Origin of the sequence: Eoetvoesiella caeni (assembly GCF_003315175.1) — a bacterium.
Lineage (GTDB): Bacteria > Pseudomonadota > Gammaproteobacteria > Burkholderiales > Burkholderiaceae_B > Eoetvoesia > Eoetvoesia caeni.
Genome location: NZ_QNRQ01000003.1, coordinates 170,308 through 227,978, shown reverse-complemented (window position 1 = coordinate 227,978; position 57,671 = coordinate 170,308). Strand labels below are relative to the sequence as shown.

At 59.4% G+C, this 57,671-nt stretch carries 49 protein-coding genes and 1 tRNA gene (2 of these 50 only partly in view); 30 read left to right on the top strand and 20 right to left on the bottom strand.

The genetic code is table 11. The features are described from left to right. Both ileS and DFR37_RS07605 read right to left on the bottom strand, forming a co-directional pair. Positions 1–1,338, bottom strand: partial view of an isoleucine--tRNA ligase gene (gene ileS / locus DFR37_RS07610; protein WP_113932628.1) — the 5' portion only. It extends 1,500 nt beyond the left edge of the window; 1,338 of the gene's 2,838 nt are visible here — the first part of the coding sequence; the start codon lies at positions 1,336–1,338; its stop codon lies beyond the left edge, outside the window. Further along, on the bottom strand, positions 1,328–2,293 hold the full coding sequence (locus DFR37_RS07605; RefSeq protein WP_113932868.1) for a bifunctional riboflavin kinase/FAD synthetase: 966 nt from the start codon (positions 2,291–2,293) through the stop codon (positions 1,328–1,330). The genes ileS and DFR37_RS07605 overlap by 11 nt, the downstream gene beginning before the upstream one ends. A gap of 47 nt (positions 2,294–2,340) precedes the next feature. Here DFR37_RS07605 and purN point away from each other — a divergent pair, with 47 nt between their 5' ends. The 4 genes from purN to DFR37_RS07585 all read left to right on the top strand — a co-directional run bounded on the left by purN (position 2,341) and on the right by DFR37_RS07585 (position 8,293). Continuing rightward, positions 2,341–3,027, top strand: coding sequence for a phosphoribosylglycinamide formyltransferase (purN, locus tag DFR37_RS07600; protein ID WP_113932867.1), 687 nt, complete (start codon positions 2,341–2,343; stop codon positions 3,025–3,027). Positions 3,028–3,305: 278 nt separating this feature from the next. Further along, entirely contained in the window at positions 3,306–4,586 is a 1,281-nt protein-coding gene (locus DFR37_RS07595) for an RsmB/NOP family class I SAM-dependent RNA methyltransferase (protein ID WP_113932866.1), read from the top strand. A gap of 165 nt (positions 4,587–4,751) precedes the next feature. Further along, positions 4,752–5,969, top strand: a complete 1,218-nt coding sequence (locus DFR37_RS07590; RefSeq protein ID WP_113932627.1) for a DesA family fatty acid desaturase — start codon at positions 4,752–4,754, stop codon at positions 5,967–5,969. Further along, positions 5,966–8,293 (top strand): UvrD-helicase domain-containing protein, encoded by a 2,328-nt coding sequence (locus tag DFR37_RS07585; protein WP_113932626.1) that lies wholly within the window; start codon positions 5,966–5,968, stop codon positions 8,291–8,293. Before DFR37_RS07590 ends, DFR37_RS07585 begins: the two co-directional genes overlap by 4 nt. A gap of 138 nt (positions 8,294–8,431) precedes the next feature. Here the strand turns inward: DFR37_RS07585 and DFR37_RS07580 are convergent, their stop codons facing one another. The 5 genes from DFR37_RS07580 to dapC all read right to left on the bottom strand — a co-directional run bounded on the left by DFR37_RS07580 (position 8,432) and on the right by dapC (position 14,646). Further along, positions 8,432–10,366: an ATP-binding cassette domain-containing protein gene (locus DFR37_RS07580; RefSeq protein WP_113932625.1), complete on the bottom strand. Its 1,935-nt coding sequence runs from the start codon at positions 10,364–10,366 to the stop codon at positions 8,432–8,434. Then, positions 10,363–11,259: a 50S ribosomal protein L3 N(5)-glutamine methyltransferase gene (prmB, locus tag DFR37_RS07575; protein WP_113932624.1), complete on the bottom strand. Its 897-nt coding sequence runs from the start codon at positions 11,257–11,259 to the stop codon at positions 10,363–10,365. The genes DFR37_RS07580 and prmB overlap by 4 nt, the downstream gene beginning before the upstream one ends. Positions 11,260–11,409: 150 nt before the next feature. Next, positions 11,410–12,546 (bottom strand): succinyl-diaminopimelate desuccinylase, encoded by a 1,137-nt coding sequence (gene dapE, locus DFR37_RS07570; protein ID WP_113932623.1) that lies wholly within the window; start codon positions 12,544–12,546, stop codon positions 11,410–11,412. Further along, positions 12,546–13,370, bottom strand: coding sequence for a 2,3,4,5-tetrahydropyridine-2,6-dicarboxylate N-succinyltransferase (gene dapD / locus DFR37_RS07565; RefSeq protein WP_113932622.1), 825 nt, complete (start codon positions 13,368–13,370; stop codon positions 12,546–12,548). Before dapD ends, dapE begins: the two co-directional genes overlap by 1 nt. 88 nt (positions 13,371–13,458) lie before the next feature. Further along, entirely contained in the window at positions 13,459–14,646 is a 1,188-nt protein-coding gene (gene dapC, locus DFR37_RS07560) for a succinyldiaminopimelate transaminase (protein ID WP_113932621.1), read from the bottom strand. Positions 14,647–14,758: 112 nt separating this feature from the next. Here dapC and DFR37_RS07555 point away from each other — a divergent pair. Further along, positions 14,759–14,843 (top strand) — tRNA-Leu (locus DFR37_RS07555). Positions 14,844–14,871: 28 nt separating this feature from the next. Here the strand turns inward: DFR37_RS07555 and DFR37_RS22780 are convergent. Continuing rightward, a complete protein-coding gene (locus DFR37_RS22780; protein ID WP_147251591.1) occupies positions 14,872–15,126 on the bottom strand; it encodes a hypothetical protein in 255 nt (84 codons plus the stop codon). A gap of 34 nt (positions 15,127–15,160) precedes the next feature. On the opposite strand from DFR37_RS22780, the gene tig reads away from it, so the two are divergent. The 4 genes from tig (at position 15,161) to lon (DFR37_RS07535) (ending at position 21,190) form a co-directional block, all read left to right on the top strand. Beyond that, complete coding sequence (gene tig, locus DFR37_RS07550; protein ID WP_113932620.1) at positions 15,161–16,471, top strand: trigger factor; 1,311 nt, start codon at positions 15,161–15,163, stop codon at positions 16,469–16,471. Then, positions 16,472–17,131, top strand: coding sequence for an ATP-dependent Clp endopeptidase proteolytic subunit ClpP (gene clpP / locus DFR37_RS07545; protein ID WP_113932619.1), 660 nt, complete (start codon positions 16,472–16,474; stop codon positions 17,129–17,131). Between the two features lie 97 nt (positions 17,132–17,228). Next, on the top strand, positions 17,229–18,539 hold the full coding sequence (gene clpX / locus DFR37_RS07540) for an ATP-dependent Clp protease ATP-binding subunit ClpX (protein WP_113932865.1): 1,311 nt from the start codon (positions 17,229–17,231) through the stop codon (positions 18,537–18,539). A 176-nt stretch (positions 18,540–18,715) separates the two neighbouring features. Then, positions 18,716–21,190 (top strand): endopeptidase La, encoded by a 2,475-nt coding sequence (lon, locus tag DFR37_RS07535; RefSeq protein ID WP_113932618.1) that lies wholly within the window; start codon positions 18,716–18,718, stop codon positions 21,188–21,190. Between the two features lie 150 nt (positions 21,191–21,340). On the opposite strand, the gene lexA is transcribed toward lon (DFR37_RS07535), so the two are convergent. Both lexA and DFR37_RS07525 read right to left on the bottom strand, forming a co-directional pair. Beyond that, positions 21,341–21,985, bottom strand: a complete 645-nt coding sequence (gene lexA, locus DFR37_RS07530) for a transcriptional repressor LexA (protein WP_113932864.1) — start codon at positions 21,983–21,985, stop codon at positions 21,341–21,343. Positions 21,986–22,108: 123 nt separating this feature from the next. Next, positions 22,109–23,311, bottom strand: coding sequence for an amino acid aminotransferase (locus tag DFR37_RS07525; protein WP_113932617.1), 1,203 nt, complete (start codon positions 23,309–23,311; stop codon positions 22,109–22,111). Positions 23,312–23,401: 90 nt separating this feature from the next. Here DFR37_RS07525 and uvrB point away from each other — a divergent pair, with 90 nt between their 5' ends. The 9 genes from uvrB (at position 23,402) to fdx (ending at position 31,695) form a co-directional block, all read left to right on the top strand. Continuing rightward, entirely contained in the window at positions 23,402–25,426 is a 2,025-nt protein-coding gene (uvrB, locus tag DFR37_RS07520) for an excinuclease ABC subunit UvrB (protein WP_113932616.1), read from the top strand. 363 nt (positions 25,427–25,789) lie between these two features. Further along, complete coding sequence (locus DFR37_RS07515) at positions 25,790–26,281, top strand: low molecular weight protein-tyrosine-phosphatase (protein WP_113932863.1); 492 nt, start codon at positions 25,790–25,792, stop codon at positions 26,279–26,281. A 180-nt stretch (positions 26,282–26,461) separates the two neighbouring features. Continuing rightward, on the top strand, positions 26,462–26,965 hold the full coding sequence (gene iscR, locus DFR37_RS07510; RefSeq protein ID WP_113932615.1) for a Fe-S cluster assembly transcriptional regulator IscR: 504 nt from the start codon (positions 26,462–26,464) through the stop codon (positions 26,963–26,965). Positions 26,966–27,006: 41 nt separating this feature from the next. After that, positions 27,007–28,218, top strand: a complete 1,212-nt coding sequence (locus DFR37_RS07505) for an IscS subfamily cysteine desulfurase (protein ID WP_113932614.1) — start codon at positions 27,007–27,009, stop codon at positions 28,216–28,218. A 15-nt stretch (positions 28,219–28,233) separates the two neighbouring features. Next, positions 28,234–28,617 (top strand): Fe-S cluster assembly scaffold IscU, encoded by a 384-nt coding sequence (gene iscU, locus DFR37_RS07500; protein WP_113932613.1) that lies wholly within the window; start codon positions 28,234–28,236, stop codon positions 28,615–28,617. Between the two features lie 10 nt (positions 28,618–28,627). Then, positions 28,628–28,951: an iron-sulfur cluster assembly protein IscA gene (gene iscA / locus DFR37_RS07495; protein WP_113932612.1), complete on the top strand. Its 324-nt coding sequence runs from the start codon at positions 28,628–28,630 to the stop codon at positions 28,949–28,951. 3 nt (positions 28,952–28,954) lie between these two features. Then, a complete protein-coding gene (hscB, locus tag DFR37_RS07490) occupies positions 28,955–29,479 on the top strand; it encodes a Fe-S protein assembly co-chaperone HscB (protein ID WP_113932611.1) in 525 nt (174 codons plus the stop codon). Positions 29,480–29,483: 4 nt separating this feature from the next. Then, positions 29,484–31,346, top strand: coding sequence for a Fe-S protein assembly chaperone HscA (gene hscA / locus DFR37_RS07485; RefSeq protein WP_113932610.1), 1,863 nt, complete (start codon positions 29,484–29,486; stop codon positions 31,344–31,346). A gap of 7 nt (positions 31,347–31,353) precedes the next feature. Further along, positions 31,354–31,695 carry an ISC system 2Fe-2S type ferredoxin gene (fdx, locus tag DFR37_RS07480; protein ID WP_113932609.1) on the top strand — a complete coding sequence of 114 codons (342 nt, stop codon included), beginning with the start codon at positions 31,354–31,356 and terminating at the stop codon, positions 31,693–31,695. A gap of 80 nt (positions 31,696–31,775) precedes the next feature. Here the strand turns inward: fdx and lysS are convergent, their stop codons facing one another. The 3 genes from lysS to DFR37_RS07465 all read right to left on the bottom strand — a co-directional run bounded on the left by lysS (position 31,776) and on the right by DFR37_RS07465 (position 36,261). Then, on the bottom strand, positions 31,776–33,296 hold the full coding sequence (lysS, locus tag DFR37_RS07475; RefSeq protein ID WP_113932608.1) for a lysine--tRNA ligase: 1,521 nt from the start codon (positions 33,294–33,296) through the stop codon (positions 31,776–31,778). Positions 33,297–33,391: 95 nt separating this feature from the next. Continuing rightward, a protein-coding gene (gene prfB / locus DFR37_RS07470) for a peptide chain release factor 2 (RefSeq protein WP_113932607.1) occupies positions 33,392–34,496 on the bottom strand; the annotation gives its coding sequence in 2 pieces (ribosomal slippage) (positions 33,392–34,414 and positions 34,416–34,496; 1,104 coding nt in all). Between the two features lie 100 nt (positions 34,497–34,596). Continuing rightward, positions 34,597–36,261: a methyl-accepting chemotaxis protein gene (locus DFR37_RS07465; protein WP_170139853.1), complete on the bottom strand. Its 1,665-nt coding sequence runs from the start codon at positions 36,259–36,261 to the stop codon at positions 34,597–34,599. Positions 36,262–36,649: 388 nt separating this feature from the next. Here DFR37_RS07465 and ahpC point away from each other — a divergent pair, with 388 nt between their 5' ends. From ahpC to DFR37_RS07450, 3 genes are all read left to right on the top strand, one after another. Continuing rightward, positions 36,650–37,213, top strand: coding sequence for an alkyl hydroperoxide reductase subunit C (ahpC, locus tag DFR37_RS07460; protein WP_113932605.1), 564 nt, complete (start codon positions 36,650–36,652; stop codon positions 37,211–37,213). 115 nt (positions 37,214–37,328) lie between these two features. Beyond that, on the top strand, positions 37,329–38,912 hold the full coding sequence (gene ahpF, locus DFR37_RS07455) for an alkyl hydroperoxide reductase subunit F (protein WP_113932604.1): 1,584 nt from the start codon (positions 37,329–37,331) through the stop codon (positions 38,910–38,912). Between the two features lie 313 nt (positions 38,913–39,225). Further along, positions 39,226–41,706: a DUF3772 domain-containing protein gene (locus DFR37_RS07450; RefSeq protein ID WP_113932603.1), complete on the top strand. Its 2,481-nt coding sequence runs from the start codon at positions 39,226–39,228 to the stop codon at positions 41,704–41,706. A gap of 136 nt (positions 41,707–41,842) precedes the next feature. Here the strand turns inward: DFR37_RS07450 and DFR37_RS07445 are convergent, their stop codons facing one another. Both DFR37_RS07445 and DFR37_RS07440 read right to left on the bottom strand, forming a co-directional pair. After that, the gene (locus DFR37_RS07445) at positions 41,843–43,729 is read right to left on the bottom strand and encodes an AMP-binding protein (protein ID WP_113932602.1); all 1,887 of its coding nucleotides are present in this window, start codon (positions 43,727–43,729) and stop codon (positions 41,843–41,845) included. After that, on the bottom strand, positions 43,711–44,886 hold the full coding sequence (locus DFR37_RS07440; RefSeq protein ID WP_113932601.1) for an ABC transporter substrate-binding protein: 1,176 nt from the start codon (positions 44,884–44,886) through the stop codon (positions 43,711–43,713). Before DFR37_RS07440 ends, DFR37_RS07445 begins: the two co-directional genes overlap by 19 nt. Before the next feature lie 243 nt (positions 44,887–45,129). Between DFR37_RS07440 and DFR37_RS07435 the strand changes: the two genes are divergently transcribed. Next, complete coding sequence (locus DFR37_RS07435) at positions 45,130–45,879, top strand: helix-turn-helix domain-containing protein (RefSeq protein ID WP_170139852.1); 750 nt, start codon at positions 45,130–45,132, stop codon at positions 45,877–45,879. Here the strand turns inward: DFR37_RS07435 and DFR37_RS07430 are convergent. Then, positions 45,876–46,301 (bottom strand): DOPA 4,5-dioxygenase family protein, encoded by a 426-nt coding sequence (locus DFR37_RS07430; RefSeq protein WP_113932862.1) that lies wholly within the window; start codon positions 46,299–46,301, stop codon positions 45,876–45,878. The two genes, DFR37_RS07435 and DFR37_RS07430, sit on opposite strands and share 4 nt — an antisense overlap. Positions 46,302–46,548: 247 nt before the next feature. Between DFR37_RS07430 and DFR37_RS07425 the strand changes: the two genes are divergently transcribed. From DFR37_RS07425 to DFR37_RS07410, 4 genes are all read left to right on the top strand, one after another. Beyond that, positions 46,549–47,721, top strand: a complete 1,173-nt coding sequence (locus DFR37_RS07425) for a benzoate/H(+) symporter BenE family transporter (RefSeq protein ID WP_276330269.1) — start codon at positions 46,549–46,551, stop codon at positions 47,719–47,721. Positions 47,722–47,866: 145 nt separating this feature from the next. Next, the gene (gene thiM / locus DFR37_RS07420) at positions 47,867–48,703 is read left to right on the top strand and encodes a hydroxyethylthiazole kinase (protein WP_379881371.1); all 837 of its coding nucleotides are present in this window, start codon (positions 47,867–47,869) and stop codon (positions 48,701–48,703) included. Further along, complete coding sequence (thpR, locus tag DFR37_RS07415; protein WP_170139851.1) at positions 48,700–49,230, top strand: RNA 2',3'-cyclic phosphodiesterase; 531 nt, start codon at positions 48,700–48,702, stop codon at positions 49,228–49,230. Before thiM ends, thpR begins: the two co-directional genes overlap by 4 nt. A 50-nt stretch (positions 49,231–49,280) precedes the next feature. Continuing rightward, entirely contained in the window at positions 49,281–49,799 is a 519-nt protein-coding gene (locus tag DFR37_RS07410) for a SixA phosphatase family protein (protein WP_113932596.1), read from the top strand. 16 nt (positions 49,800–49,815) lie between these two features. Here DFR37_RS07410 and infA read toward each other — a convergent pair whose 3' ends face one another. Next, the gene (infA, locus tag DFR37_RS07405) at positions 49,816–50,073 is read right to left on the bottom strand and encodes a translation initiation factor IF-1 (protein WP_113932595.1); all 258 of its coding nucleotides are present in this window, start codon (positions 50,071–50,073) and stop codon (positions 49,816–49,818) included. A 413-nt stretch (positions 50,074–50,486) separates the two neighbouring features. After that, positions 50,487–51,041, bottom strand: coding sequence for a hemerythrin domain-containing protein (locus DFR37_RS07400; protein WP_113932594.1), 555 nt, complete (start codon positions 51,039–51,041; stop codon positions 50,487–50,489). A 244-nt stretch (positions 51,042–51,285) separates the two neighbouring features. On the opposite strand from DFR37_RS07400, the gene DFR37_RS07395 reads away from it, so the two are divergent. Beyond that, complete coding sequence (locus DFR37_RS07395) at positions 51,286–52,125, top strand: ferritin-like domain-containing protein (protein ID WP_242341756.1); 840 nt, start codon at positions 51,286–51,288, stop codon at positions 52,123–52,125. A gap of 38 nt (positions 52,126–52,163) precedes the next feature. Here DFR37_RS07395 and DFR37_RS07390 read toward each other — a convergent pair whose 3' ends face one another. Then, the gene (locus tag DFR37_RS07390) at positions 52,164–52,781 is read right to left on the bottom strand and encodes an LON peptidase substrate-binding domain-containing protein (protein ID WP_113932592.1); all 618 of its coding nucleotides are present in this window, start codon (positions 52,779–52,781) and stop codon (positions 52,164–52,166) included. 263 nt (positions 52,782–53,044) lie between these two features. On the opposite strand from DFR37_RS07390, the gene DFR37_RS07385 reads away from it, so the two are divergent. The 3 genes from DFR37_RS07385 to DFR37_RS07375 are packed head-to-tail and all read left to right on the top strand — an operon-like array spanning position 53,045 to position 56,814. Beyond that, positions 53,045–54,898, top strand: a complete 1,854-nt coding sequence (locus tag DFR37_RS07385) for a feruloyl-CoA synthase (RefSeq protein ID WP_242341757.1) — start codon at positions 53,045–53,047, stop codon at positions 54,896–54,898. Positions 54,899–54,915: 17 nt separating this feature from the next. Then, positions 54,916–55,836, top strand: a complete 921-nt coding sequence (locus DFR37_RS07380; protein WP_113932591.1) for a helix-turn-helix transcriptional regulator — start codon at positions 54,916–54,918, stop codon at positions 55,834–55,836. Positions 55,837–55,866: 30 nt separating this feature from the next. Next, positions 55,867–56,814 carry a 3-hydroxyacyl-CoA dehydrogenase NAD-binding domain-containing protein gene (locus tag DFR37_RS07375; protein ID WP_113932590.1) on the top strand — a complete coding sequence of 316 codons (948 nt, stop codon included), beginning with the start codon at positions 55,867–55,869 and terminating at the stop codon, positions 56,812–56,814. Here DFR37_RS07375 and lon (DFR37_RS07370) read toward each other — a convergent pair. Beyond that, positions 56,798–57,671, bottom strand: partial view of an endopeptidase La gene (gene lon / locus DFR37_RS07370; protein WP_211317231.1) — the final stretch only. Its footprint extends 1,463 nt past the window's final position; the window shows 874 of its 2,337 coding nt (coding positions 1,464–2,337); its start codon lies off the right edge, out of view; its stop codon occupies positions 56,798–56,800. The two genes, DFR37_RS07375 and lon (DFR37_RS07370), sit on opposite strands and share 17 nt — an antisense overlap.

Genomic DNA, 57,671 nt, shown 5'->3' with positions numbered 1-57,671 from the left:
TGCTGCTTCACGCAGCGTTTTTCCTTCGGTGGGCTGGCGGTCCATGCCCGCAAACCATTGGCTGGTGGCGCGATAAATGATGGGCGTTTTGTGGCGCCAGCAATGCATGTAGCTGTGGTTCAGCGATTCATGCTTGAGCAGGCTGCCGGCATTTTCCAGCGCCTTGACGATTTCCGGGTTGGCCTTCCAGATAGTAAGCCCGCCGAACAGAGGCAGGCTTTCGACGTAATGGCCGTCACCCATGACGGGGCTGATGATCTGGTCGTCGGCCAGGCCGTGGGCCTTGCACGAAATGAAGTCGTCCACGCCGTAGGCCGGCGCGGAGTGCACAACGCCGGTACCGGCTTCCAGCGTGACGTAGTCGCCCAGGTAGATGGGCGACATGCGTTGATAGCCGGGGTCGGCGTCGTAGAGGGGGTGCTTGAATTCCAGATTGGTCAGGGCCGAGCCGGTGGTCGTGGCGATGATTTCGCCGCTGGACTGCCACTGCTCCAGGCAGGATGCGACCAGGTCGGTGGCGAGCAGCAGCAGCGGGCCGGTGGCGCGCGGCTGGGTCAGCCTGACCAGCGAGTAGTTCAGTTCGGGATGGACGTTAAGCGCCTGGTTGGCGGGCAGAGTCCATGGGGTGGTGGTCCAGATGACGGCGGCGCCGTCCTCGACCTCGGTCAGGCCGAATGCATGCGCAAGCTTGGTCTTGTCGCCGAACTGGAAGGCGACGAAGACTGCGGGGTCTTTACGGTCGGCGTATTCGACCTCGGCCTCGGCCAGGGCCGAGCCGCAGTCGAAGCACCAGTTGACAGGCTTGAGGCCGCGGAACACATAGCCTTTTTCCATGATGCGAGCCAGCACGCGAAGCTCGTCGGCTTCGTTGCTGTGGTTCATGGTCAGGTAAGGACGGTCCCAGTCGGCCAGTACGCCCAGGCGCTTGAAGTCCTGGCGCTGGCGCTCGATTTGTTCTTGGGCATAAGCGCGCGCCTTGGCCTGGACTTCGGCGACGGGCAGGTGCTTGCCGTATTTTTTTTCGATCTGGATTTCGATCGGCATGCCATGGCAATCCCAGCCGGGCACGTAGTGGGCGTCGTAGCCCGCCATGGAGCGGCTCTTGACAATAATGTCCTTGAGGATTTTATTGACGGCATGGCCGATGTGGATATCGCCGTTGGCATACGGGGGGCCGTCATGCAGGACGAACTTGGGGCGTCCCTTGCTGGCGGCGCGAATAGCCGCATAGACTTTGTTTTCTTCCCATTCGGCAACCCAGCCCGGTTCGCGCTTGGCAAGATTGCCGCGCATCGGGAAGGGAGATTCGGGCAAATTCAGTGTGTTTCTATAGTCCATGGAGGGCAAAATATTCGCGAGCGTTCTGCGCATCTTTATCGATGGCGGAAATCATGGTGGGTAGATCGGGGAATTTTTCTTCGTCCCTGAGATATTCCAGGAACTCGATACGTGCCAGTTTACCGTAAGCGTCGACGTGGCAATCGAGCAGGTGCACCTCGAGCAGGATGCGGCCGTGGTCTGAGACTGTTGGGCGCACTCCCAGGCTTGCCACCCCGTTGATGGGTTGTTCGTTGATGCCGTGGGCTCTGACGATGTATACGCCCGAGCGCGCCGCGCACAGCTGCGGCACGCGGATGTTTAGTGTCGGGTAGCCCAGCGTACGGCCCAGCTTCTGGCCATGGATAATGTGGCCGCTGACCCGATAGGTATGGCCAAGCAGGTGTTCGGCCCTGTCCAGATTGCCAACAGCCAGCGCAGTGCGCACTTCAGAGCTGGAGATGCGGTAGCCGTGCTCGTCGAGCACATCGGTAATGGTTTCGACTTCGAATCCATATTGCCGCCCCGATTGGCGCAGCAAGTCGACATCGCCCGAGCGCTTGTGCCCGAAGCGAAAGTCTTCGCCCACGAGCAGCCAGCGGGTGTTCAGCCCCTGCACCAGCAAGGTCTTGATGAAGTCCTGGGCGCTCATGTCGGACAGGGACTGGTTGAAGCGTTCCAGGATCAGCTGTTCGATGTTCAGGCGCGAGATGGCCCAGGCCTTGTCGCGCAAGCTGCTGATTTGCGTGGGGATAAGTTCGGGCCGCTGGCCGCGCATGGCGAAATAGGCGCGTGGATGCGGCTGGAACGTCATTACGGTGGAGGCCAGCCTGCGTTCGTCGGCAATTTGGCTGACGCGCGCCAAAATAGCCTGATGCCCGCGGTGGACGCCGTCGAAATTGCCGATGGTGACTGCGCTGGGGCTGTCGCTGTCATGGCGCGGAAGGGTGCGATATATTTTTAGAGCGGGTTTCACATGCAAGAGTTTACAATTTTACGTTGGCCTACTTTGGAAATTATATTTTGTTTGTTGCAAACTCTGCCGCGCGCCGCTTTGTGGTGCTGATTTCGGGACGCGGCTCTAATATGCAAGCCATAGTCCGGGCCTTGCGGGCGCAAGGGGCGTCGGCCCAAATGTGCGCCGTCATTGCCAGCTCGCCGGACGCGCCGGGGTTGGCCTGGGCGCGTGAACAAGGGATAGAGGCTACACTTGTGCCGCATCGCGATTATGCCTCACGCGAAGAGTTCGACCAGGCTCTGGCGCAAGCCATCGAAGCCTACGAACCGCATTATGTTTTGTTGGCGGGTTTCATGCGTGTCTTGACGGACGAGTTCGTCAGGCGCTTTGAAGGCCGCCTCATTAATATCCATCCGTCTTTGCTGCCTTTGTTTCCAGGCTTGAACACGCACGGCCAGGCCCTGGAGGCCGGCGTGCAGTGGCATGGCTGCACAGTACACTTCGTTACCCCGGTGCTGGACGTGGGCCCCATAATCGCTCAGGGCATAGTACCGGTGCTTGCGGGCGATACGCCCCAGACCCTGGCCGAACGCTTGTTGCATATCGAGCATCGGGTCTACGCCACCGTTGCGGGCTGGCTGGCCCAAGGACGCGTGACGCTGGATGACACGCAGCGCGTCCAGGTGCAAGGCGTCAGGACCCGCTCTTATCTATTTACGCCGGAAGGCGCGCAGGAAGAACACAGGCTATGACTACAGAAAAAAACAGGCGCGCGCCGTCCAGGCGCCCCAGCGCCAAAGCATCCGGCTTCAGCAGCCGTAGCGAAGGCCGCAGTCCGGGCCCGCGTGGTACGGATTCTCGAAGTTCCGACGGTCGGCGCCCCGAATCCTCTTCGGATCGGCCACGGGATACTGGCCGCGGCGAGCCGGCCCGGGGCACGCGCCGGCCCCCGGCTCGCGACGGCCAGGCCGCACCGGTGCGCGACAGGCCTTACGTGATGGCAGCGGCGCGCATCGAACAGGTGCGCAGCGTGCTGGGCGAAGTGCTGCAATGGGAATATCCGGCCGACGCCGTGCTGTCGCATTGGTTCCGGGCGCATCCCAAGCTGGGCTCGCGCGATCGCGGCGAAGTGGCTGACGCGGTATTCGATGTGCTGCGCAATTTGCGCCGTTATCGCCAATTTGCCGAAATCGGCATGGGCCCGGCGGCGCGCCGCCTGGCCATTCTGGGTTTGTCCAATGTATTCAGCAAAGATGTGTTGAACCAAGGCCTGGACGAAGCGGAGCAGGGCTGGCTGGAGCATGTGCTGCGCATCAATGTTGCGGCTCTTTCGCGCGCGGTGCGAGCCAGCTTGCCTGATTGGCTTGACGAGCGCCTGTCGCAGCTTGACGATGCCGACGCCTTGGTCGACGCCTTGAACTCGACCGCTCCGCTGGATATCCGGGTCAACCCGCTCAAGGTCGAGCGCGATGCCATGTTGGCAACCTTGCGCACAGGACCGGCGCTGCGATTCGATCCCGAACCCACGCCGTATTCGCCCTGGGGCATACGCCTTCAGGGCCGCCCACCCGTCAATCGCTGGCCCATGTTCGAGAACGGCGAGATCGAAGTGCAGGACGAAGGCAGCCAGATCCTGGCAGCCCTGGTAGGGGTCAAGCGCGGCGAAATGGTTATCGACTATTGCGCCGGGGCGGGCGGCAAAACGCTGCTGCTGGGCGCCTTGATGCGCTCCACCGGCCGTTTGTATGCGTTTGACGTGTCGGCCGCCAGGCTGGCGCGGGCCAAGCCCAGGTTTGCGCGCAGCGGTTTGTCCAATATCGTGCCGGTGGTGATCGCCGACGACAACGACCAGCGAGTCAAGCGCCTGCGCGGCAAGGCGCATCGCGTTCTGGTTGATGCGCCATGCAGCGGCTTGGGCACTTTGCGCCGTAATCCCGACCTGAAATGGCGCCAGCATCCCGAGTCGCTGCAGGAACTGGTGGATCTTCAGGCCCGCATCCTGCGCCAGGCTTCCCGTTGCGTTGCGCCCGGCGGCCGTCTGGTCTATGCCACCTGCAGCGTGCTGCCGGAAGAGAACGAGCGGCAGGTTGAGGCCTTTTTGGCGGAAAATCCTGAATTTACTCTGCTGGATGCGAGCAAGATCGTGCAAGATCGTTGCGAAAATCTGACACTTGAGGGGCCTTGGCTGGCCATGCGTCCGGACCGTCATGGAACAGATGGTTTTTTCGCGGCGGTTCTCGAACGAGCCAAGCCCGCGGCGCTCAAGTCCTCCACAGAGGGCGGGAGCCAGGCGCAGGACGGTTCAAGCTAAATAAGGGCCTGGGCAAAGGCGTGGCGCCATGCTGCGCCCCAGGGCCCTTATTTGGCGCAGTCGCTTGATTTCAATCAAGAACTATTTTGCAATAGCGCTGTCGTAGACAGAGCAAGTGGGCTAAACTTTCCCTGTCACTTAACGCGAGGCCTCAAAACAAGGTTTATGGACAATATTCTTACATTTCTTGCCGGCGGTTTGCTCCAGTATTCGTGGTGGCAGGTCGTTATCGTTACATTGGTGCTTACACACATCACCATTCTTGGCGTAACGCTTTTCCTGCACCGCAGTCAAACGCACCGGGGGTTGGACCTGCACCCGGCCGTCATGCATTTTTTCCGCTTTTGGCTGTGGCTTACCACGGGCATGGTTACCAAAGAATGGGTAGCCATCCACCGCAAGCATCACGCCAAATGCGAACGCGAAGGCGATCCTCACTCGCCGGTCATCTATGGCATCAACAAGGTGTTTTTCCGTGGCGCCGAGCTTTACCGCGAAGAGTCCACCAACCTTGAAACCATCAAGCGTTTCGGCCACGGCACGCCCGACGACTGGATCGAGCAAAATCTCTATTCGCGCCATAGCACCTGGGGCATTATCATCATGCTGGTTCTAGACCTGGCCCTGTTCGGGGTGCTGGGGCTAACCGTATGGGCCGTGCAAATGGCCTGGATCCCCTTCTGGGCCGCCGGCGTGGTCAATGGCATCGGTCACTGGTGGGGTTATCGCAACTATGCCAGTCCTGATACCAGCACCAACGTCATTCCCTGGGGCATTATCATTGGCGGCGAAGAACTGCACAATAACCATCACGCTTATGGCACCTCGGCCAAGTTTTCCAGCAAGTGGTGGGAGTTCGACATCGGCTGGGGTTATATCAAGATCCTCAGCGCATTCGGCCTGGCCAAAGTCCGGCGCGTCGCGCCCAAGGTCAAGCTCGAGCCCGCGACATCCGGGGTTGGCGTCAGCTTGCAAACCCTGGAAGGCGTGATCCTGCATCGCTACGAAATCCTGGCCCGCTACACTGACCTGGTCAAGAAGGCCGCCGCCGAAGAACTCGCCAAGCTCAAGCCTTTGCGTAAAAGCGACGGCGCCGATTGCCGCTGGCAGTCGCTTAGCCGGGCTCGCGACCTTATCAGCCACGCCGACGACACGCAGCTTGAACCGGCCCAGCGCGCCGAACTGGATACGGTGCTGGCCGACAGCCAATCTTTGTCCACCTTGGTCCAGATGCGCCGTGAATTGACCCGTTTGTGGGAAAGCTCCACCTCCACCAGCGAACAATTGCTCAGCGACCTGCAAGCCTGGTGCCAGCGCGCGCAGCAAAGCGGCATTGAAGGCCTAGAGCAATTCTCCTATCGGCTGCGTCGCTACGCGGCATGATCGATCAGTTAAATCCAGAACAACAAGCCGCAGTCACTCTTCCTCCCCAGCATGCCCTGGTGCTTGCCGGGGCGGGAAGCGGAAAAACCAGGGTGTTGACCACCCGCATGGCCTGGCTGATTCAAACCAGCCAGGCCAGTCCATTTGGACTGCTGGCCGTTACGTTCACCAATAAATCGGCGCGTGAAATGCTCACGCGCCTGTCCGCCTTGCTGCCCATCAATACGCGCGGCATGTGGGTGGGCACGTTTCACGGTTTGTGCAATCGCATGTTGCGCGCGCATCATCGCGATGCGGGCTTGCTGCAGACCTTTCAGATCCTCGACTCGGCAGACCAGCTTGCGGCTATCAAACGGCTGATCAAGGGCGCGGGCATCGATGACGAAAAATATCCCCCCCGCGATGTGCAGCGCTTCATCAACGGCGCCAAGGAAGAGGGCTTGCGCCCCGGCAGCGTTGACGCCTGGGATGCGCATCGGCGCCGTCTGGTCGAAATCTATCAGATGTATCAAGACCAGTGCGAACGCGAAGGCGTGGTCGACTTTGCCGAACTGCTGCTGCGCGCCTACGAGTTGCTGCAGCGCAATGCTCCTATACGCGAGCACTATCAAAGACGCTTCCAGCATATTCTGGTGGACGAGTTCCAGGACACCAATACCCTGCAGTACCAGTGGCTGAAGCTGTTGGCCGGCGAAGGCGCCAGCATTTTCGCGGTGGGCGACGACGATCAGTCCATTTATGCATTCCGGGGCGCCAACGTGGGCAATATGGCCGAGTTCGAACGCGACTACGCGCATGGCACGGTCATAAGGCTGGAACAGAATTACCGTTCATACGGCCATATATTGGATTCGGCCAATGCGCTGATTGCGCACAACACGGGGCGCCTGGGTAAAAACCTTTGGACCGAGCAGGGCGAAGGCGAGCCCGTGCGGGTTGTCGAACAGCCCTCCGACTTGCTCGAAGCGCATTGGCTGGTCGACGAAATCAAGGCGGTTATCGGCGAAGGCAGCTTGCGCAGCGAGATTGCGGTGCTGTACCGCAGCAATGCGCAGTCACGGGTCATCGAGCATGCGCTGTTTTCGTCGCGCATTCCGTACAAGGTTTATGGCGGACTGCGCTTTTTCGAGCGCCAGGAAGTCAAGCACGCGCTGGCGTATTTGCGCCTTATGGACAACCTGCACGACGACACCTCGTGGCTGCGCGTGGTCAATTTCCCCACACGGGGCATCGGTGCGCGCACGCTGGAGCAATTGTCCGATCTGGCGCGCCAGAACAATACCAGCCTGTACAAGGCCGTTCCGCTGATGTCGGGGAAGGGCGGCGGCAATCTGTTGAAGTTTACCGAGCTCATTCAGCAAATGGCCTACGAGGCGCAGATTCTAAGCCTGCCCGAACTGGTCGAGCATGTTATTCACCATAGCGGGCTTAGAACCTTTTACCAGGGCGAAAAAGAAGGCGCCGATCGGCTCGAGAACTTGCAGGAGCTGGTCAACGCGGCAACGGTATTTGCGGCTGAAGAAAACTTCGACGGCTTGCCGGCGGGCCGCATCCTGATGCCGGATGCGCCGCTTGCCGCAGAAGATCCGGCGCAGCCGCCGGCGGCAGACTCCGCGGAAGACGCAGCGACGGATGCCGATGTGTTTTCACCCGTCGTGCAGATGTCGCCGCTGGGGGCTTTCCTGTCGCATGCTTCGCTCGAAGCCGGTGACAATCAGGCCCAGGCGGGCCAGGACGCCATTCAGTTGATGACGGTGCATGCGGCCAAGGGTCTGGAGTTCGACACGGTATTCATTACCGGGGTAGAAGAGGGTCTGTTTCCGCATGAAAATAGCCTGATTGAAGCGGCTGGCCTGGAAGAAGAGCGCCGTCTAATGTATGTGGCCATTACCCGTGCGCGCCAGCGGCTTTACCTTACCTTGGCGCAAAGCCGGATGCTGCATGGCCAGACGCGCTACGCCATGCGTTCGCGTTTCCTGGACGAAATTCCCGAAGAACACCTGAAGTGGCTGACGCCGCGCGAGCGGGCGCCGGTTGTGGCCAACAGCAATTGGTCGGCGGGCGCCTATCGCCGCGGCGATGCCTATGGGCGGCCTTCGACCGGCGGGGCCGTTGCACGCCCGGCGCGCAGCCTTACGACCGGGGTGTCGGTCGGCGACAAGCATTTTCGTATCGGCCAGGGCGTTACCCATGCCAAATTCGGCGAGGGTACGATTATCGGCCTGAGCGGCGCGGGCGTGGATGCGCAGGCGCAAATACAGTTTCGCGATGTCGGCACCAAAACTTTGGCGCTAGGCATCGCCAAGCTGGAAATCGCCGGCTAAGAACCGGCTGGGGCACCTGCTTCCAATCTATTCCGTCCGACCCGGTTACGCGGCAGCTTGCCGCCGAGGCAAGATCGATTCAGCCGGCCTTCGGCCGATGGCGCCCGGGCCGGCCGAACCGAAACGCTTCGGTCTTGATCATTCGGCCCTGGACACTTCTTCCAATTGCTCGTGCAATTCCAGCCACTCGTCTTCCAGTTGGCTGGTCTGTTTACTAAGGTCGCCGTGTTCGGCCAGCGCCTTCAGCCGCTCTTCGCGCCGCTCGTCGGAATAGAAATCCGGGTCGGCTATCAGCGCGTCCAGGCTAGCCAGCCGCAGCCGGGCCTTTTCCATGGCGGTTTCGATTTTCTTTATTTTGCTTTCCAGCGGCTTGCGCACGCTTGCCAGGCGCTGCCGCTGTTCGGCTTCAAGGCGGCGCTGGGCCTTGCGGTCCGGTGCATTGCCGGCTTCCAGGCCAGGTACTTCGTTGCGTGCCTGGGCGCGCATGGTGGCGTTGCGGGTGCTTAGCCATTCGCGATAGTCTTCCAGGTCGCCATCGAACTCCAGCACCTGGCCGTCGGCCACTATCCAGAAATCGTCCACGGTAGTGCGCAGCAAGTGGCGGTCGTGCGAAACCAGCAGCACGCTGCCGGGAAACTCGGCCAGCGCCGTGGCCAGGGCTTCGCGGGTGTCGACGTCCAAGTGATTGCTGGGCTCGTCCAGCAGCAGCAAATTGGGTTTTTGCCAGACTATCAGCGACAGGGCCAGGCGGGCTTTTTCACCGCCCGACATGGGCGCGATCAGGCTGTTGACGGCATCGCCGCTGAAGCCGAACCCGCCCAGGTAGTTGCGCAGTTCCTGTTCGCGGGCCTGCGGCGCCAGGCGCGCCAAATGTTGCAAGGGCGTGGATTCCAGGTCCAGCATGTCGAGCTGGTGCTGGGCGAAGTAGCCTATTTCCAGCCCCTTCGAAGGTTTGCGCTCGCCGCTCAAGGGTTGGAGCTCGCCAGCCAATGTTTTGATCAGCGTACTCTTGCCGGCGCCATTGACGCCGAGCACGCCGATGCGGCTGCCGCCCCTGACCATCAAGGTAATGTCTTTCAGGATGGATCTGCGTTCGCCGCCGGGCAGCAAGTAGCCGGTGCTGATCGCCTCCAGGGCAATCAGGGGGTCGGGCATGCTTTCGGGTTCGGGGATGCGTATGTCGATGCCGGCTTCGGCATGTATGGGAGCCAGGGCCTCCATGCGGGCCAGCGCCTTGACGCGGCTTTGCGCCTGCTTAGCCTTGGTGGCCTTGGCCTTGAAACGGTCGATGAAGCTTTGCAGCCGGGCCGTTTCGCGCGTCTGCCGGTCCCAGGCCAGCCGGGTCTGGCGCAGGCGCTCGGCACGCTGCGTCAGGAAGTCTTCGTAGCCGCCGCGGTAGCGTACAAGCTTGCCCTGGTCGAAATGCAGGATGGCTTTGGCGACGGCGTCCAGAAACTCGGTGTCGTGCGAAATAAGCAGCACCGTTCCTTGATAGGCGCCCAGCCAGCGTTCCAGCCACAGCATGGCGTCCAGATCCAGGTGGTTGGTGGGCTCATCCAGCAGCAGCAACTCGGAGGGCGCCATGAGGGCGCGGGCCAGGGCCAGCCGCATTTGCCAGCCGCCCGAAAAGCTGTTTACCGGGTTCATCCACTGATCCGGCGCAAATCCCAGCCCCGCCAACAACTGCTCGGCCCGCGAAGGCGCACTCCAGGCGTCGGCCTCTATCAGGGCGGTTTCCAGTTCGGCTATCCGCTGCCCGTTGTTTTCGGCAACCGCGGCGCGTTCGGCCTGCAAGGCGCGCAAGTGCGTGTCGCCATCGATGACGAATTCGCGCGCAGGCAAAGCGTTGCTGCTGATTTCCTGTTCGACGCTGGCAATGCGCCAGGCCGCCGGAATAGTAAGGGTGCCTGCGTCGGCATCGAGCCGGCCTTGCAGCAAGGAGAACAGCGTTGATTTACCGGCGCCGTTCTTGCCGACTATGCCGACTCGTTCTCCCGGGTTGATGACAAAATCGGCTTCGTCGAGCAATACCTTGACGCCTCGACGCAACGTCAGACCTGTTGCACGAATCACGATGTCAGTTGGTCCTGGGTAAGAAGCAGGATCTGGTCGTCGCTGTTTTCGGTGCTAAGCCAAACCGGCTCCAGGTCTGGGAAGGCGGCGATGAAGTTTTCGTATTCGTTGCCGATTTCCAGCACCAAGATGCCGCCGGGCGCCAGGAACTCTGGAGCACGCTCCAGGATGCGCCGCACAATGTCCATGCCGTCTTCGCCGCCTGCCAGGGCCAGGGTGGGTTCGTGGCGGTATTCCGCGGGCAGCGATTCCATGGCGTGGTTGTTGACGTAAGGCGGATTGCACACAATGACGTCGTACAGGCATTGCGGCATTTGTTCGAACAGATCGCTGCGGTGGGTGGCGATACGGCCGTCCAGCCCGAACTGCTCGATGTTTTCGTTGGCAATTTCCAGGGCATGCTCGGACAAGTCGACAGCGTCGACCTGCGCATTGGGAAAGGCCAGGGCCGCCAGGACAGCCAGGCAGCCGGAACCGGTGCATAGGTCCAGCACGAATTCGACGTCGTCGGGGTCGGCCACCCAAGGCGAGAGGTCCTGCGCCAAAAGCTCGGAAATCGGCGAGCGCGGCACGATGACGCGCTGATCCACCACGAAGCGGTGTCCCTGCAGCCAAGCTTCGCCGGTAAGATAAGCGGCGGGAACGCGCTCGGTCATGCGCCGGTCGACCATGGTGAGGAAGCGCTCGCGTTCGTCGGTCAGTACACGGGCGTCCAGGAAGGGTTCCAGCGTGTCCAGCGGCAGATGCAGGGTGTGCAGCAGCAGATAGACGGCTTCGTCCCAGGCATTGTCGCTGCCGTGCCCGAACGACAGTTTGGTGGCATTGAACTGGCTGACGGCGTAGCGCAGCAGATCGCGCACGGTGAACAACTCGTGAAAGGCAGAAGGATTCATGCCAACTCCGGCAAAGAAACGGGGGTAGGCGCCTGGCTGGCGAGCGGCTCGGGCGCCCATCAAGGGGGGTGGAATAATCCTGAATACTTCAGGGAAAGTCCGATTTTAAGCGCAAATCATTGCTGGCGCGCCCGTGCGCACGGTGGATCGTCAATCCAGCAGCAGGTTTTCCAGCGTGCGGCGGTAGATGTTTTTCAAAGGCTCGAGCGAGTCGACCCGGATGTGTTCATTGACCTGATGGATGCTGGCGTTGATCGGTCCAAACTCGATGACCTGGGGGCAGATCTTGGCAATAAAGCGCCCGTCGGACGTGCCACCCGTCGTCGACAACTCGGTTGCGACGCCGGTTTCCTCGAGGATGGCTTGTTCGATTGCCGCGCTCAGTTCGCCCCTTGGAGTCAGGAACGGTTCGCCGCCCAGCGTCCAGTCTATGTGGAAATCCAGCTGATGTTCTTCAAGGACTTCAACTACGCGCGCCGTGAGCGTCTCGGGAGTGCTGGCCGTGGAGAAGCGAAAGTTGAAGTCGGCAACGGCCTCGCCGGGAATGACGTTGGTGGCGCCGGTGCCGGAATGCAGGTTCGACACCTGGAAGGTCGTGGCCGGGAAATACTCATTGCCCTGGTCCCATTCAATGCCGGTAAGCTCGGCCAGCGCAGGAGCCAGCAAATGTATGGGATTGCGCGCCAAGTGGGGATAGGCAACATGGCCTTGCTTGCCCTTTACGGTAAGCCGGCCCGAAAGCGAGCCCCGGCGGCCGTTCTTGACCGTGTCGCCCAGACGCGCCGCCGATGTGGGCTCGCCCACAATGCAGTAATCCAGCTTGTCCCCGCGCTTGACCAAGGCGTTGCATACCTTGACCGTGCCATTGACTGAAGGACCTTCTTCGTCCGAGGTAATGAGCAGGGCAATGGAGCCTTTGTGGTCGGGATGTTCCGCCACGAACTCTTCCGCGGCAACGACAAAGGCCGCGATCGAGCTTTTCATGTCGGCCGCGCCGCGTCCATACAGCAGACCTTCGCGCACGGTGGGTACGAAAGGGTCGCTGTCCCATTTGTCCAGCGGGCCGGTCGGCACGACGTCGGTGTGGCCGGCAAAAACCAGCAGGGGCCCTGTCTGGCCTCGGCGCGCCCACAAGTTGCTGACATCCTCGAAGACCAGCTTTTCGCAGGCAAACCCCACGGGACCCAGGCGTTCGCCAAGTGCTTGCTGGCAGCCTGCGTCGACTGGCGTGACAGAGGCTCGTGCGATCAGGCTTTTGGTCAGTTCCAGGACGGCAGAGTAGGACATCAGGCCCTCAGCAAATCGTTGACGCTGGTTTTGGAGCGGGTTTGCGCATCGACGCGCTTGACGATAATGGCGCAGGCCAGGCTGTACGAGCCGTCTGTCGAGGGCAGCGAACCGGGTACGACGACGGAACCAGAAGGGATGCGCCCGTAAGTGACGGTACCGGTGCTGCGGTCGTAGATCTTGGTGCTTTGGGAAAGAAACACGCCCATTGCCAGCACCGAGTTTTCTTCGACAATGACGCCTTCGACGACTTCGGACCGTGCTCCGATAAAGCAATTGTCTTCGATAATGGTGGGGTTGGCCTGCAAGGGCTCGAGCACGCCGCCTATGCCGACACCGCCCGACAGGTGCACATTCTTGCCGATTTGCGCGCAAGAACCCACCGTGGCCCAGGTATCGACCATCGTGCCTTCGTCGACGTAGGCGCCGACGTTGACGTACGAGGGCATTAGAACGACATTCTTGCCGATGAACGAGCCTTTGCGCGCAACGGCGGGCGGCACAACGCGAAAACCGGCGCCGGCGAAGTCCTGTTCGGAGTAGTCGCCGAATTTGAGCGGCACCTTATCGTAATACTGCAAGGGCGCCTGGCCCATGACCTGATTGTTCTGCAGCCGGAAAGACAGCAATACCGCTTTTTTCACCCATTGGTTCACGACCCAGTCGCCGCCGCTTTTCTGCGCCACGCGCAGTGTGCCCGCGTCCAGCGCCGCCAGGGTTTCCTGGACGGCTTCGTGCACGGAAGCGTTGGCGTTGTCCGGCGCGATGTCGGCGCGCTGCTCCCATGTTTGTTCGATGAGGGTCTGCAGGTGATCAAGTGTCATGATGGCTTATAGGTATATTAAGGGTGAATGGTAGTTGGACGGCCCGCAGGGCGAGGCTTTCCATGGGGCTCTGGCGTGGTGGGCAATGTCAGCTCAAAAAATGGGCAATGCGGTGCGCCGCCTCGACGCATTGCTCTTTAGGCGCCACCAGGGCAATGCGTACGCGATTGGCGCCAGGGTTGACGCCGTGCGCCGTGCGCGCCAGGAAACTTCCAGGCAGCACGGTAACCGCCGTCTTGGCGTACAGCTCGCGGGTAAAGTCGGTGTCCGGGCCGGGGGTTTCCAGCCACAGATAAAAACCGGCTTCGGGCCGCTGAACTTTCAGTTTCGCACTTAGCAATGGAACCACCGCATCGAACTTCTCGCGATACATGCGGCGGTTCTCTTGCACGTGCGCTTCGTCGTCCCAGGCGGCAATGCTGGCCTGCGAAACGACGGGACTGATGGCGCTGCCGTGATAGGTGCGGTAAAGCAAAAACTGCTTGATCAGAGCCGCGTCGCCCGCTACGAATCCCGAGCGCATGCCGGGCACGTTCGAGCGTTTGGAAAGGCTGGAGAAGCACATCAGCTTGCTGTAGTCGCTTCGTCCCAACAGCGCGGCCGCCTGCATGGCGCCCAGCGGCTTATCTTGCTCGTTGAAGTAGATTTCCGAATAGCATTCGTCGGCGGCGATGATGAAGTCGTGCTTGTCGGCCAGGGAGAACAAAGTCTTCCATTCGTCCAGCGTCATGACATTGCCCGCCGGATTACCGGGCGAACACACGAACACCAGGCTGGTCTTGCGCCAGACGTCGGCCGGCACGGCGGCCCAGTCATAGCCGAAGTTCAGGTCGGCCCGCGCGTTGATGAACCAGGGCTGGGCACCGGCCAGCAAGGCTGCGCCCTCGTATATCTGATAGAACGGGTTGGGGCAGACAACCAATGAACCGGCGCGGGGGTCGACAACGGTCTGGGCGAAGGCGAACAAAGCTTCGCGCGAACCCAGGGCCGGCAGAACCTGCGTTTCGGGATCGGGGCGCGCGATGCCGTAGCGGCGTGCTATCCAGTCGGCCACGGCATTGCGCAAGGGCGCATCGCCACGGGTGGGCGGGTAGATTGACAGGCCGCCCATGGCATTCTGCATGGCCTGGGTAACGACGGCGGGGGTAGCGTGTTTGGGTTCGCCTATCGACAGATTGATCGGAGGGAGTTGTGGAGGAGGTGTGCCGGCCTGTGCCAGCAATTGTCTGAGCTTTTCGAAGGGGTAGGGATGTAAAGCGCCAAGTCTGGGGTTCATTAGTGTGCTGGCCATGCCTGAAAATTAGGCAATAATTTTAACAAGCTTATAGGCTGGCTTTGTGTTGTGCAATAAAATAAATATTGCTACACTAGCGGGCTTGCCTGTACATGCGAACGTGGCGGAATTGGTAGACGCACCAGATTTAGGTTCTGGCGCCGAGAGGTGTGAGAGTTCGAGTCTCTCCGTTCGCACCAAAACAGGAAAGCGCCGGACTTGAAAAATTCAGGTTTGGGCAGCATATGGCCGGTATACAACATCAATAATTATCCGGTTGCGCATTGCTTTGCCGGTTTTGTCGGCAGCTAAAAAATTTATACGGCTGTCGCCCGTCATGGAAAGCGCGATCCGGCCGTCGCACATCGATATTATTGCATTCAGGGCGCGTTGCCCGATCCCCTGTGCGGCTGCTGTTTTGTGATCGCTGTAGAATGGGCTGAATTGGGACTTTCTTAGTTTCCGGTAAAATGCTACGTTCATCTTTTTAATTACTCTTTTTTTATATAGGTCCCTAATGCAGCCCGTGGTTGAAACTCTGTCCGGCCTGGAGCGCCGTGTTGATCTGGTCGTTTCGGTGGCCGACATCGAAAAAGAAGTCCAGTCGCAGCTAAAACGCGTCGCGCGCACCGCAAAAATTCAAGGCTTTCGTCCAGGCAAGGCTCCTTTGGCGCTGATCGAGCGCAGCCAGGGCCCCGGCATTCGCTACGACGTCATCAATTCGGAAGTCGGCCGCGCCCTGGACAAGATCATCGACGACAACAAGTTGCGTATCGCCGGCGTTCCGAATCTGGAACCCAAGACCGAAGGCGTGGATGAGGGCGCTTTGGCTTTCTCCGCCACCTTCGAGGTGTATCCAGAAGTCGCCGTGCCCGACTTGTCCGCACTGGAAGTCAAGCGCGTAGAGACCCATGTCGGCGATGCCGAAGTCCAGAAAACCATCGACATCCTGCGCAAGCAGCGCGCCACGTACGAAGCCCGCGAAGGCCGTGCCGCCCAGGACGACGACCGTGTAACGCTGGATTTCGTTGGCACCATCGACGGTGTTGAGTTCGACGGCGGCAAGGCTGAAGCCTTCCCGTTCGTTTTGGGCCAGGGCCGCATGCTGCCCGAGTTCGAAACTGCCGTGCGCGGCCTGAAGGCCGGCGAAAGCAAGACTTTCCCGCTCGAGTTCCCTGAAAACTACGGCGGCAAAGAAGTTGCCGGCAAGAAGGCTGAATTCGCCATCACGGTTACCGAAGTGGCCGAGCCCATCCTGCCCGAAGTGAACGACAGCTTTGCCAAAGAGCTGGGCCAGGAAGAAGGCAATGTCGAGAAACTGCTGGCCGACGTGCGCGCCAACATCGAGCGCGAAGCCAAGGCTCGCGCCATGGCCCGCACCAAGACCAGCGTCATGGACGCCCTGGTCGCCGCCTGCTCCTTCGACGTGCCCAAGGCTTTGGTCGACAACGACACGCAAAATCGCGTGGCCGCGGCCCGCGAAGAACTCAAGCAGCGCGGCATGCCCAACGCCGACACCATGCCTATTCCTCCCGAAGCATTCAGCGCCGAATCCGAGCGCCGCGTGCGCCTGGGTCTGCTGGTGTCCGAACTGGTCAGCAGCGCCGACCTGAAAGCCAAGCCCGAACAGGTGCGCGCGCGCATCGAAGAGCTGGCCCAAAATTACGAGCAGCCTGCACAGGTTGTTGCCTATTACCTTTCCGATCGCCAGCGCCGCTCTGAAATCGAAGCCATAGTTCTGGAAGAAAACGTGGTCGACCACGTTTTGTCCAAGGCCAAGGTCAGCGACGAAAAAGTGGCATTCGAAGAACTTATGGGGACTGCATAAATGCAGCGATTTACTGACTTCTACGCGTCAATGTATGGTGGCAACTCGGTAGCTCCTACTGGCTTGGGCTATGTGCCCATCGTGGTAGAGCAATCGGGTCGTGGCGAACGTTCTTACGACATCTATTCGCGCTTGCTGCGCGAACGGGTCATTTTCTTTGTCGGGCCGGTCAACGACCAGTCCGCCAACCTTGTGGTGGCACAGTTGCTGTTCCTCGAGTCCGAAAATCCCGACAAGGATATTTCGCTCTACATCAACTCGCCGGGTGGGTCAGTATATGCAGGGCTGGCCATCTACGACACCATGCAGTTCGTCAAGCCGGATGTCTCTACCTTGTGCACGGGCATCGCCGCCAGCATGGGTGCATTTTTGCTGGCAGCGGGCGCCAAAGGCAAGCGTTACACCTTGCCCAATTCGCGCATCATGATCCACCAGCCTTCAGGCGGTGCGCAGGGCCAGGCATCCGATATTCAGATTCAGGCAAAAGAAATCCTGCATCTGCGCGAAAGCCTCAACACGATACTGGCCAATAGCACTGGCCAGCCCGTCGAGCGCATTGCCGTCGATACCGAGCGCGACAATTTCATGTCGGCGCAAGATGCGGTATCGTATGGTTTAGTAGACAAAGTGCTGGTCTCGCGCTCTACCGAACAAGAGTAAGGCCAGCAGGTCGGCGAAGCGCAGGCGCTTCGCCGGGAATACCTGACGGGACGGGGGCTTGCATCCCGCCCGTCTTACCGGAACCATCGAAGAGTTTATGCCTGAAAAAAAAGGATCAGCAGACGAAAAGGTCTTGCGCTGCTCGTTTTGCAATAAAAGCCAGCACGAAGTCCGCAAATTGATTGCCGGGCCGGACGTGTTCATCTGCGACGAATGTATCGATCTGTGTACCGATATCATTCTCGAAGAAACACAAGAGGCGGCGCGCGATGCAATTCGCAACGAACTGCCTACGCCGCAAGAAATAAAGACCTTTCTCGACGGCTATGTCATAGGCCAGAATATTCCCAAGCGTAATCTGGCTGTGGCTGTGTACAACCATTACAAGCGCATTCGCTACGGCGAGGTCAAGGGCGACGAAGTCGAGCTGTCCAAAAGCAATATCTTGCTGATTGGACCGACCGGTTCCGGAAAAACGCTATTGGCCCAGACCCTGGCTCGCATGCTGGATGTGCCTTTCGTCATGGCCGACGCCACCACCCTGACCGAAGCCGGCTATGTGGGCGAGGACGTCGAAAACATAATCCAGAAATTGCTGCAAAACTGCAATTACGACACTGAAAAAGCGCAGCGCGCCATCGTCTACATCGACGAGATCGATAAGATTTCGCGCAAGTCCGACAATCCGTCGATCACGCGCGACGTTTCCGGCGAAGGCGTACAGCAGGCATTGCTCAAGCTTATTGAAGGCACTGTTGCGTCGGTTCCGCCGCAAGGCGGGCGCAAGCATCCCAACCAGGACTTTGTGCAGGTCGACACCACCAATATCCTGTTCATTGTCGGCGGCGCATTCGACGGCCTTGAAAAAGTCATTCGCGACCGCACCGAAAAATCCGGTATCGGGTTCTCGGCGTCGGTCAGCGGCAAGTCCGAAAAGGGCGTGGGCGAAGTCTTTTCCGAGGTCGAGCCCGAAGATCTCATCAAGTTCGGTTTGATCCCTGAATTGGTCGGACGTCTGCCCGTCGTGGCAACGCTCGAAGAACTCCAGGAGGACACGCTGGTTCGCATTCTTACCGAACCCAAGAATTCCCTGATCAAGCAATTCCAGAAACTGTTTGAAATGGAAGACGTCGAACTCGAGGTTCGCCCGGCCGCGCTTAGCGCCATTGCCCAGCGGGCCCTGAAGCGCCGTACCGGTGCTCGCGGCCTGCGTTCGATCGTCGAACAATCGCTGTTAAGCACAATGTATGAACTTCCTTCCCTAAAAAACGTCAAACAAGTGGTATTGGACGAAAACGCCGTGCTGGGCAAGGGTTCGCCTTTGCTGATATATGCCGACGACGCCAGCCAGGAGCCTGCTGCCGAAGCTGAAAAGGCCCCTGTGGCGAAGCTGAAAGGAGCGGCCTGAAAAAGATGCGCGCGCGCAACAGGTGCGTAGATGAAAACCCTTGGGGCAGCGGGTTTATCAACCCGGCGCCTTGAAATTTTCGTTATCGTCGCCAGATGGACTGTATGTAGTACTACGAAAGGGAGGCTAAAGCTTCCCTTTCGTTTCTAAAGCAGCGTTTTTTTAAGGAAATTACTATGCCTGCGAGCCCGATTCTTTCTTCAGAACCCATGGACTTGCCCCTCTTGCCTTTGCGTGACGTGGTGGTATTTCCGCACATGGTGATTCCTTTGTTCGTCGGCCGGCCTCGTTCTATCAAGGCGCTGGAAATGGCCATGGAGGCGGGCAATAACATTATGCTTGTCGCGCAGAAGTCCGCCGGCAAAGACGACCCCACACCTGAAGACCTGTACGACATTGGTTGTGCGGCCAGCATTTTGCAAATGCTTAAACTGCCCGACGGCACCGTTAAAGTGCTGGTCGAGGGTTTGCAGCGCGCCCGTGTCAATAGTGTGACCGATGCCGACACGCATTTCACCGCCAACGTCCTGCCCGTGGCGCCCGATGCAGCGCACGGCGCCGAATCCGAAGCCTTGCGCCGCGCCGTCGTGGCCCAGTTCGAGCAGTACGTCAAGCTGAACAAAAAAATTCCCCAAGAGATTCTTACGTCGCTTAGCGGCATCGACGACGCCGGCCGCCTGGCCGATACGATCTCGGCGCATCTGCCCCTGAAGCTCGAGCAGAAACAGAAAATGCTCGAGGTCACCGGCACGCCCGAACGCCTCGAGAATCTGCTGTCGCAACTGGAATCCGAAATCGACATTCTTCAGGTCGAGAAGCGCATTCGCGGGCGCGTCAAGAAGCAGATGGAAAAAAGCCAGCGCGATTACTATCTGAATGAGCAGGTCAAGGCCATCCAGAAAGAGCTCGGCGAAGGCGAAGAAGGCGCCGACATCGAAGAGCTCGAGAAAAAGATCGCTGCGGCCCAATTGCCCAAAGAGGCTCTTAAAAAGGCCGAGGCCGAGCTTAAAAAGCTCAAGCTCATGTCGCCCATGTCGGCCGAAGCCACGGTCGTGCGCAACTATATCGATACCCTGATCGGCTTGCCCTGGCGCAAGAAAAGCCGCATCAATAATTCCATAGCCAATGCCGACACGGTGCTTAATGCCGACCACTATGGCCTGGAAAAAGTCAAAGAGCGCATCATCGAATACCTGGCTGTACAGCAACGGGTCGACAAGCTCAAGGCGCCCATCCTGTGCCTGGTTGGGCCTCCGGGCGTTGGCAAGACGTCGCTGGGCCAGTCCATAGCCCGCGCCACGAACCGCAAGTTCGTGCGCATGGCTTTGGGCGGGGTGCGCGACGAAGCCGAGATTCGCGGTCACCGCCGCACGTATATCGGCTCGATGCCGGGCAAGATCTTGCAGAACATGAGCAAGGTGGCCGTGCGCAACCCGCTGTTCCTTCTCGATGAAATCGACAAGATGGGTGCGGACTTTCGCGGCGATCCTTCCTCGGCCCTGCTCGAGGTGCTCGATCCGGAACAGAACCACACTTTCCAGGACCACTACATCGAAGTCGATTTCGACTTGTCCGATGTAATGTTCGTGGCCACCAGCAACACGCTCAATATTCCTCCGGCCCTGCTGGACCGCATGGAAGTGATCCGCCTCTCGGGTTATACCGAAGACGAAAAAGTGCATATTGCGTTCGATCATCTGCTGCCCAAGCTCATGAAGAACAATGGCGTGCGCGAAGGCGAAATGCAGATCGAAGAATCGGCCATCCGCGACATCGTGCGCTACTACACTCGCGAAGCGGGCGTGCGAGCGCTGGAACGCGAAATGAGCAAGATTTGCCGCAAGGTGGTCAAGAAAACACTGGAAAGCAATCCTGGTCCTTCCGCTGCCCGCGGCCGCAAGGCTGTGCCCAACGGTACAACGCAGGCCGAGGTCGTTACCAGCGAGAATCTTGCCGACTATCTGGGCGTGCGCCGTTATAACTTCGGCATGGCCGAGAAAGAAAACAAGGTTGGCCAAGTCACCGGCCTGGCGTGGACGGAAGTGGGCGGCGACCTGCTGACCATCGAAGTGGCTGATATGCCGGGCAAGGGCGTCGTGTTGCGCACGGGCTCGCTGGGCGATGTCATGAAAGAATCGGTCGAAGCGGCACGTACGGTGGTTCGAGCCAGGGCGCAGCGTTGGGGTATTGCCAACACCGCATTCGAAAAGCGCGACCTGCACGTGCACTTTCCGGAAGGCGCCACGCCCAAGGACGGGCCGTCGGCAGGTATTGCGATTACCACGGCGATGGTTTCGGCGCTTACCAATATTCCGGTACGCTCCGATGTTGCCATGACCGGCGAAATTACCTTGCGCGGCGAAGTTCTGCCAATCGGCGGCCTAAAGGAAAAGCTGCTGGCGGCGCATCGCGGTGGCATCAAGACAGTCATGATTCCCGAGGAAAACGTCAAGGATCTGGCCGAGATTCCAGACAATGTCAAAAACCATCTGGAAATTATTCCGGTACGCTGGATCGACCGTGTGCTTGAAGTGGCTTTGCAGCATATGCCCACGCCCTTGTCCGACGAGGAAGTGGCGCGTCTTGCAGCCGAATCGGTGGCCAATGCCAAGAAGGCCGGGGACGAGTCTTCAGGCTTGATGAAGCACTAAGGCAATTGTTGTTGTCTGTGCAAAGGCGCTGCCATAGGCAGCGCCTTTCTTTTTAGCGGGATTTAAACGGCTTGCGCAGCCCACGCCATTATGATGGCGCGCGGCGGCGTAGGCGTAGCGACAGCGGCGGTAGCGCTGTGGGCTGAATTCTTAATGCAGCGGAGTCGTGCGTATGAGGCCGACAGCTATCCCTTCCAGCGAGAAATCATCGCCGGGAGCCACGATGATAGGCGCGAAGTCGGCATTTTCAGGCAGGAGCTCGATGCGGCTGCCCGTCTTTGAAAGCCGTTTGACGGTAACTTCGTCCCCGATGCGGGCGACCACGATTTGGCCGTTGCGCGCTTCGGCCGACTTTTTAACCGCCAGCAGGTCGCCGTCCAGGATGCCGGCGTCGCGCATGCTAAGGCCGCGCACCCGCAGCAGGTAGTCGGGGGTTTGAGAGAAGAGGGCAGGTTCGACGCCGACTTCGCGTTCGACGTGTTCGGCGGCAAGAATGGGACTGCCGGCGGCCACCCGCCCGACTATGGGCAGGAACAGTTGTTCCAGCAAGGAAGGCGCGGCCGCTGGTGCCGCCGGTGCCGCGCCCAGAAGCCGAATGCCGCGGGAAGCGCCCGCAGTGAGCTCGATGGCCCCTTTGCGCGCCAGCGCCTTGAGATGGTCTTCGGCGGCGTTGGCCGACTTGAAACCCAGCGCCCGTGCGATTTCAGCGCGGGTGGGCGGAAAGCCCGTACGCCGGATCTCGGTGCGAATGAGGTCCAGGATTTGCTGTTGACGCTCGGTAAGCTTGGTGGCCATGGTATTTTTTTGCGCTGTATGTTTATACAGCTGCAATTTTGGCTCAAGTGCGCACGAAAAGCAAGGGGCATGACTATTCGTCATGCCCCCGTTTGCGTTGCCGCGTTTCTTTAGCCCCGGGGTTTAGCCCAGGACCTTGGCGATGGCCTGAGCGACGTAGTCGATGTTTTTGCTGTTGAGGGCAGCGACGCATATGCGGCCGCTGCTGACCGCATAGATGCCGTGGTCCGTACGCAGCTTTTCGACTTGGTCAGCGGTGAGGCCGGAGTACGAGAACATGCCGCGTTGCGCCAGCACGAAGTCGAAGTTCTGTTTGACGCCGTTGGCTTTGAGGTTGTCGACCAATTGCTGGCGCATGGCGCGAATGCGGTTGCGCATTTCGGCGAGTTCTTCGGTCCACAGCGCGTACAGCTCCGGTGTATTCAGGACGGACGAGACCACCGTGCCGCTATGGGTCGGCGGGTTGGAGTAGTTGGTGCGGATGACGCGCTTCAGTTGGCTGAGCACGCGGCTTTTTTCGTCCTGGCTGCCGGCAATCAATGTAAGCGCGCCGACGCGTTCGCCATACAGCGAGAACGATTTGGAAAAGGACGAGCTGATCAGCATCGCTATTCCCAGATTGGCGAACAGGCGCACGACAGCCGCGTCTTCGGTGAGCCCGTCGCCAAAACCCTGGTAGGCGATGTCAAGGAAGGGCACGAGGTCGGCCTGTTTGACGGCCTGGGCGATTTGCTGCCATTGCTCGATGCTGGGGTCGACGCCCGTCGGGTTGTGGCAGCAGGCATGCAGGACCACGATGGTCTTGGCAGGCAGGCTTTCAAGCGCGGCAAGCATGGCATTGAAATCCAGCCCATGTGTTGCGGCGTCGTAGTAAGGGTAGGTTTCTACCGTGAAATTGGCACGCTCGAACAGGGCGCGATGATTTTCCCAGCTTGGGTTGCTGATGACGACTTTGGACTGGGGCAGCAATTGCTTGAGGAAGTCAGCGCCGATTTTAAGCGCGCCGGTGCCGCCCAGTGCCTGCGCGGTAAGAACGCGGCCTTCGGCGATCAGCGGTGAATCGGCGCCCAACAATAATGTTTGAACCCCGTTGTTGTAGCTGGCAAGTCCTTCAATGGGCAGATAGCCGCGCGGCGCGGCGGCTTCGACGCGCGCGAGTTCGGCTTTGCGAACCGCTTTAAGAAGTGGAATGCGCCCGTCATCGTCGTAGTAGACGCCAACACCAAGATTGACTTTATGGGTGTGGGTGTCGGTGTTGTATTGCTCGTTTAGACCAAGTATGGGGTCGCGCGGGGCGAGTTCGACTGCTTCGAAAAGAGAGGTCATTGAAAGATGCCAGAGGGGGGTGGGAAAATGAATTATAAAAAAACTAGCCAATAATGTGATAATAAGGGGTTTACCCTGAGGTTGTCCACAATGACTGCTCACGTTCCAGGCATTATCGAATACCCCAATAGCCCGTTTCAATTGTATCGGCCATACCCGCCCGCGGGCGACCAGCCGCAGGCGATCGACGGGCTGGTAGAGGGCATGGACGATGGGTTGATGTACCAGACTTTGCTGGGCGTGACCGGGTCGGGCAAGACCTACACCATGGCCAACGTCATTGCCCGCACGGGCCGTCCGGCCATTGTGCTGGCGCCCAATAAAACGCTGGCCGCGCAGTTGTATGCCGAGTTTCGTGAATTTTTCCCCAACAATGCGGTCGAGTATTTCGTTTCTTATTACGATTACTACCAGCCCGAGGCCTACGTGGCAGCGCGCGACCTCTTCATCGAAAAAGATTCCTCGATCAACGAGCACATCGAGCAAATGCGCCTGTCGGCCACCAAAAGCCTGCTGGAGCGGCGCGACACCATCATTGTCGGCTCGGTGTCGTGCATCTACGGTATAGGCAACCCGGCCGACTACCACGCCATGGTGCTTACCTTGCGCGCCGGCGACCGCATTCCGCGCCAGGAGTTGCTGGCGCGGCTGGTCGCCATGCAATACGAACGCAACGATGTGGAGTTCGTGCGCGGTACCTTCCGGGCTCGCGGTGAAACCATCGACGTGTTTCCGGCCGAGCATGCCGAACTGGCGTTGCGCCTGACTCTGTTCGACGACGAAGTCGAATCGCTGGAGCTGTTCGATCCGCTGACCGGCAAAATCAAGCAGAAGATCCTGCGCTTTACGGTTTTTCCCCGCTCGCATTATGTGACGCCGCGCGAAACGGTGTTGCGCGCCATTGAAACCATCAAGGTCGAACTGCGCGAGCGCCTGGATTTTTTCGTCAAAGAAAACCATCTGGTCGAGGCCCAGCGGCTTGAGCAGCGCACGCGCTTCGACCTGGAAATGCTGCAAGAACTGGGTTTTTGCAAAGGCATCGAGAACTACTCGCGTCATCTGTCCGGCGCGGCGCCGGGCGATCCACCGCCGACGCTCATCGATTACTTGCCGGCCGACGCCCTTATGTTCATCGACGAGAGCCATGTCACCATGGGCCAGCTTGGGGCCATGTACAAGGGCGACCGTTCGCGCAAGGAAACCTTGGTTACTTTTGGATTCCGCCTACCCTCGGCCATGGACAACCGGCCTTTGAAGCTGGAGGAATTCGAGCAACGCATGCCGCAAACGGTATTCGTTTCAGCCACGCCATCCAACTACGAAAACGAACATGCCGACAATGTGGTCGAACAAGTGGTGCGCCCCACCGGGCTGGTCGACCCCGAGATCGAGGTAAGGCCCGCCATCACGCAGGTGGACGATTTGCTGGGCGAAGCCAAGCTGCGCATAGCTGTGGGAGAACGTGTGCTGGTTACGACGCTGACCAAGCGCATGGCCGAAGACTTGACGGACTACCTGACTGAAAGCGGCCTGAAGGTGCGCTATCTGCATTCGGATATCGACACGGTCGAACGGGTGGAGATCATTCGCGACCTGCGGCTTGGGGTGTTTGATGTGCTGGTGGGCATCAACCTGTTGCGCGAGGGCCTGGATATTCCCGAGGTGTCGCTGGTGGCCATCCTGGATGCCGATAAAGAGGGTTTTCTGCGTTCAGAGCGCAGCCTTATCCAGACCATAGGGCGCGCCGCGCGCAATCTTAACGGCAGGGCCATACTATATGCCGACCGCATTACCGATTCAATGCGGCGCGCCATGGACGAAACCGAGAGGCGCCGCGGCAAGCAGCAGGCATTCAATAAGCTGCACGGTATTACCGCAAAGGGAGTCAACAAGGCGGTACGCGAAATGATAGACGGTGTCATGGCCCCAACGGCCGCTGCTTCCATGGTCGATGATATTCCGTTGTCGGTGCTGGCCGACGATAAGTCGCTGGCCAAAGAAATCCGCCGCCTGGAAAAGCTGATGATGGATCACGCCAAAAACCTGGAGTTCGAGCAGGCCGCCGCAGCCAGGGATGCCTTGAACCATCTTAAGCAGCGTGCGCTGCTAACTTGAACTTTTCAAAAATTGTTGGAAATTTCCAACATAATGCACATAAAGTTTATGTATATCGGGTTTTTACACACGCCTGAAACATTGCATTACGGTACCGAAATAGTGCTGTTACGACTTGCCAGAGGCTAGGGTTATTACCTATAAATTGGCTATTTCGATATGGCCAAAAGTTTGTTGTGTTGCATGAATACTGGCTTCCCGACGGTCGCCGGCGTCAAAAATCGCAAGCCGGGTTGGACCGAATCGCGGGGCGTCCAAACCTTGCTATTTTATGTACTTATTTTTGTCAACGTGCCAGAAAAAGCCGTCTGCATTGCACAAAATCTATTGCCTTATTGCGGGTTTTCCCGCACAATTTCAATCATGATGACTAAGGTACTTTTCGTTTGCATGGGTAATATCTGCCGCTCACCCAGCGCAGAAGGTGTGTTCCGCCATCTTATTGATGAAGCGGGGCTTTCCGGCGTGGTCGAAGTGGATTCGGCCGCCACCCACAACTTCCATATTGGCGAGGCGCCCGACGCCCGCGCCCAGGCGGCTGCGCGCAAGCGTGGCTATGACATTTCCGCGTGCGTAGCGCGCCAGATCACGGCCGACGACTTCCGCGAGTTCGACTTTATTCTGGTCATGGACTGGGAAAATCTTTCGGCTCTGCAGCAGCAGTGCCCCAAGATCTACCAGCACAAGCTGATGCTGCTTATGCGCTTCGCGAACGAGTTCGAAGAGGCCACCGTGCCCGAACCCTACTATGGCGGCCCTGAAGGTTTTGCCAAGGTGCTCGACTACCTCGAAGACTCCTGCCAAGGTGTCCTGGAAGTCGTACGCAAACGGGCAACCCAGTACCAGGCAGCCTAGCCGCAGCCAACAAACACCGTTATGGTGCGGCGCAAAAAAAACCGAGCTCTTGCACGGTTTTTTTTTGAGATAGAGTCCTAGTAAATAAGTCGGGTATTTGCTATACTTGACTTAATTAGTCGAGTATAGGGCGGTTGGTGAATTTTACTCGAGTGCAGCACTTCAGTAAGGAAATCCATTATGCGTTTAACGACCAAAGGGCGCTTTGCAGTAACGGCCATGATCGACCTGGCCTTGCGCCAGCAAAGCGGCCCGGTTACATTGGCGGCCATCAGTCAGCGGCAAAATATTTCGTTGTCTTATTTGGAACAGTTGTTCGGCAAACTGCGCCGCCACGAACTGGTTGAAAGCGTGCGCGGACCCGGCGGCGGCTATTCGCTGGCGCGCCTGGCACGCAATATTACCGTAGCCGATATCATCTTCGCCGTCGACGAACCTCTCGACGCCACCAGTTGCGGGGGCAAGGAAGATTGCAACGTCGGGCGCAGCGGTACGTCGGGCAAATGCATGACGCACGAACTATGGACCACGTTAAATCATAAAATGGTGGAATACCTGGATTCAGTTTCCTTGCAAGACCTGGTCGACAAGCAGCGCATGCGCTTGCTGGCCGAATCCACGCAGGCGCAAACGGCGCGGCTTAACCCGGCCGACATCAAGATTGCATCCCAGGTGTCCGCATAGCGCATACAGTATTTAAATTATAGTTATTTGGAGTTCGGTAGATGTCTTCACGTCCTGTTTATCTAGATTATTCGGCGACCACGCCCGTGGATCCCCGTGTGGTCGACAAAATGGTACCTTGGCTATACGAGCAATTCGGCAACCCGGCATCGCGCAGCCATGCTTTCGGCTGGGAGGCCGAAGAAGCGGTCGAGCAGGCCCGGGCCGATGTCGCCGCGCTGGTCAATGCCGACCCTCGCGAAATCGTCTGGACATCCGGGGCTACCGAATCGAACAATCTTGCCCTTAAAGGGGCCGCCAATTTCTACGGCGGACGCGGCAAGCACATCATTACAGTCAAGACCGAACACAAGGCGGTGCTCGATACCTGCCGCGAACTTGAACGCCAGGGCTTCGAGCTTACCTACCTTGACGTGCAGGACAACGGCATGCTGGACCTCGAGGCCTTCAAGGCCGCCTTGCGCCCCGACACGATCCTGGCTTCGGTCATGCTCGTCAATAACGAAATCGGCGTCATTCAGGACGTTGCCGCCCTGGGCGAAATCTGCCGCGAAAAAGGCGTTATATTCCATGTTGATGCAGCGCAAGCCACAGGCAAGGTCGTTATCGACCTGCAAGCGCTCAAGGTCGACCTGATGTCGTTTTCGGCGCATAAAACCTATGGCCCCAAAGGTATCGGGGCTTTATATATTCGCCGCAAGCCGCGTATACGCCTGGAAGCGCAAATGCATGGCGGCGGTCACGAACGCGGTTTTCGCTCGGGCACGCTGGCGACGCACCAGATCGTCGGCATGGGCGAGGCCTTCCGTTTGGCAAAGCTTGAAATGGCCGCCGAAAACGAGCGTATCCGCGCCTTGCGCGACCGTCTATGGGCCGGCCTGTCGCAAATCGAAGAAGTCTACTTGAACGGCGACATCGACCAGCGCGTTCCGCATAACCTGAACGTCAGTTTCAATTATGTCGAGGGCGAATCCCTGATCATGGCCATTAAAGAACTTGCGGTCTCCAGCGGCTCGGCCTGTACCTCGGCCAGTCTTGAGCCCTCATACGTATTGCGCGCCCTGGGCCGCAACGACGAGCTGGCCCACAGTTCCATTCGTTTTACGCTCGGTCGCTTCAATACCGAACAGGAAATCGATTTCACCATTAAATTGCTTACCAGCCGCGTAGCCAAGCTGCGCGATATGTCGCCGCTCTGGGAAATGGCCCAGGAAGGCATCGACTTGAACTCGGTTCAATGGGCAGCACACTAAACAGGAGCTCAAGCAATGGCTTATAGCGATAAAGTATTGGATCACTACGAAAACCCGCGCAACGTCGGCGCTTTTGAAAAAGGCGACGACAGCGTCGGTACCGGCATGGTGGGCGCTCCCGCCTGTGGCGACGTCATGAAGCTGCAGATCAAGGTCGGCGAAAACGGTATTATCGAAGATGCACGTTTCAAGACCTACGGCTGCGGTTCGGCAATTGCTTCCAGTTCGCTGGTTACCGAGTGGGTCAAGGGTAAAACCCTGGACCAGGCGCTGGACATCCGCAATACGCATATTGCCGAAGAACTTGCCTTGCCGCCGGTAAAAATTCATTGTTCGATTTTGGCTGAAGACGCCATCAAGGCGGCAGTGCAAAATTACAAAGACAAGCATCAAAACTAGGACTAGCACCATGGAAATTACGCTCACCCAACAAGCTGCCGATCACATCAACCGTTACCTCGAAAAGCGCGGCAAGGGTCTGGGCTTGCGTCTGGGCGTTCGTACCACAGGATGCTCGGGCATGGCCTATAAGCTCGAATATGTCGACGAGCCCGAAGCCGAAGACTCGGTATTCGAACAGTTCGGCGTCAAGGTTTTCGTCGACCCCAAAAGCCTGCCGTATTTAAGTGGCGTGCAACTGGACTACACGCGCGAAGGCCTGAACGAAGGGTTCAAGTTTTCCAACCCCAACGAGAAAGCCACCTGCGGATGCGGCGAGTCCTTTACGGTGTAATGCGTGGCTAGCGAGAATCATTTTCAGCTATTCGGCCTGCCTTTACGCTACGCGGTTGACGATGCCGCGCTCGAGCAAACCTGGCGAACGCTGGCGGCACGCGTTCATCCGGATCGTTACGCGACTGCCAGCGCGGTCGAACGGCGGGTGGCGATGGAATGGGCCTCGAACATCAACGAGGCCTATCGCATTCTTAAGTCCCCTTTGAATCGCGCACGCTATTTATGCGAGCTTTCGGGCTGCGATATCCAGGCTGAAAGCAATACCAGTGTGGACAGCGAATTCCTGATGTTGCAGATCATGCTGCGCGAGCAGCTTGACGAAGCGCGCGAGCAAGGCCGCCCCGATTTGCTCGAGGCGCTGGCCGGCGAAATCGCCCAGGCGCGCGAGACCATGATGCGGGAAATGGCCCAGTTGATCGACGAACAGCACAACTTCGAGCAAGCCTCGAAAAAGGTCCGCGAGTGGATGTTTGTCGAAAAGTTGTCCCAGGAAGTGCAAGCCTCGCTTAACGATCACTTATATTGAATTTATGGCATTACTGCAAATTTCCGAGCCGGGCGAATCCCCGGTTCCGCATCAGCGCAAGCTTGCGGCGGGCATCGACCTGGGAACCACCCATTCACTGGTGGCTTCGGTGCGCAATAGCGTGCCCGAGGTGCTGGCAGACGAAGCCGGCCAGGGCCTGCTGCCTTCTGTAGTCCGCTACGCCGCTGACGGCGCTGTGCAGGTAGGCTACGAGGCGCGTCGGCATCAGGCGCAAGACTCCCTCAATACCATTGCGTCGGTCAAGCGGTTCATGGGGCGCTCGCTGGACGAGGCCCGCGCCGAGGGCGCAGTGTACGAGTTTGCGGATGATGCCCCCGTAAAGCTCAAGACGGTACAGGGCGAATTTACGCCGGTCGAGATTTCCAGCCGCATCCTGGCGGCCCTGCGCGAACGCGCCGAGGGCGCGCTTGGCGGCGAGCTGGTGGGCGTGGTGGTGACGGTGCCGGCGTATTTCGATGATGCGCAGCGCCAGGCCACGCGCGACGCCGCGCGGCTGGCGGGACTGACGGTATTGCGCCTGCTCAACGAGCCGACCGCGGCGGCCATTGCCTATGGGCTGGACCATGGGGCTGAAGGAATTTATGCCGTGTACGACCTGGGCGGCGGTACGTTCGATCTGTCCATATTGCGTTTAAGCCAAGGTGTGTTCGAAGTAGCTGCCACGGGCGGCGACACCCAGCTTGGCGGCGATGATTTCGATGCGGCGATTGTTGCGCAGATTATTCAGGCACTGAAGCTTGATGCGCTTGATAAAGGCGACCAACGTGCTTTGGCGGTGGCTGCGCGCGCCGCGCGCGAAGCTTTATCGGCCAGCGATTCGATCGTATTCGAAGCGCAATTGTCCGGCTTACGCCGGGCGGCATTGGAAATCGACCGTGCACAGTTTGAAGCCTGGGTGCAACCGCTGGTCCAGCGTACGCTGGACCGGGCTGTACGTACCCTGCGCGATGCGGGCTTGACCAAACAAGAGGTCAAGGGCGTGGTCATGGTGGGCGGCGCGACGCGCATGCCGATAATACAGCGCGAAGTAGGGCGCTTGTTCGGCACAACGCCTCTGACCGATCTGGACCCAGACCAGGTTGTTGCGCTGGGCGCGGCATTGCAGGCCAATCTGCTGGTGGGCAATCGCGCGGCCGGCGACGACTGGCTGTTGCTGGACGTCACTCCCTTGTCGCTGGGGTTGGAAACCATGGGCGGCATTGTCGAACGCGTCATTCCGCGCAACAGCACGATACCCGTTGCGCGCGCGCAAGAGTTCACCACCTTCAAGGACGGCCAGTCGGCCATGAGCATCCATGTTGTGCAGGGCGAGCGCGAACTGGTCGATGATTGCCGCTCTCTGGCGCGTTTCGAGCTGCGCGGCATTCCGCCCATGGTGGCGGGCGCGGCACGCATCCGCGTCACCTTCCAGGTGGATGCCGATGGTTTGCTGAATGTCGGCGCCCGCGAAGAAAGCACGGGCGTTGAGGCCAGCGTGGCGGTCAAGCCATCGTACGGCCTGACCGACGACGAAGTCAGCCGCATGCTGGGCGAAGGCATGGCCAATGCCGGCAGCGATGCCCAGGCGCGCGCCTTGCGCGAACAACAGGTGGAGTTGCAGCAACTGGTCGAATCGATCCGGGCAGCGATGGCCGCCGATGGCGACCTGTTGTCCGAGGACGAAAAAACCGCCATTACCCGCGGTCTGCGCAATGCGGGTGTGGCTTTGTCTTCGGACGACGCCGAGCTGGCGCGCCGCGCAGTGCAGGCGCTAAGCGCCTCGTCCGACGGCTTTGCCGCAAGGCGCATGGATCGCAGCATACGAGCGGCCCTGGCCGGCCGCAATGTCGACGAAATTGCAAGGTAGGAAGCTCATGGCTAGAATCACTGTATTGCCCCATCCCGATGTCTGTCCCGATGGCGCGGTGGTCGAGAATGCCCCGGAGGGCGTTTCGATCTGCCGTGTGCTGCTCGACAACCACATCGATATCGAACATGCCTGCGAATTGTCCTGCGCTTGCACGACTTGCCACGTAGTTATCCGGGAAGGCTTCAATTCTTTGGACGAAGCAACCGACAACGAAGAAGATTATCTGGATCGCGCCTGGGGCCTGGAACCGACTTCGCGCCTGTCGTGCCAGGCTCTTGTGGCGCAAAGCGACCTGACCATTGAAATCCCCAAGTACACGATCAACCACGCCAAGGAAGGCAGTTGATGCCTTGCCCGAATCCTGCCCGCTCGCTTCGGCTGGCGGGTTGCCTTGCGCTTGAATAGGCGCTTGCGCGCCTGTGCAAGCTAGTCTTCGGGACGCAGGTGGGGAAACAGGATGACGTCGCGAATGCTGGGGCTGTCGGTCAGCAGCATGATCAAGCGGTCGATGCCTATGCCGCAGCCTCCTGTGGGAGGCATGCCGTATTCCAAAGCGCGGATGTAGTCCGCGTCGTAATACATGGCTTCCTCGTCGCCGGCGTCCTTGGCCTGTACCTGGGCCTGGAAGCGCGCCGCCTGGTCTTCGGGATCGTTCAGCTCTGAAAAACCGTTGGCGATTTCGCGGCCCGTCATGAACAGCTCGAACCGTTCGGTGATGCCGGGCTGGGTATCGGAGGCGCGTGCCAGCGGCGATACCTCGATGGGGTAGTCAATAATGAAAGTGGGATTCCACAGCTTGGCTTCCGCCGTTTCCTCGAACAGCGCCAATTGCAGTGCGCCGATGCCGGCATGGGCGAAGACAGGGCCGTCGACGTCGACGCGATGCTTTTTCAGTTCGGCGCGCAGGAAGGCTTCGTCGCCCAACTGGGCGGCGGTGAAGCCCGGGGCGTACTTCAGGATGGCCTGGGTGATGGTCAGGCGATCGAAGGGCTGGCCCAGGTCCAGTGCTTTTTCCTGGTAGGTGAGTACGGCGCTTCCGGTGGCTGCAATGGCCGCTTGCCTGATGATGGCTTCGGTGAACTCCATCAGCCAGCGGTAATCCGTGTAGGCGGCATAGAATTCCATCATGGTGAATTCGGGATTGTGCCGCGGGCTTACGCCTTCGTTGCGAAAGTTGCGGTTCAATTCGAACACGCGCTCGAAGCCGCCCACGATCAGTCGCTTCAGATACAGCTCGGGCGCAATGCGCAAGTACATCTGCATGTCCAGCGCATTGTGATGCGTGGTAAAGGGCTTGGCCGATGCGCCGCCCGGAATCGGGTGCAGCATGGGCGTCTCGACCTCCAGGAAGCCCGCATCCAGCATGAATTGCCGGATACCGCCGATTGCCTTGCTGCGGGCCACAAACGTGCGCCGCGTTTCTTCGGTCATGATGAGGTCGACATAGCGCTGGCGATAGCGCAGCTCTTGGTCGGAAACCCCGTGGAATTTATCGGGCAAAGGGCGCAGCGATTTGGACAGCAGGCGCGCACTGGCGGCATGCACTGAGAGTTCGCCCTTGTTCGTCTTGAATACCGTGCCTTCGACGGCCACCATATCGCCGATGTCCCAGGTCTTGAAGGCGGCGTATGTGTCGTCGCCCAGCGTGCTTTTGTCCAGATAGATCTGGATGCGCCCCGTGCTGTCCTGCAGCGTGGCGAAGCTGGCCTTGCCCATGACACGCTTGAGCATCATGCGCCCGGCAACCTTGACCGGCTTGGCCAATTCGGCCAAGGCTTCTTTTTCGAGATCGCCGTAGGCCTGATGCAAGGGCGCGGCGGCACTGTCCGGCGTGAAGTCGTTGGGGTAGGCCACGCCTTGTGCGCGCAGCTTGGCCAGTTTGCCACGGCGCTCGGCGATCAGGTGGTTTTCGTCGGAAGCGGGCGTTGGGGCGGAGGGTTCGGTCATGGTCGGTAGTTCAGTGCGTGATTTTCGGGAAAGCTTGCTGGTTGGGGCCTGGCGGGGCACGCAATGCGCGCCGCCGCTGCGCCATTATGGCCGACTCAGACGCCTTGCTTCAGGCTGGCCTGGATAAAGAGGTCAAGGCCGCCATCCAGCACTTTTTGGGTGTTGGATATTTCGACGTTGGTGCGCAGATCCTTGATGCGGCTTTGGTCCAGAACATAGGAACGGATCTGATGACCCCAGCCGACGTCGGTCTTGGCGTCTTCCATTTTTTGCTGCTGGGCCATGCGCTGGCGCATCTCCAGTTCGTACAGGCGCGATTTGAGCATCTGCATGGCTTCGGCGCGGTTGCGGTGCTGCGAGCGGTCGTTCTGGCACTGGACCACAATACCGGTGGGCTCGTGGGTAATGCGTACGGCCGAGTCGGTCTTGTTGATGTGCTGGCCGCCTGCTCCGCTGGCGCGGTAGGTGTCCACACGCAGGTCCGCCGGATTGATCTCGATCTCTATCGAATCGTCCACTTCGGGGTAGACAAAAACACTGGCGAACGAAGTATGGCGCCCATTGGCCGAGTCGAAAGGACTTTTGCGCACCAGGCGGTGGACGCCGGTTTCCGTGCGCAGAAAACCGAAGGCGTAGTCACCCTCGATCTTGATGGTGGCGGACTTGATGCCAGCGACTTCACCGTCCGATTCTTCGAGGATCTCGGTCTTGAAGTCTTTTTGTTCGCAATAGCGCAGATACTGGCGCAGCAGGATGGAGGCCCAGTCCTGGGCTTCGGTGCCACCGGCGCCTGCCTGTATGTCCATAAAGCAGTTAAGCGGGTCGGCCGGGTTGTTGAACATGCGGCGAAACTCAAGCTCTTCGAGCCGTGCGCCAAGTTTTTCGCAGTCTTGTTCTATGGCCAGCAAAGTGGCATCGTCATCGTCGTCGGCGGCCAGCTCGAAGAGCTCTTGCGCTTCGCTAAGCCCCTGGCCTATCTGGCTGAGGGTCTGGACGACGTTTTCCAGGCTTTTCTTTTCGCGTCCCAGATCTTGCGCGTGCTTGGGGTCGTTCCAGACCTCGGCGCTTTCCAGTTCGGCGTTTACGACTTGCAGGCGTTCAGACTTGGCATCGAAGTCAAAGATACCCCCGTAACGCCTGCTGACGCTCTATGTAGTCGTCCAAGAGTGCGGCAAGGTGGTTTTGGCGTTCTGCTTCCATGGCGTTCCTGAGAATTCGGTTTAGTCAACGTAACGTGCCATTTTAGCGTAGTTGCATGGCGTCCCGATTCAGGCGCGTCCACGCCCGGTCCAGGCCTTCGTCATGCTGCCAGGCGTGCATGGCCGCCATTGCCTGGAATTGGGTAATCAAGGGGGTCCGGCGCCGTGTGCAACGTGAAGCGCGCCACGACCGCTTCCAGGCCGTCGGCTTGTGTGCGTTGCCACGCCGTCGTGTCGACGGATTCTTGCGCCAGCACGACGTTCTGCTGGGTAATGGCATCCATCTGGTTCAGCGCGATGCAGACCTGCTGGATGCCGCTGGCTTGTTCTTCGGAGGCCAGGGTGATGTCCTGCATGATGTCGTTGACCTTTTGCACCGACAGCATGATTTCCCGCATGGCCAGGCCGGCATTTTCGGTTTGCCGGGCTTGCGCGTCCATGTGCTTGAGCGAGTCGCCGATGAGCAGGCCGATTTCCTTGGCCGACTCGGCCGAGCGCAGGGCCAGATTGCGTACTTCGTTGGCCACCACCGCGAACCCGCGCCCGTGGGGTCCGGCCCGGGCGGCTTCGACGGCCGCATTGAGCGCCAGGATATTGGTCTGGAAGGCAATGTTGTCGATAACGCCGATGACGCCGGCCATCTTGCCCGAGCTTTGGCGCAAGTCCTGCATGGTTTGGACTGCAAGGTTCACTTCGCCGTTGCCGCGAACCGCGCAGTCCGCCGCCCGCAGGGCAAGCTTGTTCGCCTCTTGGGCATTGTCCGCATTCTGCCTGACGGTAGCGGACAATTGCTCCATGGCGGCGGCGGTTTGCTGGACATTGGCGGCTTGCGCGCTGCTGCGGCTTGAAAGGTCTGCATGGCCCCGGGATATTTCGCGGGTGCTGGCGGCAATCTGTACGCTGCGGTTCCTGACGTCCCGGACAACATCCTGCAAGCCTTGTCCGATGCCGTTCAATGCATTCAGCAAATGGCCCAGTTCGTCTTTGCGGCGAACCTGCAGCGAGGCGGCGAGGTCGCCTTCGGATAGTTTGCGGGCAAGCCGCACGCCTTCGTCCAGCGGCTTTTTGATTGATTTGAACAGGAGGAACAACGCAATTGCGCTGCAAAGAAGCAGGGCGGCCAACGAGCCTATCGCAAGGCCGTAAGCGTACCGGCTTTGTTGGCTGGCGGCCTCTACATCCGCTGCATAGCGGTTGGACAGCATGAGGGTTACATCATCGATATCCCGTTCGATTTCGGCGGTGGCATTGGTGTATTGTTGGCCGAACAGCATGACTTTGGCGAGCAGGGGTTCGGGCAGTCCTATTTTCAGGCCGCCATTGCCGTCGTCGAACAGGCCTTTCGCGGTATTCATCGCCTCGATTTCCGTCTTGGCCAAATCCTGCGTTTTGGCATAGGTGGACAGCAGCGAATTCATTTCTGCCCCGGAAAAACCGGCGCCTTCGAATTTTTTAAGCAGGGTTTGCGTCCGGTTGCTGGCGTCCAGTGCCTTGCCGTTCATGATGGCGGTGTAGCGCTTGTAGCGCTCTTCGAATTCCGGCTGCTCGGTGGCGACAAAGGCCATGGCATTGCGTGTCAGCGCCTGGGTATAGCCTTTGTATTCATGCATGAGTTGGACGGCCTGGCTGCGTTGTGTTTCGATTTGCTTGAGATGCTCGATGCTGCGCGTCAAGTTATCCAGCGCGCCCAGAACCAGAAACGAAAAGCCGGTCAGGACGGCCAGAAAGCAGGCAAAGCTTTTTTTGAGTGTGAGTGTTCGTAACATGGTTGGTATTGCTGCTTCAAGCCTGCGCTGGAGATGCGAGGACATGTGGATGAAGCGGCCGAGTATGACAGCCGTATGTTGCAGCTATAAGACGCTGTTTGAGCCTTGCCTGCACGCATTGGGATACGGCATTGGTTGGCACCTGGCCCCGTAAAGGATATATTGCAGTATTAAGCCGCTTTGAACCCTCGCTTGCGCTTTGGCCGGCTATTCCCGGCGCGCGGGCAATTCGCCGTGGCCTGAAGTCTTCGGTTCCGATCTAATTCATTCCATAGCAAAAAACTACTGCGCTGATTGGATCAATCAATTTTACAAATGATTCTGGGCAACCTATACTGGTCCCATATTCAGTTTTCAACCCACCTATCACTTACTAAGGAAGACAAAAATGTCCTTGATCAATACCGAAATCAAACCATTTAAAGCAACTGCGTATCACAATGGTAAATTCGTAGACGTCACCGAAGCGTCCCTGAAGGGTAAATGGTCGGTTCTGGTTTTCTATCCGGCTGACTTTACTTTTGTGTGCCCCACAGAACTGGAAGATTTGGCCGATCATTACGCCGAATTCCAAAAACTGGGCGTCGAAATCTACAGCGTATCCACCGACACGCATTTCTCGCACAAAGCCTGGCACGACACTTCGGATGCCATCAGCAAGGTCAACTATCCCATGCTGGCCGATCCCACCCACGTGCTGGCCAATAACTTCGGCGTGCTGATCGAAGAAGAAGGCATTGCGCTGCGCGGCACGTTCGTGATCAACCCCGAAGGCCAGATCAAAGTCCTGGAAATCCACGACAACGGCATTGGCCGCGACGCTTCCGAACTGATGCGCAAGGTCAAGGCCGCGCAGTACATCGCGGCCCACCCGGGCGAAGTTTGCCCCGCCAAGTGGGAAGAAGGCGCCAAGACGCTGACTCCTTCGCTTGACCTGGTTGGAAAGATCTAAGTAAAGCGGTAGCTGTATTTAGCAACGCCGGCCAAAAGCCGGCGGCCAAAGCCTTGTTGCCCGGGCTACAAGCCTGGGCAATACCCGCCATAACTTCATGAGAGGAAAAAAAACTATGTTAGACGCAAATCTCAAGACCCAATTGAAATCGTATCTGGAAAAGTTGGTTTACCCGATCGAGATCGTTGCCGCCTTGGACGAAGGGGACAAATCTCGTGAACTACGGGAAACCCTGCAGGAAATTGCCGAGCTGTCCGACAAGATCACGCTGAACGAAAACAGCGAAGCATCCGGCCGCAAGCCTGCATTCAGCATCAACCGTCCCGGAACCGATATCAGCGTGAAATTCGCCGGTATTCCCATGGGGCACGAATTCACATCGCTTGTACTTGCCTTGCTGCAAGTCGGCGGCCATCCCATCAAGCTGGACGACGCGGTGATCGAGCAGATCCGCAACCTTGATGGCGACTATCTGTTTGAAACTTATTTTTCGCTGTCGTGCCAGAACTGTCCCGATGTCGTGCAGGCGCTGAACACAATGTCCATCATCAACCCGCGCATCAAGCACGTGGCGATCGACGGCGCGTTGTATCAAAGCGAAGTCGACGAGCGCCAGATCATGTCCGTGCCTACGGTGTACATGAATGGCGAACTCTTCGGCCAGGGTCGTTCCGGCGTGGAAGAAATCCTCGCCAAGCTGGACACCGGCGCCAGCGCCCGCAAGGGTGAAGAGCTAAGCGCCAAAGAAGCGTTCGATGTGCTGATCGTTGGCGGCGGCCCCGCCGGCGCGGCCGCTGCCGTCTATGCGGCGCGTAAAGGTATACGCACCGGCGTCGTGGCCGAGCGTTTCGGTGGCCAGGTGCTCGACACCATGGCCATCGAGAACTTTATCTCCGTCAAGGAAACCGACGGTCCGAAGTTTGCCGTTGCGCTCGAACAGCACGTACGTGCTTACGATGTCGACATCATGAATCTGCAGCAGGCCGTAGAGCTTGTGCCTGGAAAACTCATCGAGGTGAAGCTTGCCAACGGCGGCGTGCTCAAAAGCAAAACCGTCATACTTTCGACCGGCGCACGCTGGCGCGAAATCAATGTGCCGGGCGAGCAGCAATACCGCAACAACGGCGTTGCGTACTGCCCCCACTGCGATGGCCCGTTGTTCAAGGGCAAGCGCGTAGCGGTTATCGGCGGCGGCAACTCGGGCGTTGAGGCGGCCATCGACCTGGCGGGGCTGGTGCAGCATGTCACGCTTATCGAATACGACAGCGCCTTGCGGGCCGACGAGGTCTTGCAGCGCAAATTGCGCAGCCTGGGCAATGTCAGCATTATTACCTCGGCGCAAACCACCGAGATCCATGGCGACGGCAAAAAAGTCAACGGATTGTCGTACAAGGATCGCACCACCGACGAGATCAAGCAGGTCGAACTGGAAGGTGTGTTCATCCAGATAGGGCTGGTACCCAATACGGAATGGCTCAAGGGAACGGTGGCGTTGTCGCGTTTCGGCGAGATCGAGATCGATGCCCGCGGCCAGACTTCGGTACCCGGGGTATTCGCCGCCGGCGATGCAACTACCGTGCCTTTCAAGCAGATCGTCATTGCCGCGGGTGATGGGGCCAAGGCCGCGCTAAGCGCTTTCGACCATATCATTCGCAGTCCCATCGACGAAGTGGTTGCTGCTGAAGCTGCTGTCGTGTAAGTCTTCCTGCTTGCGCCCCGCTGAAAGGCGGGGCCGGCTGGATCAAGGGCGCATCCTGTATGGATGCGCCCTTTTTTGCCGCCGGGCCGCCCCAAGGCAAAAAGCGCCCCCTTGGGGGGCAGCGAGCCGCGTAAGCGGTGAAGCGTGGGGGCCTTTTTTGCCGCCGGGCCGCCCCAAGGCAAAAAGCGCCCCCTTGGGAAAAAAAAATGGCTTTCGGCAGTATGATGTGCGCTTGGCAAGCGTCCTTTGCGCCCAATTGACGGTGTCGGCCGGCCTGGCGCTTTGGGGGTCCAATACTTTATGAGTGTTTACGATGCCGTTCTGCCGTTGCTTCAATTCCGCCCGACTGCCGCGTCTGCGCGCCGGGATCGCGCTCGTTTTCGCTCTGATGCTTTTTGCGGGACAGCTGCTTGATGCGCCTTTGGCCGCGGCGGCGCCAGACACCGCCGATGCACAACCAGCCGATATTGCGGTAAGCCTGGATGCGGCTCGGTCGCAGATCGACAAAATCCAGAAACGCCTTAACGAAAAATCCGACGTCGCGCCGACCGATGCACAGCTTGTGGAATTGCGCACGTCGGCTCAAGAGGCTCAGTCCCAGGCCGAATCCGCCGCCGCTGCCGTTGCCCCGCAATTAAGCAGTGTGCAAGCGCGGGTGGCCCAGCTTGGGGCGCCTGCGCCGGGCTCGCACGAGGCGCCCGACGTGCAGGCGCAGCGCAAGCAGCTGGCCAAGAACCAGGCCACGCTCGATTCCCAATTGAAACTGGCGCGCTTGATTGCAGTGGAAGCGGGTCAGATCATCGAGCAGGTGACCAAGCTTAGACGCCAACAGTTTCAGGCGCAGATGGGCGAACGTGCGGCCTCTGTGCTTGGCGGGCCGTTCTGGCTGGAACTGGCCGCCGAGTGGCCCCAGGACAAGCAAAGGATTACGCCCTTGCTGGACGAGCTGCGGGAGGCTTTGGTCGGGTTGCCCGGCTATACCCAGACGTTCGTCGTACTGGCCAGCCTGTTCTTGTTATGGCTAAGCGCAGCCATACGCAAAGTGCTGCTGCGCCTTACCGCCGAAAAAGTGGCGCCGGGACGTTTGCGCCGCTCGCTGTATGCCGTGACAGTTGTTTTGCTGACCATGGCAACGCCCATGCTTATTGTCCAGGTCTGGCAGTCCGGCATCGCCCGCCATATTGATACCGGCTTGTCCGAATCCATGGTGGCGATATTCGATAGTCTGATGAGCGCGGCGGCGGTCGGCGGCGTGTGCGCGGGCCTGGGCTATGCGCTGCTTGTGGCCAATCGGCCTTCCTGGCGCCTGGTGGCCATTTCCGATACCGTGGCCAGTGGCCTGCGTTGGCTGCCAGTGGGGTTTGCCGTGCCCGCGGCCTTCAGTTGGATGACGCTCAGGCTGGCTGCCCTGGCCAATGTCAGTCTTGCCGCCTCGGTGGCGCTGGACTGCCTGATGTCGTTCGTGATCGGCATAGTGATCGCCTTGGCCATGATCCACTGGAGGCATTTGCGGCGCCGCTTGAAAACGGAAGGCGAGGAAGGCTTCGTGCAACGCCCGATGCCATTCTGGGGTACGGTGCTGACGGCCCTGATCTGGGCCGCGCTGATAGCGGGCTTCGTTTGCCTGTTGCTGGGATATGTGGCGCTGGGCGGCTTCATCATCCGCCAGCTTATCTGGAGCATACTGATTCTGGCCGCGGCTTATTTGCTGTCGGCGTTGATCGACGACGGTTGCGCGGCATTGCTGCATATTATTGATCGCAACGCGGCGCAGACCGACGCGGCCAAGTCGTCGGCGCGCAGCCGCAGCCAGGCAGCCGTCCTGCTGGCGGGGTTAGGCCGCCTTGCGGTCTACGCCCTGGCCTTGATCTTGCTTATCGTGCCATTTGGCGAGGGGCCGTCTGAGTGGGCGCGCCGGGCAGGGTATCTGTACGAAGGCATTCCGGTAGGCGAGATGCACATCCGGCCCACCTCCATCATGCTGGCATTGGCCGTGCTGGTGCTGGGCCTGATTATCGTCAAGCTGCTGAAGCACTGGCTGGCCGACCGCTACCTGCCGACGACGGCGCTGGACCCGGGGATGCGGCTTTCCGCGGCAACCTTGTTCAGCTATGCGGGCTATGTCATTGTGGCGTCGCTGACCATGACCGCGGTGGGCATAGGCCTGGAGCGGGTAGCGTGGGTAGCCAGCGCCTTGTCGGTGGGCATAGGCTTCGGTTTGCAGGCAGTGGTGCAGAATTTCGTTTCCGGCCTTATTTTGTTGGCGGAGCGTCCGGTCAAGGTGGGCGACTGGGTTTCGCTGGGCGGGGTTGAAGGAGACATTCGCCGGATCAATGTGCGGGCTACTGAAATCCAGATGGGCGACCGTTCTACCTTGATTGTGCCGAATTCCGAGTTCATTACCAAGGTCGTACGCAACGTGACCCATGCCAACCCGTTTGGCCGTGTGCAGTTTGTGCTGTCCATGCCTGTATCGACAGACGTAGAGGTTGCGGGCAAGCTTATGCGGAGCGCGCTTGAGGAAAACTCCGATGTGCTGGCCGACCCCGAGCCCAGCGTGCTGTTGGACAGCGTGACTGCTACCGGCATTGTGTTCAAGCTTACCGGCTATATCAAGTCGCCGCGTTTTACCAGCGAAGTGCGCAGCGCCTTGCTGTTCGCGCTGTTGCAGCAGCTCAAGGACGCCGGGCTTCCGCTGGTCACCCCGGCGTCCATTGTCGTCACCGACGAAGCGGGGCGCATCCAGCCCGCGCTTTCCTCGGCCGCCCCGCCACCGGGCGGCGCACCGGCCTGAGCCGGGACAGATTTATCCACAATTGCTGTGCATAAATCTGCGTATAACTATTTGATAGTTTTCCGTAAGGCAGGCTGCGCGCCGGTTTGAGGTTGTTTGGTCAAAGACAGGGCAGCACGCCGGTCCAGCGCCGCCGCTACTGCCCGCTTCGCAGCGTTACGTCAATAGGTAGCTTTTTCAGCGCCGCTGAAATTTCCTTGAGGCGGGCGGGATCGCGGACTTCAACCAGGCAGCGCTGCGTTTGTTCGTCCGGAAACGAGATGCGGCACATTCCCTGTGCATCGAAGCCGCGTAGAAGGCTTTGGATTTTTTCCACGATGGCTTGGCGCCTGAGCTGGGGCTTGAAGATTTTTCCCACCGGAGTTGTCGGCATGGTCGCGACCACATAGACGGCTTTCGGCATGGCCGGAGGTTCCGAGATCAGCGGCCTTGCGGTGCCAAGCAAGCTTTCCGCACTGGCTGTTGCGCCTGGCCGCAGCGTGACAAAGACCACAGGCAGTTCCCCTGCGTACTCGTCCGGTTGCCCGACAGCGGCGCAATCGAGGACATCGGGGTTTGCGAGAAAAGCTTCTTCGATGGCTTGCGGGTCGATGTTGTGGCCGCTGCGGATAATGAGGTCTTTGGAGCGTCCTGTAATGAAGACCCGGCCTTCGGCATCCACGTATCCCAAGTCGCCCGAGATAAGCCAGCCGTTCTCGGTGAAGGTGCCGGCGTTGCGGCTTTTGTCGATATAGCCGGGACTGACATGAGGACCCTGGACGCACAGGACGCCCTCGATGCCGGCATCGCAAAACATGTTGATGGCGGATTTTTCCGATTCCGGCAAGGGCACGGCCCGAACGCGTGTATAGGGCAGCGGCAGGCCGGCCGAGCCCGGCGTCCTGGGAGCTCCGGCGGGTTCTATGGCAACGATGCCGGCGCATTCAGTCATGCCGAATATATTGCGAACGGGAATTCGGGTAAGTTGCTCGAATGAGTTTGCCAGTTCCGCAGGCAAAGTCGAGCCACCCGTCAGGGCCGCTTCGACGCCGCAGGTTCCGCGCTGGTTCGATTCCCGGTAGCTTTGAGCCAAGGATGCGAGCGTGGTCGGTACGCAGCCCAGGTGCGAAACGCCGTGCTCTTGAAATAGCGGCCAGGCTTGGCGGATAAAATCGCGGTTGCGCATGCCCAGTATGGTGGGGATATAGATAGTGCCGCGAGCGGCGAGCGCCGCCAGTCCATAGACGAATGCGCCGGCAACATGAAATAGCGGAAAGCCGTTAAGCAGGACGTCGCCTTCGTGAAAACGGTAGTAGGGCGCAGCCATGCAGCTTGTGTGCAGCTCGTTGGCGTGCGTCTGCTGCAGGATTTTGGGCAGGCCGGTTGTCCCGCCAGTGTGGAATATCGCGGCAACATCGTCAGGGCGCAATTCCTGGCTTAGATCGTCGGCAGGATCCGACGCCCGCAGCTGGTGTTGGAATGAGCCCGCCGCGGGCTGGTGTTCGTTGGCGTCTATTTCCAGCACGGGGCAGTTCAAGCCGGACTTTTCCAAGGCCTGCACAACGGTTTGCCGGATGTCCAGCTGGCTAGACTCGCCCAAGGTGACAACGGCCTTTACACTTGCGGCCGCCAACAACTTGCCGACATGTTCCGCGCCAAGCAAATAGTTGATGGGAAATGCGCAGCCAGCCAACTGCGCGGCCCATAGCGCGATATGGGTCGAGGGCATATTCGGCGCCAGTATGGCAACTGCATCGTGGCGCTGGACGCCCAGTTGCCTGAACAGATTGGCGGCCTGGATGATTTGTTCCAGCAACTGGTCGTAGGTCCAGGTCAAGACTTCCGAGCCTGGGGCGGCATCGACTTGAAAGAGCAGGGCGGTCCGATTCGGTGCGCGGGCAGCGCTGTATCGGATAAGGTCTATGGTGGAAGTAAACGGGACGGCTTGTTCAAGCGGCTGCTGCTCGATACAACGCAGGTCCTGCACTGTATTGATGTCGGGCAGACTCCAATTGCGTTGCGGCGTCAGGGAATGTATTTCCATTTGCCATCCTTGATTTCGACCATGACTTGCCCGCGCGCGTCGATACCGTTATGGTTGCCGGGGCTCATATTGAAGACGCCTTCGGGGCTGACGACTTCATGCATGTTTTCCAGTGCATCCCGCAGCGCTTGGCGAAACTCTGGCGTGTTCGGCTTGGCTTGCCTGAGAGCTACGGGAACGGTTGCTTGCAACCAATTCAGCGCGGTCCAGGCGGTCGATCCGAAAAGTGAACGGGTGCCCGGCCCGTATTGCGATTCGTACTTCTTGACGTACTCCATGCCTTGCTTCTTCGTTGAATCACTGGCTGGAAGTTGTTCCGCCACTAGGACGGGGGCGACGGCAAGGTAAGTGCCTTCTACGGACTTGCCGCCGACCCGCAGGAAGTCGGCATTGGCAATGCCATGGGTCTGATAGATTTTGCCCTTGTAGCCGCGTTTGGCGAGTTCCGCTTGCGGCAATACGGCGGGTGTGCCGAAGCTGAATATATAGACGGCATCGGGCTTGGCTGCCATGATGCGCAGAACCTGGGCCGTTACACCCAGGTCTTGCGCGCCATAGCGTTCAGTTGCCGCGATCTGCAAGTGCTTGGCGGGGGCCTGGGCATTGAAGGCTTTAAGGAAACCCTCGCCATAACTGGTGGTGACGGCGATGGCGGCAACGGTTTTGACTTTGTTTTTTACCATGTGGTCCAGCGCGCGCTCGACCGAAATGGCTTCCGGCGCAGGCATTTTGAATGCCCATTTCCGCGACCCCTCCTGGGGCTCGATAATGGCGTTGCCGCCGCCCAGGGCAATGATGGGGGTGCTGTTGCGGCCAGCGACCTCCATCGCGGCAATCGACGGCGGCGTGATCGAGGGACCGACAATCACGTCCACGGCATTTTCGGTGATCAGCTTGGCGGCTTGCCGGGCGGCCTCGGTGGGGTCGCTGTTGTCATTGACCGATATGACCTTCAGCTTTTGCCCGGCGATGCTGCCGGGCCAGAGCTTGACGGTATTTTCCGCCGGCTGGCCCAGCGAGGCTGCGGGCCCGGTAGTCGATAAAATGACGCCGACGGTAATGTCTGCGTGCGTAACGCCTGAAAGCCCCAGGCTCAGCAGGGTGGCTGCGCTCAGGCGCCGTAAATGGCGGGGCGCAATGGCCGCGGATATTTTCATTGGGAAGGTCTCCTTGTACTATATGTATTGCGTGCAGTACTGCAATATCGTTGTGTGGTGCCGCTGTTTTAATCAAGTATGACCATAAGCCCGGGGGGAGTCTGTCCACCAAAAGTACGACAAGACCTCGCCAAGACGCAGTATTCGGATTTATCCAGCAAGGAGTGCGCAATGAATGCCTGGAGTTTAAGTACCGGGACGGCCGGTGGCGCTTGCGAAAGAGATCGGCGAACAGGAGCGGGAGTGGAGCGCTTGATTTGTGCTTTGGGCCAGGCGGACTTTGGAAAAAGCCTGCTGCATGAGCTGAACGAAGTGGTTTATGTCGATTTTTTATCGGTTTACCAACTGGACAAGAAATCCTTGCCCCGCATGTTCCTGTCGTCCAGCCTGCACGGGGTCGACGTTAGCGCCGACTGCTTCAAAAGCTATCAGGCCAAGCTGCACGCGCGTGATCACACATTCGACTCCGCCATGCAATTGCTGACGCCGGGCGGGCTTGCCATGACCTATGCGCACCAAAAGCAGTTTGCTCCGGCGCACCGCGACGCAATCTATAGCCGGCACGGCATCCTGGACCGCTTGTCGATAGTCTGTGATGGCGGGCAAGACGGCTTACTGGCCGCGAATCTTTACCGATTCGAGCGCTGTCCCACCTTCGGGTCCAAGGATGTCGACGCCATTGGGCAATTTGCCGCTACCGTTGCCGCCTGCGTCACCAAGCATATTGCCATCTGCAACCAGCAATCGCAGCTTCAGGGCGTCGGGCATACCGCTTTGGCGGCGCGACTGGGCCGCGTTCATCCCGGCCTTACCAGACGCGAACTGGACGTGTGCGAAGGGCTGCTTATCGGCCGGACCTATGACGGGATTGCCGTCGACCTGGGCTTGTCTGTGGCAACCGTGAAAACCTATCGGGCCAGGGCGTTCGACAAGCTGGGCATCAATTTTAAAAGCCAGCTGTTTGCCATAGCGTCGGGATTGCTGGATTCCTAGAATTCGTAGCTTACCGGTTCGTCCTTGCCCGACAGCACCGACAGGTCCAGCGGCCTGACCGCGCCCATCCAGATGGCGTAATCGCGATGGTCGATAAGGTCGTTGCCGGTTACCGGATGTATGAAGACCACCAGCCCGGCGCGATGCATGGCCAGCCAGACGATTATCTCTTCGAACAGCCCTGCGCGAAAAGCCAACTGGCAGCTCCAGTCCGGGTGCGGGCCCACGGGCTTTTCGTGGACTCGGCCCATCTTGAGAGGGAAGCGCGCAGCGGCTTCCGAGCACAAGGCGCGCGCTTGTTCCAGGGTTTGCGCATCGAAATATACGTGGGCATGATAGCCTGCTACTTTGCGCGCGGCGCCAGGGACAGGCGGCCTTGCCGCGGGGGCCGCATTTGCGGTATTGGAAGGTTGCGTTGTCATGGTGTTGCCTATATGGTTGCCCGCCCGTATACTGGTTGCCCGCCCGTATACGCGGGCCAGTATCCTATGATGTTTAACATGGGCGCGGCGGGTTTTCAAATTATGGCCGCTGGCGCAGGAAGGCATGCGCGGCGGTGCCGATGCCGGCGAAGGTTTTTGCCGCAGCATGCGGGCTGCGGGCATGCGTCATAAAATACGCGCAAAGGTTTAAGCATCAAACAATAGGATGCATGAGGAGAAGAGCATAGTGCTGAGCAAAGATTGGTCTGTGTCCGCGGTGATGGCCGCTTTCCTGGCGGTGTTGATCGCCTACGCCGGGCCAGCCATTATTTTCTTTCAGGCGGGCGACGCGGCGGGCATCTCGCCCGAAATGATGTCGTCGTGGATCTGGGCGATTTCCATCGGCCCCGGCGTGGTGGGTATTTTCCTTAGCTGGCGCATGAAGATGCCTATTATTACGGCTTGGTCGGCGCCCGGAACGGCTCTGCTGGTAACGCTGTTTCCGGCGATCTCGGTCAATGAGGCCGTTGCGGCCTATATTACCGCCGCCGCTATTATTCTCGTCATTGGCATCTCGGGCTCGTTCGACCGCATCATGCGCAGCATTCCCAAGGGCATTGCTTCGGGCATGATGGCCGGCATTTTGTTCGAGTTCGGAGTCAACGCGTTCAGGTCGGTGGCCGCCATGCCGGTCTTGGCCTTCAGTATGGTGGTTGCCTACATTGTGTTTCGACGCCTGGTGCCGCGCTACAGCATTGTGCTGGTAATGCTGGTGGGCGTAGCCGCCGCGGTTTTGCTGGGCCAGACCCATTTGGGCGTCCTGGAGCTTAAATTGGCTACGCCCATGTTCATCAGTCCTGAATGGTCGTGGGGCAGTACGCTTAGTCTGGCATTGCCTTTGGTGCTGGTCAGCCTCACTGGGCAGTTCCTGCCGGGCATGGCTATTTTGCATGTGTCGGGCTATCCAGCGCCGGCGCGGCCCATTTTGTCGCTTACCAGCGTGGCGTCCGCCGCCATAGCCGTGTTCGGCGGTATCACGGTGGTGCTTGCGGCCATCACAGCTGCCTTGTGTACCGGCAAGGACGCTCACGAGGACGCCTCCAGGCGTTACGTGGCGGGCATCGCCAACGGTGTTTTTTTCCTGATAGGCGGGGCATTCGCGGGCACGATCGTCTTGCTCTTTACGGCCCTGCCCAAAGAGTTTGTCGCCATTTTGGCCGGGCTGGCTCTGGTGGGGGCCATTGCAACCAACGTCGTCAGCGCCATGCAGGAAGAAGCTCATCGCGAGGCGGCCATCATCACGTTTTTGGCAACGGCTTCGAACATGAGTTTTCTGGGACTGGGCTCGGCTTTCTGGGGTGTGGTGATAGGCGGTTTTGCTTATCTTGTCTTGAACAAGGCGCGCAAGAAAGCGGCATAGGTCTTTGCTTCATCCGTCGGCAAGGCGTGCGCCGCAAGCGGGCAAGCCATGCGTTTTCCGGGCTTTTGATCAATGCCATGCTTGACGCGCCGCGGGCCGTCGCAGCGGCGTTATCATAATGCCTGTTTTGTCTTGCGAGAAAATTGTGAATCATTCAGCGCTTGATGCCGATGCCGTTTGGGCCGATGTTCTTGCCGTGCGCGACCACGCGCCGCTGGTGCACAGCATCACCAATTCGGTCGTGACCAACTACAACGCCAATGCCTTGCTGGCCATGGGGGCGGCGCCCGTCATGGCGCACGCGCACGAAGAAGTGCGCGATATGGCGCGGCTTGCACAGGCGTTGGTGCTGAACATAGGTACCCTGGATCCGTATTGGGTAGCCTCCATGAAGATGGCCTTCGAGGCAGGCAAGGAACGCGGCATACCGGTGGTGCTGGACCCTGTCGGGGCGGGCGCGACGCCCTACCGCAATGCCGCATTGCGCGAGTTGCTGGCAACCGGTACGCCCACGGTCATCCGCGGCAACGCGTCCGAAATCATGAGCGTAGCGGGCTTGGCGGCGGCCACCAAAGGGGTGGAAAGCCTGGCGACGTCCGATCAAGCCGTCGACGCCGCGCGCAGCCTGGCGCACTCGGCCGGTTGCGTCGTGTGCGTGTCGGGGCTGGTTGATCATGTGCTCGATGCCAAAGGCCGCTGGCTGGCGCTGTCCAACGGGCATGAGTGGATGACGCGAGTCACAGGCATGGGTTGTTCCGCGTCGGCATTGGTGGGCGCATTTGCCGCTGTGCAGCCGGACGCGTGGCGGGCCACGGCCTCGGCCATGGCGTATTTCGGAGTGGTGGGCGAATGGGCCGCGCAGAAGGCGCAGGCGGCCGGCGCAGGAGTGGGCATGCTGCAATGGTGCATGCTGGACGGCTTGCAACTGATGACGCGCGAAGAGTTTGCCGCGCGCCTGAAGCTGGACGTGCGCCGCGCATGAGCCCGGCGCCATCCGAGCCGCGCGGCCCCGGCCGGCATCGTTTGTTTTATGCCTTGTGGCCGGACGCGTTGGTGGCGGAAAAGCTCGAAGGCCTGCAGGCGGGCGTGGCGGGTAAAAAGACGCAACGCCAGGACTTTCACTTGACGCTGGCGTTCCTTGGCGAGCAGCCGGCCCAGGCGCTGCCGGTGCTGGAGTCGGTGCTGAACCGCTTGTCGCGTCCGGACATGACATTGGTCCTGGACCGGTATGGTTGCTTCAAGCGCCTGGATTTGCTCTGGGCCGGCATGAACTCGGTGCCGCAGGCGCTATTTGACTTGCAGCTAAGCCTAAGCATGGCGCTGCGGGCAAGTGGAATCGTCTTCAAGCAGGAAACCGCATTCCGTCCGCACATTACGTTGGCACGCAAGGCCAAGACTATGCCCGAGACCGATTTTTCGCCTATAGTTTGGTCGGCATATTCGCTGGTGCTGGCACGGTCCGAAAGCATGCCCGGCGAAGGACGCTATCGTATCCTGGCGAGCCGGTAGCGACCGGATTGCCGATTTACGATTCAATGATCAATTTATAGGAAGGCAATATGACCGCAACGTTTCGCCGCCTGCTTTTGCTGCGCCATGCGCAGGCGGGCCACCCGCAGAATGTCCGGGACTACGATCGTCCTTTGTCGGCCGCGGGCGAGCACGAGGCTGGCGAAATGGGTGTTTATATTGCGCAGGAAAATTTTTTGCCCTCATTGGCGCTGGTTTCTGGAGCGCGGCGTACCAGAGAAACCTGGGTCGCCATACAGAAGGCTTTGCCGGCGGTCGTGCCCGCCATTTTCGACGATCGCATCTACGAAGCGCGTGCCGATGCATTGCTGGAGCTGCTGCGGTCGGTTTCGTCCGAGCCTGCTACCGTGCTGTTGGTGGGGCATAACCCCGGCTTACATAAGCTGGCGCTGAGTTTAGTGGGCCGGGGCGGGCGCACCGCTTACGCGCGCCTGCAACAGGAATTTGCGCCCGCCAGCCTGGCTGTGATTGATTTTGATGTGGCCGGCTGGGACAGTATTGCAGAGCAAACCGGCGCTTTGGAACGGTTTGCCGCGCCGCGCAGCTGAACGCTGCTGCAAGGCTTTAATTGTGGCGGCGGGTGGGCGTCATGGGAGGACGGCCGGCGATATGGCGGAACGTGATCCGGCCTTTGCTGAGGTCGTAGGGCGACATTTCAAGCGTAACCTTGTCGCCCGCCAGAATACGGATATGGTGCTTGCGCATCTTTCCGCCGGTGTAGGCAATGATGGGGTGGCCGTTGTCCAGCAAGACCCGGAAGCGGGAATCAGGCAGTACCTCGGTAACTGAACCTTGCATTTCCAGTAGTTCTTCTTTAGCCATAAATGGGGCTCCTTAAATAGGGTGAGGCCAAGCCCTGCACACTGTGCAAAGCCGGCTGTAAGCCGGGCGCAAACGGCGAATCGCGGTAGGCGCTAGCCATGGCAGGCCGTTGGGCATGCCGGACAGCGCACTGAAGTTTTACGCCCGCCAGGACGTAGTACGGGAAAATAAAAATAGCGGCACGCATGCTGCTTGCGCGGCCGTTGTGCTTTGCTGGCTGATGAATTAAACAGCGCCGCCACCCTGATGGGCGCAGCGCTATAAGTTCGAATAGACGCGGAACAAGCCGTGAGTATGAAGGAATTTCTCAAAAAGCCCACTGCCAATTAGAACCTGGCAAAGCAGTCAAAAGGCATATAGTTAATATATATCCAGTAAAAGATACGCTAAATGCTTGATATTGTCAAGGTTTTTTAGGCGGAAGGGGCGGCCGGGCCGCGCCGTTCGCTCATGGCGTGGCCGAGGCGTTTGAGGGCATCGTCGCCCAGAAGGCGTTGCGCCATGGGGAATAGTTCTTCGTCCTCGCGTTGCAGGTGCCGGGCGTAGCGTTCAACAAACTCTGCAACATCCTGGGCGGCAAGCTCGGCCGGGCGTTCTTCGGCAATTTCGGCGAGTGCACGGCGCAGATGGCGCCAGTCCGCTTCCAGCCGTCGATGGTCGGCGGTCAGCGTCTGAGTCAGTTCACGCAGGCACACGGCATCGGAGCCGGCCATGGAATCGAGCAGCTCGGGGAACAGGTTTTCTTCTTCATCGGCGTGATGCATGAGGGCCGCGGTATCGAAATAGCGCATGACGTTACGTGCGGCGGTAGCAGCTTGCTCGTCCGCACCGTGTTCTGCAAGATGGGGCACGAGACGGGTAAGGGTTGTGCATTGCTTTTCGATGCGGGTGTGGCAGGCGGCCAGCATGTCCAGCGGCGCATCGGTGCCGGCCATAGGGCTGGAAAATCCCGGAAAACTGGTGCTCATGGCAATACTCCTGGGTTGCGTTTCGGTGCTGCGGGCATACGTCGGCGCTTGCGCGTTGCGGCTGCGGCGCGGGCAGGCGCTTGAGCCAGTTTAGCCTTATGCGGCGGGTGTTGCCGAATACCTTTTCCGTTACGGAAAGTTTTAATGCATTGGGCTCAAGCCCAATGCGGGCGCCATTGTTGCAGTGCCGTCGCTGGCATACAATAGGACGAAAGCGGGAGGAAATAGTATGCAAGGTGCACCCATGACATCATCCGTTATGAAGCAAGGTCATACTCCTGAAACGCCGCGCTGGGGGCTTGACCGCATTCCCTATGAAACCATAGACATGGCTCGGCTCTCGGGGCGCGAAGACCTGTTGTATATGGTTGCCGGAGCTTCGTTCGTTGAAATTGCTTCCGATCTGTACACTTCGAACCTTATTGAATATTTTGAAGGCGACGCCCCGGTAGTGGAATGGCTTGGCCAGCATTGGCAGCACGAAGAGGTCCGTCACGGCCATGCGTTGAAAGGGTATGTGCAGCACGCCTGGCCGGACTTCGACTGGGAGGCCGCCTATGCGTCGTTCTTTGCTGAGTACTCAAAGCTTTGCACGGTAGACGAATTCGAGCGCACAAGAGGCCTGGAAATGGTGGCTCGATGCGTCGTTGAAACCGGTACGGCCACGTTTTATCATGCCTTGTCCGAACAGGCAGACGAACCGGTGCTGGCCGGCATAGCGGCGCGCATCAGCGCCGAAGAGGTCGGCCATTACAAGCATTTTTATCGTTATTTCCGCCAGTACCGGGAAACAGAACAGCCTGGCCGGATGCGCGTGTTCGGCGCCATCAGGCGGCGCGTGATGGAAGCGCGCAATTCCGACGCCGAATGCGCGCTATGGCATGCCTATGCCACGCAACATGGCGCGCAGGCCAGCAAAGCAGGTTTTAAAACACTGTGTAACCGGCTGGGCAAGGATCTGCGCCGCCATTATCCGATCTCGATGGCCGCAAAAATGACGCTCAAGCCATTGAATCTTCCGGCAAGCCTGTCCAATGTAATACAAGGTCCCCTGGCGCGCGCATCGGTCTGGTTGATGCGCTGACGCCGGACGCGCCGCCGCCGCGGCGCATCCTTATCCCTTCATAGCAGGCCCTGGCTGTCCAGGCCGAGCTGTATTTGCGCCAGCCGCTCGGCGGGATCTTCCTGCATCAGCATTTGCTGCTGTTGCAACGGAGAAAGCGGCAGCAACTCGCACCATCGATTCGCCACCCAGCCGCACTCGTCCAGCCGGAAGGGCGGCGCTATCGGCATGGCCGGTGCCGGCGTGCCGTCTTTTTGAAGGTCGGCAATAAGTTTTCCCAGCCGGTTGGCGCTGGGCTGCAGCGTATTCGGGATAGCCACGATTGGATCGTCCGCCATGGGCGCGACCTGGCCGCTCCATAAGCCGAACTGGCCTTGTTCGCACGACTGCACCTGGAAGCGGCTGGTGCCCACGCAGCGCAATTGAAATAGGGTAGGCGTCAGCGCAACCCATTCGTCGATCTTGGCAATAGTGCCGGCCCGGCCAAGGACTTCGCCGCCTTCGGGGCTGCGTACCTCTTTGCCCTCAAGCAAAGGGACGACGCCAAAAGGCTCGGAGGTGTCAAGGCACTTCTTGATCATGTCCAGGTAGCGCACCTCGAAGATGCGCAAATGCAGAACGCCGTCGGGGAATAGCGCTCTGCCCAGCGGAAATAAGGGTAGGGTCTTCGTTGTCATCCTGCCGGCTTTGAGTTGAATGGAACTAGGCTTTTATGAAATTGTACCGTCAGGGCGATTTCGAACTCATTCAAAGCTTCAGGCCGTCGCTGGCCGCCAGGCCATGGCGCATCATGTGGCCGGGATAGAGGGACCCCCATATAAACTATAGATTGTATTTATGAAAAATATTACGTATAGTATTTGTAAAAATGGGCTTTAAAAGATCCTTTGCATGCGTTCGGGCATAGTCCCGGCCACTCTAGAAAAACACGGAGACAGTAGTGAATTCCCCCCAAGCCGCAGTTCCGGCAATTTTTGCCGCACCCGCCGTAAACGTCACGCCCCGTCCCGACGGCTCCATCCTGGTCGAAAACCCCATGCCTCTTGAGCCCTACGCCCGTTGCATAGGCCAGTACCTCGAACATTGGGCACGCGCCGCGCCAGACCGCGACTTCCTTCAAGAGCGCAACCCCGCCACAGGAAATTGGGAAGGCGTAACGTATGCCCAGGCCCTCGAAAAGGTATACCGCATCGGTACTTGGCTGATCAAACGCGGTGTGCGCACCGACCGGCCGTTTTGCGTACTCACCGACAATAGTGTCGAGCATGCATTGATTATGTTGGCCTGCATGCATGTGGGCGTTCCGTACGCCAGCATCTCGCCGGCATATTCGCTGGTTTCAAAGGACTATGCCAAACTTAAAAACTTGATCCAGCGGCTCGACCCCGATGTCATTTATGTCGGCGGCATCGAACGTTTTCGGCCTGCGCTCAAGGCGCTTGAAGGCTTGCACCGCGCAACCCTGGTCGTGGCCCAAAGCGATCCCGCGCCGTCGGGCGAAGGCTTGGCATTTGGCGACCTGCTGAAGGACATCGACGCGCCCGCGGTGCAGCAAGCCTACGACGGCATCACACCCGACAGCGTGGCGAAAATCCTGTTTACCTCGGGATCGACCGGTTACCCCAAAGGGGTGATCAATACGCAGCGCATGCTGTGTTCCAGCCAGCAGGCCAAGTCCCAGGTCTGGCCCTTTTTAAACGAAACGCCGCCTGTGCTGCTGGACTGGCTGCCATGGAATCACACATTCGGCAGCAACCATAATTTCAATATTATCCTGGTCCACGGCGGCACTTTTTACCTTGATAGCGGCAAGCCGGTGCCTGGTCTGTTCGACGCTACGATAGCCAATCTGCGCGATGTCGCGCCGACGCTTTATATGAATGTGCCGCGTGCGTTCGATATGCTTTTGCCTGTGCTGCGCAGCGACGCGCAATTGCGCCGGCAGTTCTTTTCGCAGCTCAAGGTCATTTTCTATGCCGCCGCCGCATTGCCGCAGCATTTATGGGACGGCTTGATCGAACTGTCGCGCCAGGAGCTGGGCCATGCGATTCCCATGGTGACGGCCTGGGGGTCCACCGAGACATCGCCGCTGGCTACCGACTGCCACTTCCAGGCCGACCGCTCGGGGGTTATTGGTTTGCCCGTGCCGGGCGTGACCTTGAAGCTCGTGCCCAATAGCGGCAAGCTCGAGGTGCGCGTCAAGGGCCCCGTCATCACGCCGGGCTATTACAAGCAGCCTGAAGTAACCGCCAAGGCTTTCGACCAGGAAGGTTTTTATCTTATCGGCGATGCCGTGCGTTTTGCCGACCCCGACAAACCCGAAGCGGGGCTGATGTTCGATGGCCGGGTGTCCGAGGACTTCAAGCTGACCACCGCCACCTGGGTAAGCGTAGGGACGCTGCGGGTAAAGGGCATCGAGTGCCTGGCGCCGCTGGCGCAGGATATCGTCGTTACCGGCCATGACCGCGATTCAGTGGGCTTCCTGGTCTTCCCGAATATTGCGGCGTGCCGCCAAGTGTCCGGGCTGGACGCCCAGGCGCCGCTCGAACAGGTGCTGGCGCACCCCAGCGTGCGCCAGGGCGTGCTGGATGGCTTGCGGGCATTGCACGCGGCCAGCAGCGGCAGCTCCACCTACGCCGACCGTGCCTTGCTGCTGGCCACCGCACCGTCGGTGGACGATGGCGAAATTACCGATAAAGGCTATATCAACCAAGGGGCCGTGGTTCAAGCCCGGGCGGCCCTGGTAGAAAGCCTGTACGAAAGCCAACCCGGTCCGGACGTCATCCGTTTGTGACCGGACCGGCCCCAGCCATGATTGCGCAAAAGCCAACGCCGCCCCGCGAGATCGCTGAAATGTCCTTGCGCCTTGGACAGCGGATTCGTTCCGCACGCGCCGCGCGGGCAATGACCATGAAGCAGCTTGCTGCCGAGTCTGATATTTCCTTGCCGTATTTGTCCAGGGTGGAGAAAGGCGACGGCAATATCTCCCTGGCCGTGTTGTATCGAATTGCCGCGGCGCTTAATTTGCCGGCCGACCACCTGCTGGCCGACGACGAACGCTACGGCTCCGATTACGCTCTCATCGCAGAACTGCTGAAGCCGCAATCGGCGGCGCAATTGCGCGATATCCGCCAATGGCTGGTCGGCCACCTTGCCGACCGGCACAGCAACGATGCGGCCACACGCCGCATTGCGCTTATCGGTTTGCGCGGCGCGGGCAAATCGACGCTGGGTCCGCTGATCGCCAGCCGGCTTGATATTCCTTTTGTAGAGCTCAATGCCGAAATCGAAAAAGAGGCGGGCCTGTCCTTGACCGAGATCTTTTCGATCTACGGCCAGGCCGGCTTCAGGCGCCTGGAGCGCCGCTGCCTCGATCGCGTCATCGGCACTTATCCCGAAGTGGTCATGGCAACAGGCGGCGGCATTGTGGTCGAACCCGGCACCTACGAACTGCTGCTGCATTCGTTTTTCAGCGTGTGGCTGCACGCCGACCCGGACGAGCATTTCCGGCGCGTCATGGCCCAGCACGATGTCCGGATTGCGACGCCGCAACTGCAAAAGGAAGCCATGAGCAATATTGTCGACGCCTTGAAGGCTCGCCAAAAGCTATACGCGCTTGCGCACGCCAGCATCGATACAACGCACAAGCCGATCGGCGAGCTGGCGCAGCGGGCGGTTTCGCTTATCCGCGAAAGCCTGCTTACCGATTTTCCGGCGCTCAGTGCGGCGTGATTTCCACTCAACATGAATAAAGGGTCGTAGATGAGCCAGAACAAAGCGGTAAAACGAGTGGCAGTGGTGGGAACCGGTGTTATTGGCGCAAGCTGGACAGCGTATTTCCTGGCTTGCGGACTGAAGGTCAATGCCACCGATCCCTCTGACGGAGCCGAACAGCGCTTGCGCGAAAGTGTCGCGCGTCTATGGCCCAGCCTTGAAACCATCGGCTTGCATAGCGAAGCCTCACAGGACAATCTGGCTTTTTATCCGGTGCTCGAGGACGCCCTGCAAGGCGCGGATTTCGTGCAGGAAAATGGCCCCGAAAACGAAGCCTTGAAGGTGGAGTTGTTCCAGCGCATGGACCGCGCCTTGCCCGAAGAGGTCATTCTTGCATCCAGCTCGTCGGGGCTGTTGATGAGCAAGGTGCAGTCGGCATGCCGCTTTCCAGGCCGGGTGGTGCTTGGCCATCCCTTCAATCCTCCGCACCTTATTCCTTTGGTGGAAGTGGTTGGCGGCGAACTCACTTCGGCGCAGGCCGTCGAGCAGGCCATGAGCTTTTATGCTGGAATCGGCAAGCGCCCCATACACCCGCGCAAGGAGGTCAAGGGCCATATCGCCAATCGCCTCCAGGCCGCATTGTGGCGCGAAGCCTTCCACCTGGTCGATCAAGGGGTCGCCAGCGTGCAGGACATCGACATAGCAATAGCTCACGGACCCGGCCTGCGCTGGGCCTTGCTGGGTCCATTCCTGAACCTGCATCTTTCGGGCGGAGCGGGCGGCATCGAGCATTTGCTGGATCACTTGGGCGGCCCCATAGAAAGCTGGTGGGACGACCTGGGGTCGCCTTCGATGACGCCGGAACTCAAGGCAAAGGTGGCGCAAGGCGTGCGCGCCTTGCTGCGGGACCTGGACGAGGGCGGCTTCGAAGCCGAGCGCGACCGCCTGCTGGTCGATCTGGTGGCGGCAAAATCCAGGGCTACGTCGCTGCCTTGACGGGCTGGCTTTCGAGGGCGGCCGCAATCGCGTCCTGGACGTTTTCCAGGAAGATGAATTCTAGCTGGCTTTGGGCTTCGGGGGGAATGTCCTCGAGGTCTTTCTTGTTGCGGACGGGCAGCAACACCGTTTTTATTCCCGCCTGCAAGGCGGCCAACACCTTTTCTTTGACGCCGCCGATAGGCAGTACCAGCCCGCGCAGGCTGATTTCGCCTGTCATGGCGCAGTCGCTGCGTACGGGAATGTCGGTCATCAGCGAAGCCAGGGCGACGAACATGGCAACGCCGGCGCTGGGGCCGTCTTTGGGAATGGCGCCGGCGGGTATATGCACATGAATGTCGCTATGGTCGAAGGCCTTTTCGTCGATGTGCAGGCGGCTGGCATGCGACTTGAGCAGGGTAAGGGCGGCCTGGGCGCTTTCTTTCATGACATCGCCCAATTGGCCAGTCAGGATGAGCTTGCCGGAGCCCGGCGCGCGGCTGGCCTCGATAAACAGTATGTCGCCTCCGACGGGCGTCCAGGCCAGGCCGGTTGCGACCCCCGGCAAGCTGGTGCGCATGGCCAGTTCGCTTTCGAATTTTTTGGGCCCCAGGATGGCGTGCAAATCTTCTTCGCCGATATGTACTTGTTCGGCAGTGCCTTCGGCAATGCGCATGGCGGCGTGCCGGAAGGCGCTGCCGATTTCCCGCTCGAGATTGCGCACGCCGGCTTCGCGCGTGTATGAATGGATGATGCTGCGGATCGCTGCTTCGCTGATGCTGCATTGTTCGGGTGTCAGGCCATTGGCTTTCAGTTGACGCGCCACCAGGTAGCGCAGTGCGATCTGGGTTTTTTCTTCTTCGGTGTAGCCCAGCAGC

Excerpts from the sequence above, each read along its gene's own strand:
- DFR37_RS07590 (WP_113932627.1), top strand. The coding sequence starts at position 4,752 with ATGGACAATATTCTTACATTTCTTGCCGGCGGTTTGCTCCAGTATTCG.
- DFR37_RS07585 (WP_113932626.1), top strand. The coding sequence starts at position 5,966 with ATGATCGATCAGTTAAATCCAGAACAACAAGCCGCAGTCACTCTTCCT.
- prmB (WP_113932624.1), bottom strand. The coding sequence starts at position 11,259 with ATGAATCCTTCTGCCTTTCACGAGTTGTTCACCGTGCGCGATCTGCTG.
- dapE (WP_113932623.1), bottom strand. The coding sequence starts at position 12,546 with ATGTCCTACTCTGCCGTCCTGGAACTGACCAAAAGCCTGATCGCACGA.
- dapD (WP_113932622.1), bottom strand. The coding sequence starts at position 13,370 with ATGACACTTGATCACCTGCAGACCCTCATCGAACAAACATGGGAGCAG.
- dapC (WP_113932621.1), bottom strand. The coding sequence starts at position 14,646 with ATGAACCCCAGACTTGGCGCTTTACATCCCTACCCCTTCGAAAAGCTC.
- DFR37_RS22780 (WP_147251591.1), bottom strand. The coding sequence starts at position 15,126 with ATGAACGTAGCATTTTACCGGAAACTAAGAAAGTCCCAATTCAGCCCA.
- tig (WP_113932620.1), top strand. The coding sequence starts at position 15,161 with ATGCAGCCCGTGGTTGAAACTCTGTCCGGCCTGGAGCGCCGTGTTGAT.
- clpP (WP_113932619.1), top strand. The coding sequence starts at position 16,472 with ATGCAGCGATTTACTGACTTCTACGCGTCAATGTATGGTGGCAACTCG.
- clpX (WP_113932865.1), top strand. The coding sequence starts at position 17,229 with ATGCCTGAAAAAAAAGGATCAGCAGACGAAAAGGTCTTGCGCTGCTCG.
- lon (WP_113932618.1), top strand. The coding sequence starts at position 18,716 with ATGCCTGCGAGCCCGATTCTTTCTTCAGAACCCATGGACTTGCCCCTC.
- lexA (WP_113932864.1), bottom strand. The coding sequence starts at position 21,985 with ATGGCCACCAAGCTTACCGAGCGTCAACAGCAAATCCTGGACCTCATT.
- DFR37_RS07525 (WP_113932617.1), bottom strand. The coding sequence starts at position 23,311 with ATGACCTCTCTTTTCGAAGCAGTCGAACTCGCCCCGCGCGACCCCATA.
- uvrB (WP_113932616.1), top strand. The coding sequence starts at position 23,402 with ATGACTGCTCACGTTCCAGGCATTATCGAATACCCCAATAGCCCGTTT.
- DFR37_RS07515 (WP_113932863.1), top strand. The coding sequence starts at position 25,790 with ATGATGACTAAGGTACTTTTCGTTTGCATGGGTAATATCTGCCGCTCA.
- iscR (WP_113932615.1), top strand. The coding sequence starts at position 26,462 with ATGCGTTTAACGACCAAAGGGCGCTTTGCAGTAACGGCCATGATCGAC.
- DFR37_RS07505 (WP_113932614.1), top strand. The coding sequence starts at position 27,007 with ATGTCTTCACGTCCTGTTTATCTAGATTATTCGGCGACCACGCCCGTG.
- iscU (WP_113932613.1), top strand. The coding sequence starts at position 28,234 with ATGGCTTATAGCGATAAAGTATTGGATCACTACGAAAACCCGCGCAAC.
- iscA (WP_113932612.1), top strand. The coding sequence starts at position 28,628 with ATGGAAATTACGCTCACCCAACAAGCTGCCGATCACATCAACCGTTAC.
- hscA (WP_113932610.1), top strand. The coding sequence starts at position 29,484 with ATGGCATTACTGCAAATTTCCGAGCCGGGCGAATCCCCGGTTCCGCAT.
- fdx (WP_113932609.1), top strand. The coding sequence starts at position 31,354 with ATGGCTAGAATCACTGTATTGCCCCATCCCGATGTCTGTCCCGATGGC.
- lysS (WP_113932608.1), bottom strand. The coding sequence starts at position 33,296 with ATGACCGAACCCTCCGCCCCAACGCCCGCTTCCGACGAAAACCACCTG.
- DFR37_RS07465 (WP_170139853.1), bottom strand. The coding sequence starts at position 36,261 with ATGTTACGAACACTCACACTCAAAAAAAGCTTTGCCTGCTTTCTGGCC.
- ahpC (WP_113932605.1), top strand. The coding sequence starts at position 36,650 with ATGTCCTTGATCAATACCGAAATCAAACCATTTAAAGCAACTGCGTAT.
- ahpF (WP_113932604.1), top strand. The coding sequence starts at position 37,329 with ATGTTAGACGCAAATCTCAAGACCCAATTGAAATCGTATCTGGAAAAG.
- DFR37_RS07450 (WP_113932603.1), top strand. The coding sequence starts at position 39,226 with ATGCCGTTCTGCCGTTGCTTCAATTCCGCCCGACTGCCGCGTCTGCGC.
- DFR37_RS07445 (WP_113932602.1), bottom strand. The coding sequence starts at position 43,729 with ATGGAAATACATTCCCTGACGCCGCAACGCAATTGGAGTCTGCCCGAC.
- DFR37_RS07440 (WP_113932601.1), bottom strand. The coding sequence starts at position 44,886 with ATGAAAATATCCGCGGCCATTGCGCCCCGCCATTTACGGCGCCTGAGC.
- DFR37_RS07430 (WP_113932862.1), bottom strand. The coding sequence starts at position 46,301 with ATGACAACGCAACCTTCCAATACCGCAAATGCGGCCCCCGCGGCAAGG.
- thpR (WP_170139851.1), top strand. The coding sequence starts at position 48,700 with ATGAGCCCGGCGCCATCCGAGCCGCGCGGCCCCGGCCGGCATCGTTTG.
- DFR37_RS07410 (WP_113932596.1), top strand. The coding sequence starts at position 49,281 with ATGACCGCAACGTTTCGCCGCCTGCTTTTGCTGCGCCATGCGCAGGCG.
- infA (WP_113932595.1), bottom strand. The coding sequence starts at position 50,073 with ATGGCTAAAGAAGAACTACTGGAAATGCAAGGTTCAGTTACCGAGGTA.
- DFR37_RS07400 (WP_113932594.1), bottom strand. The coding sequence starts at position 51,041 with ATGAGCACCAGTTTTCCGGGATTTTCCAGCCCTATGGCCGGCACCGAT.
- DFR37_RS07395 (WP_242341756.1), top strand. The coding sequence starts at position 51,286 with ATGACATCATCCGTTATGAAGCAAGGTCATACTCCTGAAACGCCGCGC.
- DFR37_RS07390 (WP_113932592.1), bottom strand. The coding sequence starts at position 52,781 with ATGACAACGAAGACCCTACCCTTATTTCCGCTGGGCAGAGCGCTATTC.
- DFR37_RS07380 (WP_113932591.1), top strand. The coding sequence starts at position 54,916 with ATGATTGCGCAAAAGCCAACGCCGCCCCGCGAGATCGCTGAAATGTCC.
- DFR37_RS07375 (WP_113932590.1), top strand. The coding sequence starts at position 55,867 with ATGAGCCAGAACAAAGCGGTAAAACGAGTGGCAGTGGTGGGAACCGGT.